Annotated in this window: 56 protein-coding genes and 1 riboswitch (1 of these 57 only partly in view); of the genes, 26 read left to right on the top strand and 30 right to left on the bottom strand. The window is 65.1% G+C overall.

Annotation, left to right across the window (positions count from 1 at the left end; genetic code table 11):
- The 5 genes from CH285_RS16285 to glnA all read right to left on the bottom strand — a co-directional run.
- A protein-coding gene (locus CH285_RS16285; RefSeq protein ID WP_027497410.1) for a glycine betaine ABC transporter substrate-binding protein crosses the window boundary here: on the bottom strand, positions 1–81 show its 5' portion. 903 nt of this gene lie to the left of the window's left edge; 81 of the gene's 984 nt are visible here — the first part of the coding sequence; the start codon lies at positions 79–81; its stop codon lies beyond the left edge, outside the window.
- Positions 81–866, bottom strand: a complete 786-nt coding sequence (locus CH285_RS16280) for an ABC transporter permease (protein ID WP_027497409.1) — start codon at positions 864–866, stop codon at positions 81–83. The genes CH285_RS16285 and CH285_RS16280 overlap by 1 nt, the downstream gene beginning before the upstream one ends.
- Positions 863–2,059, bottom strand: a complete 1,197-nt coding sequence (locus CH285_RS16275) for an ABC transporter ATP-binding protein (protein ID WP_027497408.1) — start codon at positions 2,057–2,059, stop codon at positions 863–865. Before CH285_RS16275 ends, CH285_RS16280 begins: the two co-directional genes overlap by 4 nt.
- On the bottom strand, positions 2,052–2,702 hold the full coding sequence (locus CH285_RS16270) for an ABC transporter permease (RefSeq protein ID WP_027497407.1): 651 nt from the start codon (positions 2,700–2,702) through the stop codon (positions 2,052–2,054). Before CH285_RS16270 ends, CH285_RS16275 begins: the two co-directional genes overlap by 8 nt.
- 207 nt (positions 2,703–2,909) lie before the next feature.
- The gene (glnA, locus tag CH285_RS16265; protein ID WP_027497406.1) at positions 2,910–4,346 is read right to left on the bottom strand and encodes a type I glutamate--ammonia ligase; all 1,437 of its coding nucleotides are present in this window, start codon (positions 4,344–4,346) and stop codon (positions 2,910–2,912) included.
- A 169-nt stretch (positions 4,347–4,515) separates the two neighbouring features.
- Here glnA and CH285_RS16260 point away from each other — a divergent pair, with 169 nt between their 5' ends.
- Positions 4,516–4,980 (top strand): RDD family protein, encoded by a 465-nt coding sequence (locus tag CH285_RS16260; protein ID WP_032406716.1) that lies wholly within the window; start codon positions 4,516–4,518, stop codon positions 4,978–4,980.
- 37 nt (positions 4,981–5,017) lie between these two features.
- Here the strand turns inward: CH285_RS16260 and CH285_RS16255 are convergent, their stop codons facing one another.
- The 5 genes from CH285_RS16255 to sucB all read right to left on the bottom strand — a co-directional run bounded on the left by CH285_RS16255 (position 5,018) and on the right by sucB (position 10,505).
- Positions 5,018–5,773, bottom strand: coding sequence for a DUF4191 domain-containing protein (locus tag CH285_RS16255; RefSeq protein WP_027497404.1), 756 nt, complete (start codon positions 5,771–5,773; stop codon positions 5,018–5,020).
- A 61-nt stretch (positions 5,774–5,834) separates the two neighbouring features.
- Positions 5,835–6,848, bottom strand: coding sequence for a lipoyl synthase (gene lipA / locus CH285_RS16250; RefSeq protein ID WP_027497403.1), 1,014 nt, complete (start codon positions 6,846–6,848; stop codon positions 5,835–5,837).
- 10 nt (positions 6,849–6,858) lie between these two features.
- A complete protein-coding gene (lipB, locus tag CH285_RS16245) occupies positions 6,859–7,650 on the bottom strand; it encodes a lipoyl(octanoyl) transferase LipB (RefSeq protein WP_037219388.1) in 792 nt (263 codons plus the stop codon).
- A gap of 21 nt (positions 7,651–7,671) precedes the next feature.
- Complete coding sequence (locus tag CH285_RS16240) at positions 7,672–8,562, bottom strand: TIGR01777 family oxidoreductase (protein ID WP_027497401.1); 891 nt, start codon at positions 8,560–8,562, stop codon at positions 7,672–7,674.
- A 149-nt stretch (positions 8,563–8,711) separates the two neighbouring features.
- A complete protein-coding gene (gene sucB, locus CH285_RS16235; RefSeq protein ID WP_027497400.1) occupies positions 8,712–10,505 on the bottom strand; it encodes a 2-oxoglutarate dehydrogenase, E2 component, dihydrolipoamide succinyltransferase in 1,794 nt (597 codons plus the stop codon).
- Between the two features lie 378 nt (positions 10,506–10,883).
- On the opposite strand from sucB, the gene CH285_RS16230 reads away from it, so the two are divergent.
- On the top strand, positions 10,884–11,225 hold the full coding sequence (locus CH285_RS16230; protein WP_027497399.1) for a hypothetical protein: 342 nt from the start codon (positions 10,884–10,886) through the stop codon (positions 11,223–11,225).
- Positions 11,226–11,274: 49 nt separating this feature from the next.
- On the opposite strand, the gene CH285_RS16225 is transcribed toward CH285_RS16230, so the two are convergent.
- Positions 11,275–12,798, bottom strand: coding sequence for a leucyl aminopeptidase (locus tag CH285_RS16225; protein ID WP_027497398.1), 1,524 nt, complete (start codon positions 12,796–12,798; stop codon positions 11,275–11,277).
- A 129-nt stretch (positions 12,799–12,927) separates the two neighbouring features.
- Here CH285_RS16225 and gcvT point away from each other — a divergent pair, with 129 nt between their 5' ends.
- Together gcvT and CH285_RS16215 are read left to right on the top strand one after the other, a co-directional pair.
- Positions 12,928–14,028 carry a glycine cleavage system aminomethyltransferase GcvT gene (gene gcvT, locus CH285_RS16220; protein WP_027497397.1) on the top strand — a complete coding sequence of 367 codons (1,101 nt, stop codon included), beginning with the start codon at positions 12,928–12,930 and terminating at the stop codon, positions 14,026–14,028.
- A gap of 41 nt (positions 14,029–14,069) precedes the next feature.
- Positions 14,070–15,173, top strand: a complete 1,104-nt coding sequence (locus tag CH285_RS16215) for a branched-chain amino acid aminotransferase (RefSeq protein ID WP_027497396.1) — start codon at positions 14,070–14,072, stop codon at positions 15,171–15,173.
- Here CH285_RS16215 and CH285_RS16210 read toward each other — a convergent pair whose 3' ends face one another.
- Genes CH285_RS16210 through CH285_RS16195 form a run of 4 tightly spaced genes read right to left on the bottom strand, consistent with a single transcriptional unit; the run spans position 15,174 to position 18,251 of the window.
- Complete coding sequence (locus CH285_RS16210; RefSeq protein WP_027497395.1) at positions 15,174–15,935, bottom strand: adenosylcobinamide-GDP ribazoletransferase; 762 nt, start codon at positions 15,933–15,935, stop codon at positions 15,174–15,176.
- Between the two features lie 2 nt (positions 15,936–15,937).
- Complete coding sequence (cobT, locus tag CH285_RS16205) at positions 15,938–16,972, bottom strand: nicotinate-nucleotide--dimethylbenzimidazole phosphoribosyltransferase (RefSeq protein WP_230074370.1); 1,035 nt, start codon at positions 16,970–16,972, stop codon at positions 15,938–15,940.
- Between the two features lie 44 nt (positions 16,973–17,016).
- On the bottom strand, positions 17,017–17,586 hold the full coding sequence (gene cobU, locus CH285_RS16200; RefSeq protein WP_032368122.1) for a bifunctional adenosylcobinamide kinase/adenosylcobinamide-phosphate guanylyltransferase: 570 nt from the start codon (positions 17,584–17,586) through the stop codon (positions 17,017–17,019).
- 5 nt (positions 17,587–17,591) lie between these two features.
- Positions 17,592–18,251, bottom strand: coding sequence for a DUF3043 domain-containing protein (locus CH285_RS16195; protein WP_027497392.1), 660 nt, complete (start codon positions 18,249–18,251; stop codon positions 17,592–17,594).
- Positions 18,252–18,351: 100 nt separating this feature from the next.
- Between CH285_RS16195 and CH285_RS16190 the strand changes: the two genes are divergently transcribed.
- The 3 genes from CH285_RS16190 to CH285_RS16180 all read left to right on the top strand — a co-directional run bounded on the left by CH285_RS16190 (position 18,352) and on the right by CH285_RS16180 (position 20,935).
- Positions 18,352–19,431, top strand: coding sequence for a glycerate kinase family protein (locus CH285_RS16190; RefSeq protein ID WP_057473482.1), 1,080 nt, complete (start codon positions 18,352–18,354; stop codon positions 19,429–19,431).
- A 60-nt stretch (positions 19,432–19,491) separates the two neighbouring features.
- On the top strand, positions 19,492–19,857 hold the full coding sequence (locus tag CH285_RS16185) for a HesB/IscA family protein (RefSeq protein WP_027497390.1): 366 nt from the start codon (positions 19,492–19,494) through the stop codon (positions 19,855–19,857).
- Positions 19,858–19,960: 103 nt separating this feature from the next.
- Positions 19,961–20,935: a carbohydrate kinase family protein gene (locus tag CH285_RS16180; protein WP_027497389.1), complete on the top strand. Its 975-nt coding sequence runs from the start codon at positions 19,961–19,963 to the stop codon at positions 20,933–20,935.
- A 90-nt stretch (positions 20,936–21,025) separates the two neighbouring features.
- Here CH285_RS16180 and asnB read toward each other — a convergent pair whose 3' ends face one another.
- Positions 21,026–22,954: an asparagine synthase (glutamine-hydrolyzing) gene (gene asnB / locus CH285_RS16175; RefSeq protein WP_094644279.1), complete on the bottom strand. Its 1,929-nt coding sequence runs from the start codon at positions 22,952–22,954 to the stop codon at positions 21,026–21,028.
- Between the two features lie 222 nt (positions 22,955–23,176).
- On the opposite strand from asnB, the gene ctaC reads away from it, so the two are divergent.
- From ctaC to CH285_RS16160, 3 genes are all read left to right on the top strand, one after another.
- Positions 23,177–24,256: an aa3-type cytochrome oxidase subunit II gene (ctaC, locus tag CH285_RS16170; RefSeq protein ID WP_027497387.1), complete on the top strand. Its 1,080-nt coding sequence runs from the start codon at positions 23,177–23,179 to the stop codon at positions 24,254–24,256.
- Positions 24,257–24,274: 18 nt separating this feature from the next.
- Positions 24,275–24,691 (top strand): cytochrome c oxidase subunit 4, encoded by a 417-nt coding sequence (locus CH285_RS16165; RefSeq protein WP_027497386.1) that lies wholly within the window; start codon positions 24,275–24,277, stop codon positions 24,689–24,691.
- Positions 24,692–24,907: 216 nt separating this feature from the next.
- Entirely contained in the window at positions 24,908–25,273 is a 366-nt protein-coding gene (locus tag CH285_RS16160) for a VOC family protein (RefSeq protein WP_094644278.1), read from the top strand.
- 114 nt (positions 25,274–25,387) lie between these two features.
- On the opposite strand, the gene CH285_RS16155 is transcribed toward CH285_RS16160, so the two are convergent.
- The 5 genes from CH285_RS16155 to ctaE form a co-directional block, all read right to left on the bottom strand.
- Complete coding sequence (locus tag CH285_RS16155; protein WP_032370291.1) at positions 25,388–25,663, bottom strand: helix-turn-helix domain-containing protein; 276 nt, start codon at positions 25,661–25,663, stop codon at positions 25,388–25,390.
- A 306-nt stretch (positions 25,664–25,969) separates the two neighbouring features.
- The gene (gene qcrB / locus CH285_RS16150) at positions 25,970–27,760 is read right to left on the bottom strand and encodes a cytochrome bc1 complex cytochrome b subunit (protein ID WP_032368115.1); all 1,791 of its coding nucleotides are present in this window, start codon (positions 27,758–27,760) and stop codon (positions 25,970–25,972) included.
- Complete coding sequence (qcrA, locus tag CH285_RS16145; protein WP_230074373.1) at positions 27,757–28,950, bottom strand: cytochrome bc1 complex Rieske iron-sulfur subunit; 1,194 nt, start codon at positions 28,948–28,950, stop codon at positions 27,757–27,759. Before qcrA ends, qcrB begins: the two co-directional genes overlap by 4 nt.
- Entirely contained in the window at positions 28,947–29,795 is an 849-nt protein-coding gene (gene qcrC / locus CH285_RS16140) for a cytochrome bc1 complex diheme cytochrome c subunit (RefSeq protein WP_027497381.1), read from the bottom strand. The genes qcrA and qcrC overlap by 4 nt, the downstream gene beginning before the upstream one ends.
- Positions 29,796–29,878: 83 nt before the next feature.
- Positions 29,879–30,490: an aa3-type cytochrome oxidase subunit III gene (gene ctaE / locus CH285_RS16135; protein WP_027497380.1), complete on the bottom strand. Its 612-nt coding sequence runs from the start codon at positions 30,488–30,490 to the stop codon at positions 29,879–29,881.
- A gap of 151 nt (positions 30,491–30,641) precedes the next feature.
- Here ctaE and CH285_RS16130 point away from each other — a divergent pair, with 151 nt between their 5' ends.
- Positions 30,642–31,118 (top strand): hypothetical protein, encoded by a 477-nt coding sequence (locus CH285_RS16130; RefSeq protein WP_048318659.1) that lies wholly within the window; start codon positions 30,642–30,644, stop codon positions 31,116–31,118.
- Positions 31,119–31,169: 51 nt separating this feature from the next.
- Positions 31,170–32,231, top strand: coding sequence for an anthranilate phosphoribosyltransferase (gene trpD / locus CH285_RS16125; RefSeq protein WP_094644277.1), 1,062 nt, complete (start codon positions 31,170–31,172; stop codon positions 32,229–32,231).
- A gap of 11 nt (positions 32,232–32,242) precedes the next feature.
- On the opposite strand, the gene CH285_RS16120 is transcribed toward trpD, so the two are convergent.
- Together CH285_RS16120 and CH285_RS16115 are read right to left on the bottom strand one after the other, a co-directional pair.
- Positions 32,243–32,518 (bottom strand): Lrp/AsnC family transcriptional regulator, encoded by a 276-nt coding sequence (locus tag CH285_RS16120; protein WP_032370294.1) that lies wholly within the window; start codon positions 32,516–32,518, stop codon positions 32,243–32,245.
- A gap of 123 nt (positions 32,519–32,641) precedes the next feature.
- On the bottom strand, positions 32,642–34,357 hold the full coding sequence (locus tag CH285_RS16115) for a DEDD exonuclease domain-containing protein (RefSeq protein WP_094644276.1): 1,716 nt from the start codon (positions 34,355–34,357) through the stop codon (positions 32,642–32,644).
- A 169-nt stretch (positions 34,358–34,526) separates the two neighbouring features.
- On the opposite strand from CH285_RS16115, the gene CH285_RS16110 reads away from it, so the two are divergent.
- From CH285_RS16110 to CH285_RS16090, 5 genes are all read left to right on the top strand, one after another.
- A complete protein-coding gene (locus CH285_RS16110) occupies positions 34,527–34,808 on the top strand; it encodes a hypothetical protein (protein ID WP_027497376.1) in 282 nt (93 codons plus the stop codon).
- A 115-nt stretch (positions 34,809–34,923) separates the two neighbouring features.
- A riboswitch (cyclic di-AMP (ydaO/yuaA leader) is annotated at positions 34,924–35,086 on the top strand.
- Positions 35,087–35,102: 16 nt separating this feature from the next.
- Positions 35,103–35,657 (top strand): C40 family peptidase, encoded by a 555-nt coding sequence (locus CH285_RS16105; protein WP_027497375.1) that lies wholly within the window; start codon positions 35,103–35,105, stop codon positions 35,655–35,657.
- Positions 35,658–36,047: 390 nt separating this feature from the next.
- A complete protein-coding gene (locus CH285_RS16100) occupies positions 36,048–37,031 on the top strand; it encodes a C40 family peptidase (protein ID WP_094644389.1) in 984 nt (327 codons plus the stop codon).
- Between the two features lie 29 nt (positions 37,032–37,060).
- A complete protein-coding gene (locus tag CH285_RS16095; RefSeq protein WP_094644275.1) occupies positions 37,061–38,443 on the top strand; it encodes a hypothetical protein in 1,383 nt (460 codons plus the stop codon).
- A 58-nt stretch (positions 38,444–38,501) separates the two neighbouring features.
- On the top strand, positions 38,502–39,626 hold the full coding sequence (locus CH285_RS16090; protein ID WP_027497373.1) for a glycosyltransferase family 4 protein: 1,125 nt from the start codon (positions 38,502–38,504) through the stop codon (positions 39,624–39,626).
- A gap of 39 nt (positions 39,627–39,665) precedes the next feature.
- On the opposite strand, the gene CH285_RS16085 is transcribed toward CH285_RS16090, so the two are convergent.
- Positions 39,666–41,471, bottom strand: a complete 1,806-nt coding sequence (locus CH285_RS16085; protein ID WP_094644274.1) for an AMP-dependent synthetase/ligase — start codon at positions 41,469–41,471, stop codon at positions 39,666–39,668.
- A 133-nt stretch (positions 41,472–41,604) separates the two neighbouring features.
- On the opposite strand from CH285_RS16085, the gene CH285_RS16080 reads away from it, so the two are divergent.
- From CH285_RS16080 to CH285_RS16055, 6 genes are all read left to right on the top strand, one after another.
- Positions 41,605–41,997: a hypothetical protein gene (locus CH285_RS16080; protein WP_027497371.1), complete on the top strand. Its 393-nt coding sequence runs from the start codon at positions 41,605–41,607 to the stop codon at positions 41,995–41,997.
- A 133-nt stretch (positions 41,998–42,130) separates the two neighbouring features.
- Positions 42,131–42,565: an SRPBCC family protein gene (locus tag CH285_RS16075; protein WP_027497370.1), complete on the top strand. Its 435-nt coding sequence runs from the start codon at positions 42,131–42,133 to the stop codon at positions 42,563–42,565.
- Positions 42,541–43,821, top strand: coding sequence for an ArsA family ATPase (locus CH285_RS16070; RefSeq protein WP_306427556.1), 1,281 nt, complete (start codon positions 42,541–42,543; stop codon positions 43,819–43,821). Before CH285_RS16075 ends, CH285_RS16070 begins: the two co-directional genes overlap by 25 nt.
- 58 nt (positions 43,822–43,879) lie before the next feature.
- On the top strand, positions 43,880–44,299 hold the full coding sequence (locus CH285_RS16065) for a hypothetical protein (protein WP_032368110.1): 420 nt from the start codon (positions 43,880–43,882) through the stop codon (positions 44,297–44,299).
- A 39-nt stretch (positions 44,300–44,338) separates the two neighbouring features.
- Positions 44,339–45,313 carry an ROK family protein gene (locus tag CH285_RS16060; protein ID WP_032387834.1) on the top strand — a complete coding sequence of 325 codons (975 nt, stop codon included), beginning with the start codon at positions 44,339–44,341 and terminating at the stop codon, positions 45,311–45,313.
- Between the two features lie 177 nt (positions 45,314–45,490).
- A complete protein-coding gene (locus tag CH285_RS16055; RefSeq protein ID WP_027497366.1) occupies positions 45,491–46,219 on the top strand; it encodes a lysophospholipid acyltransferase family protein in 729 nt (242 codons plus the stop codon).
- Positions 46,220–46,228: 9 nt separating this feature from the next.
- On the opposite strand, the gene CH285_RS16050 is transcribed toward CH285_RS16055, so the two are convergent.
- The gene (locus CH285_RS16050) at positions 46,229–47,521 is read right to left on the bottom strand and encodes a glycosyltransferase 87 family protein (RefSeq protein ID WP_052066104.1); all 1,293 of its coding nucleotides are present in this window, start codon (positions 47,519–47,521) and stop codon (positions 46,229–46,231) included.
- An 80-nt stretch (positions 47,522–47,601) separates the two neighbouring features.
- Between CH285_RS16050 and CH285_RS16045 the strand changes: the two genes are divergently transcribed.
- Both CH285_RS16045 and CH285_RS16040 read left to right on the top strand, forming a co-directional pair.
- Positions 47,602–48,093, top strand: coding sequence for a polyadenylate-specific 3'-exoribonuclease AS (locus CH285_RS16045; protein ID WP_032370301.1), 492 nt, complete (start codon positions 47,602–47,604; stop codon positions 48,091–48,093).
- A 45-nt stretch (positions 48,094–48,138) separates the two neighbouring features.
- Positions 48,139–49,524 carry a class II 3-deoxy-7-phosphoheptulonate synthase gene (locus CH285_RS16040; RefSeq protein WP_094644273.1) on the top strand — a complete coding sequence of 462 codons (1,386 nt, stop codon included), beginning with the start codon at positions 48,139–48,141 and terminating at the stop codon, positions 49,522–49,524.
- Between the two features lie 53 nt (positions 49,525–49,577).
- On the opposite strand, the gene pknB is transcribed toward CH285_RS16040, so the two are convergent.
- The gene (gene pknB, locus CH285_RS16035) at positions 49,578–51,554 is read right to left on the bottom strand and encodes a Stk1 family PASTA domain-containing Ser/Thr kinase (RefSeq protein ID WP_052053201.1); all 1,977 of its coding nucleotides are present in this window, start codon (positions 51,552–51,554) and stop codon (positions 49,578–49,580) included.
- A 184-nt stretch (positions 51,555–51,738) separates the two neighbouring features.
- Between pknB and CH285_RS16030 the strand changes: the two genes are divergently transcribed.
- A complete protein-coding gene (locus CH285_RS16030; RefSeq protein ID WP_027497362.1) occupies positions 51,739–52,110 on the top strand; it encodes an Rv2175c family DNA-binding protein in 372 nt (123 codons plus the stop codon).
- An 18-nt stretch (positions 52,111–52,128) separates the two neighbouring features.
- On the opposite strand, the gene CH285_RS16025 is transcribed toward CH285_RS16030, so the two are convergent.
- The 4 genes from CH285_RS16025 to CH285_RS16010 form a co-directional block, all read right to left on the bottom strand.
- Positions 52,129–53,109: a phytoene/squalene synthase family protein gene (locus tag CH285_RS16025; protein ID WP_032368109.1), complete on the bottom strand. Its 981-nt coding sequence runs from the start codon at positions 53,107–53,109 to the stop codon at positions 52,129–52,131.
- A gap of 11 nt (positions 53,110–53,120) precedes the next feature.
- Entirely contained in the window at positions 53,121–54,758 is a 1,638-nt protein-coding gene (locus CH285_RS16020; RefSeq protein WP_094644387.1) for an alpha-(1->6)-mannopyranosyltransferase A, read from the bottom strand.
- 160 nt (positions 54,759–54,918) lie between these two features.
- Positions 54,919–56,502 carry a phytoene desaturase family protein gene (crtI, locus tag CH285_RS16015; protein ID WP_176458481.1) on the bottom strand — a complete coding sequence of 528 codons (1,584 nt, stop codon included), beginning with the start codon at positions 56,500–56,502 and terminating at the stop codon, positions 54,919–54,921.
- An 11-nt stretch (positions 56,503–56,513) separates the two neighbouring features.
- Positions 56,514–57,626 (bottom strand): polyprenyl synthetase family protein, encoded by a 1,113-nt coding sequence (locus CH285_RS16010; RefSeq protein WP_426376040.1) that lies wholly within the window; start codon positions 57,624–57,626, stop codon positions 56,514–56,516.
- Positions 57,627–57,671: the final 45 nt, after the last annotated feature.

The following is a 57,671-nucleotide window of genomic DNA, read 5'->3' as shown; positions in this document are numbered from 1 at the left end:
GCCGGACTGCAATCCGCACCCCGTCAGCGCGAGAACGGTGGTGGCGCACAGCGCTGCGAGTCGTCGGGTGGTGCGCCGCATCAGCGGAGTCCTTTCGGTCCAAGGTAGGCCTCGGCGAGTGCGCCCAGCCAATCCACCAACAGCGCGAGTGCTACCGCGAGAACGGCACCCACGACGAGAATGAGTGGTTGGTTGAGCTTGTAGCCGGTGTCGATCAGAACGCCGAGCCCGCCTGCTCCGACGAGAAAGCTCAGAGTTGCGGTGCCGACGGCGAGCACGAGCGAGGTGCGCAGACCCGCCAGGATGAACGGAACCGCGAGCGGAAATTCGATGCGGCGCAGAATGCCCATGTTCGACATGCCCTGTCCGCGAGCGGCATCGATGTAGTTCGGCTCGACTGTCTGAAAGCCCAACATGGTGTTGCGCAGAACGGGGAGCAACGAATAGAACGCGATCGGGAGAACGCCGGTCCAGAAACCCGTTGCGCCCGTCCACAGGAACAACAACACCAGCAAGCCGACGGCCGGTGCGGCCTGCCCGATGTTCGCGATACCGATGAACAGTGGTGCAGCTTTGCGATACCCGTTGCGAGTCAGCAGAATTCCCAGAGGCACGGCGATGACGAGCACCAACGCGGTGACGACGAAGGTGATCAGCACATGCTCGAGAACCCTGGTGGAGATCGTGCTGATGTTGATCGTCTCGGCCTGCGTCGCGGTGAGGTCTCTGGTCAACGCGTAGACCAACAGAATCGCCACGATCACCAGCACCAGGGCCGGCTGGATGAGAAGACGAATTCGCTCGGCGCGCTTGGCAGTACGCGCGGCGTCCTTGGTCTCGTCGCCGGTATCGGCGAGTGTCGTCACGACGGAGTCCCAGCAGCTTCGCGCGGCTCGTCGTGATCGTTCGCGTGTTGCGACCGCAACGACTTGATGGTGTCGATCAGCACGTCGATGGTCACGGTGCCGACGTACTCGCCGCGATTGCCGGTGACGGTCGCCGTCGCATTGCCCTCGGACAGTAGAGCTTCCAGAGCATCCTGCAGGGTCGACTGGGTCGACACCAGTTCTCCCATCGGCACCCCGACGTCACGGAGGCTCCCCACACCCGCGAGGTGGCGTCGATCCGTCCACCGAATCGGGCGTCTACGGGAATCGACGATGATTCCCCAGGCTTCGGGATCCGATCCCAGCGCGGAGTTCATCGACTCCACCGAGTCGTCCTCGCCGAACACCGGCACGTCGGACAGCTCGATGTCGCGTACTCGCATCAACGTCAGCTGCTTCAACGCGGCTCCGGCTCCGACGAACCCGGCCACGGTGTCGTCGGCCGGGTTGGCGAGCACCGCCTCGGGGGTGTCGTACTGGAGGATCGTGGACTGGTTACCGAGCACGGCGATGCGGTCACCGAGCTTGACCGCCTCGTCGAAATCGTGCGTGACGAAAACGATGGTCTTGCCCAATTCTGCTTGCAGACGCATCAATTCGTCCTGCAGCAACCCGCGGGTGATGGGGTCGACGGCACCGAACGGTTCGTCCATCAACAGCACCGGGGGATCGGCGGCAAGAGCGCGTGCGACTCCGACGCGTTGCTGCTGACCGCCGGAGAGCTGCCGCGGATAACGCTGGCGATAGACCGCCGGATCGAGGCCGACGAGGTCCAGCATCTCGTCCGTGCGGTCGTCGATTCGCTTCTTGTTCCACCCGATGAGACCCGGCACCATCCCGACGTTCTGCGCAATCGTCATGTGCGGGAACAGGCCTGCCTGCTGAATGGAATAACCGATGGTGCGGCGCAACTCGTTCGGATCGATCGACAGTGCGTCCTTGCCACCGATCGTGATGCGGCCCGATGTCGGCTCGATCAGACGGTTGATCATGCGCATCGTCGTCGTCTTGCCGCAACCGGACGGCCCGACGAGTACGACGACCTCGCCCGCGGGGATGGTCATCGACACGTTGTCGACGGCAGCGAGCTTCTGCCCCGGGTAGCTCTTGGTCACGTTCTCGAGCACGATTTCCGCGCCGGAGACATTCGATGTACGGGTCGAGTCACTCACGGATACCCCTCGAGGTGGTCAGTTTGCCGATCAACACGTAGATCCCATCGAGGATCAACGCCAGCAGGACGATCAGGACAGTGCCGGTCAGAGCCTGCGGTAGAGCTGTGGGGCTACCCACGCGGGCGAGGCCCGAGAAGAGGAGGTTGCCGAGTCCGGGACCCTTGGCGTACGCGGCGATGGCGAGAATGCCCATGGCCATCTGCGTACTGACGCGCATGCCGGTGAGGATCGACGGCCACGCGAGTGGGATCTCGATGCGGCGCAACACCAGAGCGCGGCTCATTCCGATTCCGCGAGCCGCGTCGGCAACGGCCGGATCGACGGCTGCCAAGCCCACCACGGTGTTGCGGATGATGGGGAGAAGCGAGTACAGAACGAGTGCTGTCACAGTGGGTTTGACGCCCAGACCCAGCACCGGAATGAGAACTCCGAGCAGTGCGAACGACGGGATGGTGAGAACCGTACTCGCCAGGGCCGTCGCGACTGCGGAGCCCGCAGGGCTTCGGTACACGAGCACACCGATCGCCACCCCGATGACGGTTGCAATGACGACACATTGAATGACGGCCGACACGTGGAGATACGAATCGATCGCCAACTGCCTTCGCCGCCCGACAATGAAGTCCCACAGAGCGTCCATGCAGTTGTAGTCCTCTGTTCGGCTGAGCGCGGATGCTTTTCTGTACCCCGTCGTTACCCATTCAAACGTCAGGTGAACCCTTTTGCAGCGAAACGACGAAATGGCTTCGGCGACAAGCCCATTCGAACCGCGAACGCCCGACCGGGTCAGCCCGGTCGGGCGTTCGTGGACTATCGACGGGTCACCGACGAAAGATGACCCGAGAACTCACACGTCGTAGTAGAGCGAGAACTCGTACGGGTGCGGACGCAGGTTGACCGGAGCGATCTCCTGCTCACGCTTGAGCGAGATCCACGTCTCGATGAGGTCGGTGGTGAAGACGCCACCCTCGGTGAGGTAGTCGTGGTCGGCCTCGAGACGGTCGATGACCGCGTTGAGCGAGGTGGGTGCCTGAGGAATGTTCTTGGCTTCCTCGGGCGGCAACTCGTAGAGGTCCTTGTCGACCGGAGCCATCGGCTCGATCTTGTTCTTGATTCCGTCCAGGCCCGCCATCATCTGAGCGGCGAAGTTCAGGTACGGGTTGCCCGAGGAGTCCGGCGCGCGGAACTCGAGGCGCTTGGCCTTCGGGTTGTTACCGGTGATCGGGATGCGCACTGCCGCAGAGCGGTTGCGCTGGCTGTAGACCAAGTTGATGGGGGCCTCGTAGCCCGGCACCAGGCGGTGGTACGAGTTGATCGTCGGGTTGGTGAAGGCCAACAGCGACGGAGCGTGGTGCAGAATGCCGCCGATGTAGTGACGTGCCAGATCGGACAGTCCGGCGTATCCGGCCTCGTCGTGGAAGAGGGGCTTGCCGTCTTTCCACAGCGACTGGTGCACGTGCATGCCCGAGCCGTTGTCTCCGAACAGGGGCTTCGGCATGAACGTCGCGGACTTGCCGTTCTTCCATGCGGTGTTCTTGACGATGTACTTGAAGAGCTGCAGATCGTCGGCCGCGCGGAGCAGCGTGTTGAACTTGTAGTTGATCTCCTGCTGACCGCCGGTGCCGACCTCGTGGTGGGCACGCTCGAGCTCGAAGCCTGCGTTCTGCAGGTTGGTCGAGATCTCGTCACGCAGGTCGACGTAGTGGTCGTACGGTGCGACGGGGAAGTAGCCACCCTTGTAGCGGACCTTGTAGCCAAGGTTCGGTCCGCCGTCGGCCTCGGTCTCGGCTCCGGTGTTCCACCAACCCGAGGACGAGTCGAGCTCGTAGAACGCGCCGTTGGCCTGCGAGTCGAAGCGCACGGAATCGAAGATGTAGAACTCGGCCTCGGCACCGAAGAACGCGGTGTCGGCGATGCCGGTGCTGGCCAAGTACTCCTCGGCCTTGCGCGCAACGTTGCGCGGGTCGCGGCTGTACGCCTCACGCGTGAACGGGTCGTGGACGAAGAAGTCCATGTTGAGGGTCTTCGCGTTGCGGAACGGGTCGATCTGAGCGGTGGCGTAGTCCGGCAGCAGAATCATGTCGGACTCGTGGATCGACTGGAAGCCGCGGACGGACGAGCCGTCGAACGCGAGGCCGTCTTCCAGTGTGTCGGCCGTGAACGCCTTGGCAGCGATGGAGAAGTGCTGCTGTGCACCCGGCAGATCCGTGAATCGGATGTCGACGTATTCGATTCCTTCATCTGCGATGAACTTGATGACCTCTTGGGCCGTGGAAAACGCCACGCTTTTGCTCCTTAGTTGAGAGTCCGTCGAACTGACGGTATGGACTCGGTGTTGCCCGCCCGTCAAGCTCGTGTTTCGCCCGTGTTACACGTCGTGGTTCACGGTTGGCACGAACAACAGTACGTCCACCCGTTTTTCCGCGCGCCCGACCGCGCCTATCCTGGGAATCATGGCACGAATGACAGGGTCCTGGTTGTCCGGACCGGCGGCCGCGAACCCACGACCGCCGCAGAACTTCCGTGGGGAACAACTCGGTCTGCCCGCACAGGGCATCGGCGCACTCGCCGGAACCGGTCGTAGAGTCCTGGCGTTGCTGCTGGACTGGACGATGGCCACCGGTGTGGCGTCGCTGATTCTCGGCGGTTACACCACCAGCGGGCTGATCTCGACGATCGTGCTGGCCGTGTGGTTCGTCGTAGGAATCGCGAGCGTCTCGCTGTTCTCGTTCACCCCGGGGCAATTCATCGTGGGAGTACAGGTGGGACGCATCGACGCCCATGCGCGAGTCGGTTTCGTCCGGGCATTGGTGCGCCAGCTCATTCTGCTGTTCGTCGTCCCGGCCGTGATCACCGATATGGACGGCAGGGGAATGCACGACCGCGCAACGGGAACAGCCCTGCTGCGGACCCGCTGAGGGGTCGACGCACCAGGGCTGTCGGTCGAAATACGGGTCAGCGACGCTTCATGGTCCGCTGAACGCCCTTCATCTTGGCCCCGCCGGGAATCGGTCCCTTGGGCATTGCCGGGCCACCCTTGGTGCCCAACGCGGCCAGCCGTGACTCGATGGTGTCCATCCGCTTGCCGTCGATGTTCTTCGGCAACTTCGACAGGTACTTCTGCAAACCCGACAGTGGAATCTGGTTCTCCCCGTTGCCGACGATGATGTCGTAGATCGGGGTGTCGCCCACCAGCCGGGCGGTCTTCTTCTTCTCCTGGGCCAGCAGAGTCTTCACACGCTGCGGGGCACCCTCGGCAACGAGGATCACTCCCGGCTTTCCGATCACCCGGTGCACGGCATCGAGATGAGTGGTGCCTGCGATCGCATTGGTGACACGCCACGATCCCTGAAGATTGTCCAGGGCCCACGCCGCGGCACCGGCTTGACCGTCGGCCTTCTTGTACACGGACTTCTGGACCCGCCGGCCGAAGATGATGAACGCGACCAGCACGCCCAACAGGAGACCGATGGGGAGAAGGAACCACTGGAAGCCGAAGGCCAGACCGATCAGGAAGCCGATCAGCCCGAGACCGACCACCGCTCCGATCATCAGCGGAAGGAGAGCCTTGTCGTCCTTACGCTGCATTTGGAACGCCTGCCACAACTGGCTGCGCCGTTCCTTCGATGCCTGCTTGCGGGCTGCCTTGGCAGCCGCCTTTGCTTCCTTGCTGGGCTTTGCCGCTTTGCCAGCTTTACTGCCGTTCGCCATACCTCACAGGATACGGCCTGTGCCGACGCTCACGTGCATCGCGCCGCGTCGAGTGGATCGATCAGCGAGGAGCCAGCCGAGCCATCAACGAACTGGCCTCCTGAGAAGCTTCACCGCCGTCGGTGAGGTGGCTCATGCTCTCGGGCAGTTCGCGACCGTGGTGCGCCATGGCCTGCGCATAGAGGCGTCCGGCGCGGTACGAGGAGCGGACCAACGGGCCGGCCAGCACTCCGGCGAACCCGACCTCGGTGGCGTAGTCGGAGTGCTCGACGAACTCCTCCGGCTTGACCCACCGCTCGACGGGGTGGTGCCGCGGTGACGGTCGTAGGTACTGGGTGATCGTCAGAATGTCGCAGCCCGCCTCGTGCAGGTCGCGAATCGCTTCCTGGACTTCCTCGGGAGTCTCGCCCATGCCGAGAATGAGATTCGACTTGGTGACCAGACCGTCGTCACGCGCTGCGGTGATGACGTCCATCGACCGCTGATACCGGAAAGCCGGACGGATGCGCTTGAAGATGCGCGGCACGGTCTCGACGTTGTGGGCCAACACCTCCGGGCGGGAGGAGAACACCTCGGCCAGCTGGTCGGGCTTGGCGTTGAAGTCGGGGATCAGCAGCTCGACGCCGGTGTTGGGGTTGAGCCGCTTGATGTACCGGACGGTCTCTGCGTACAGCCACGCACCACCGTCTTCGAGGTCGTCGCGGGCAACTCCGGTGATCGTGGAGTAGCGCAGGCCCATGGCCTGCACACTCTCCGCCACGCGGCGAGGCTCGTCGCGATCGAGATCCTCGGGCTTGCCGGTATCGATCTGGCAGAAATCGCATCGACGGGTGCATTGTTCGCCGCCGATGAGGAAGGTCGCCTCGCGATCTTCCCAGCATTCGTAGATATTCGGGCAGCCGGCTTCCTCGCACACCGTGTGCAGACCCTCACGCTTCACAAGACCTTTGAGCTCGGTGTATTCCGGGCCCATCTTGGCTTTGGTCTTGATCCAGCTGGGTTTGCGTTCGATGGGGGTCTCCGCGTTTCGGATCTCGAGGCGGAGCAGCTTGCGTCCTTCTGGGGCCACAGTCACGCCAGCAATGCTACGCGCCGAACCGAACCGTCGTGAATTGCGGGTTCACCGTCGCGGTGGTGATCTCCGGGTGCTCGAGCTCGTGCTCTCTGACCGGCATCGATCCGTCCAACGCGGCCAGAACTGCCGTCGTGACCGACTCGAGTACCTCGGCGACCGGGACGTCTCGCCCCAGCTCGAGCGACAACGACGTCACACCGGCGTCGGCGATTCCGCACGGCACGATCGCATCGAAACCCGTCATCGCCGAATTGCAGTTGAGGGAGAAGCCGTGCAGGGTGACGCCGCGCTGAACTCGCACGCCGATGGCCGCGATCTTGCGCTCGGGTAGAAGCACGCCGTCGCGAACCTCGGACGCGAGCCACACCCCGGACCTGCCGTCCACCCGCCCGCATGCGATGCCGTTATCGGACACCACGGAGATCAGCGCCTCTTCGACTCGGCGCACGTACTTGACGACATCGATGGGCTGCGCCAGCGCGACGATGGGGTAGCCGACCAGCTGACCCGGCCCGTGCCAAGTGATCTTGCCGCCGCGGTCCACCTCGACCACAGGGGTACCGTCACGCGGCATGTCCTCTTCCGAGGTGCGCCGCCCGGCGGTGTACACGGAAGGGTGCTCGAGCAACAGCAACGTATCCGGGCCCCGATTGTCGGCGCGGGCGTCGGCCAGTTCCCGCTGGAGAGCCCACGCCTGGGTGTACTCGACGGTGCCCAGTTCTCGCACCACGACCGGTTCGCGGCTCGCCCGGGCCGAGTCGGTGCCGGTGGCCTGATTCGACGGGGCGTTCACGTCACTCATGAACCGAAACGCTACGCCGGGTCATGAGCCGACAGCCACCCGCAGTGCTTCGCCCACGGTGTTGTGCTCGAAGGTGTAGCCGGCGTCCTCGAGTGCCTTCGGAATGGCTCGCGGCCCGGTGAGGATCGCCTCCTCGGCAAACTCTCCGATGACCGCCTTCAGGGCGAACCCGGGCACCACCCATGGTGCCGGACGATGCACCGCTCGGGACATCGCACTGTTGAACTGGGCGTTGGTCACCGGCGTCGGCCCGACCATGTTGACCGGTCCGCGCAACGCATCGTTCTCGATACCGTGGACGATGGCACCGATTTCGTCTTCCAACGAGATCCATGGAAAGTATTGACGGCCACTGCCCAATCGACCACCGAGCGCGAACAGGTACAGCGGGCGAAGCTTGCCCAGCATTCCGCCGCGCTGTGACAACACCACACCGCTGCGCAACAGGATCGTACGAACTCCGGCCTCCGACGCCGCAGCCGTGGCGTTCTCCCAGTCTCGGCACACCTCGGCAAGAAATCCGTCTCCTACCGGAGCAGTCTCGTCGACCACGCGGTCGCCGGTGTCACCGTAGAAATTGACGCCGCTGGCATTGATCAGGGTGGGGACACCCGCGTCGGCCGCCGCCGACGCGATCACCTCGGTCGGCGCTATGCGACTGTCGCGTACCAGTTGTTTGTACGCACCGGACCATCTCTTGTCGCCGATGCCGACACCACACAGATTGACGACCGCATCGGCACCGGCCAGCACAGCGGGGTCGATACTGCCGTGCGACGGGTCCCACTGCGACTCGTCCGGTCCCGCCGGTGAGCGTCGGACCAGTCTGGTGACGTCGTGGCTGCGGCCGCGCAGAGCTGCAACGAGAGCTGTGCCGATCAAGCCTGATGAACCTGCAATGACTACGCGCATGTGAACGAAAGCCTCCTTGACGCACTCCGGGGCACCATTCGCGAACGAATGATGCCCCGGATGCTCTGTCCGTGCCCCTGGTGAACCAGACCCCGATGCGAATGTTTCGCGCTCCTACGAGAATACGTGGCGCGACACTCGCCGGTTGTCTACAGACCCAGATCGGCCTCGAACGATGCCACTTCGAGACGCTGCTTGATGGTCGTCAGGAAGCGTCCTGCGTCGGCTCCGTCCACCAACCGGTGGTCGTAGGTGAGCGGCAGGTAGCACATCGAGCGAACACCGATCGACTCGTTGCCCGAGTCGTCCTTGACGACGACGGGACGCTTGACGATCGCACCCGTACCCAGCATGGCCGCCTGCGGCGGAACCAGGATCGGGGTGTCGAACAGCGCGCCCTGGCTGCCGATGTTGGTGATCGTGAACGTGCCACCGGACAGCTCGTCGGGCTTGAGCCCACCCGAACGGGCGCGAGTGGCGATGTCGTTGATCGCGCGTGCCAGTCCGGCCAGCGACAGGTCGCCGGCATTGTGGATGACGGGGGAGAGCAGGCCCTGCTCGGTGTCCACCGCGATGCCCAGGTGGACATCGGCGTGGTACGTGATCTCCTTCGCGTCCTCGTTGATGCTGGCGTTGACGTTCGGGTGAGCCTTGAGTGCTTCCACGACCGCCTTCGCGAAGAACGGCAGGTACGTCAGGTTGACGCCCTCGTTCTCGGCGAACTTCGCCTTCGCCTTGGTACGCAGGCCGGCGATCTTCGTCACGTCGACCTCGAAGGTCTGCGTCAGCTGAGCAGAAGTCTGCAGCGACTCACGCGTCTTCTTCGCGGTGATCTGACGAATTCGGTTGATCTTCTGCGTGGTGCCGCGCAGGTGTGCGAGCTCGGGACGAACTCCCGCGGTCGCCGGTGCTGCGGGCTTCGACGCTGCGGTGGGTGCCGCGGCCTCAGCCGGAGCAGCGGGAGCCTTCTTGGCCTCGGCTGCAGCGAGAACGTCCTGCTTGCGGATGCGTCCACCCACGCCGGTGCCCTTGACGGACGACAGATCGACGTCGTTGTCCGACGCCAACTTGCGGACCAAGGGAGTCACGTACGGGCTCGAATCGCCCGACGGTGCCGATTCCTTCGCGGGAGCGGCCTTGGGGGCTTCCTGCTTCGGCTCAGGCTTCGGCTCGGCCTTGGGAGCTTCCTTCTTGGGGGCTTCCTGCTTCGGCTCGGGCTTCGGCTCTTCCTTGGGCTCTTCGGCCTTCGGAGCCTCGGGCTCCGGACTTGCCTCGGGCTCGGGGGCCTTCTCGGCGGGTGAGCCGGAACCGATGACTGCAAGCTGGCCGCCGACGGCCACGGTGTCGTCTTCCTCGGCGGAGATCTCGAGCAGGGTGCCTGCGACCGGAGACGGGATCTCGGTGTCGACCTTGTCGGTGGACACCTCGAGCAGCGGCTCGTCCACTGCAACCTCGTCGCCGACGGCCTTGAGCCAGCGCGTCACGGTGCCCTCGGTGACGGACTCACCCAACTCGGGCATCGTCACCGGGGTGCCGGATCCGGACGAGTCGGAGGAGCTGGAAGAGGCACTCGCTGCGGGAGCTTCCTGCTCGGCCTGCGGCTCGGGCTCGGCTGCGGGAGTGGGCTCCTCGGCAGGCTCTTCCGGTGCCGATTCCTCGGCGGGAGCGGCATCCTCGGCGGGTGCGTCGGACGAGGAGGACTCGTCCGCGTCACCGATCTGAGCGAGCTCGCCACCGATCTCGACGGTGTCGTCTTCCTGAGCGACGATCTTGGTGAGAACACCGGCAGCAGGCGACGGGATCTCGGTATCGACCTTGTCCGTGGAGACTTCGAGCAATGGCTCGTCGACTTCGACGGTGTCGCCTTCTTGTTTGAGCCACCTCGTGACAGTTCCCTCGGTGACACTCTCACCGAGAGCTGGCATCTGGACGGAGAAGGCCATGTCTGTTGACTCCTCGACAGTTGTATGCGGGTGATGTAGTTCTTACGACTTGTGGTCGCAGACCATTGTGCTGGCGGAACAGGGTTCATGGACGAGAGTTGGGTGATTCGGTTCGACGGAGGCACCGGTGCGATCGACACTCACCGAGCACGTTCGGCTCGATCCAGCGCCCACGTCGACACTCCCTCTCGGCAACTCACTTACTCACTTCACGAGCCTTGGTTCACAATCAAGAGAGCTGAACCCTCTAATGTCATCCTTCCATTGATGTCGCCTCGCCGTTCCCCTAGGGCGTGCAACACGCCTGTCGAACTGGTGGGTAACAAAGATCCGGCACCGAAACTCGGACTTCGCCGGCCGTACGAAAGAGGAGTTCGCGTGGGATTGTTCGATCGATTCAAGTCGAGCGGTGGGGGCGCGAAACGGGCACCCGAAGGCTCGGTTGCCCAGTACCTGGCCGATTGGACCTCGACACGAATCGGCGTCGAGGCCTACGTGGAACCCAAAACGACGGTCACGCCGCTCACGGTGGTTCTGGTCGCGAACGACGGTGAGTGGACGCGTCGACCGCTCGATGAAAAATATGTACGAAAGATCGGATCGGACCTGAAGATTCCGGTGTACGACGTCCGCAAGACGGGCTATCCGCAGCGGATGCGTGATCACGACGCTCGGCAGAAGCTGATTCGGCAGCGCGAACAACAGCAGCGCGACAGCTGACGCCGTCCGTGCGCGAGGGCATGGGGCCTCGCGCACGGACGGGAGACGATCAGCCGTTGTCGGCGATGTCCTCGAGAACCGCGAACATGGTTCGGACCGGAACCCCGGTGCCGCCCTTGCCGGTGTAGCCGAACGGACCACCGGTGTTGTATGCCGGGCCCGCGACATCGATGTGAGCCCATTCCACGCCCTCGGCGACGAATTCCTTCAGGAACAGAGCGGCCGCGAGCATGCCACCTGCTCGACCGTTGGTGACGTTCGCGAGATCTGCGATCTTGGAGTCGAGTTCGCGGCGAATCTCCTTCGGCAACGGCATGGCCCATCCGTTCTCGCCGATCGCCTGCGAGATTGCTGCGACGCGGTCGCGGAAGTCGTCGGTACCCATCACGCCGGGAGTCCTGTTGCCGAGTGCGACGACCTGAGCGCCCGTCAGCGTCGCGGTGTCGATCAGGTAGTCCGGATCGTCCTCGCAGGCCCGCACGATCGCGTCGGCGAGTACCAAGCGGCCCTCGGCGTCGGTATTGATCACCTCGACGGTGATGCCGCCGTACTGGGTGAGCACATCGCCGGGGCGCTGAGCGGTGCCCGACGGCATGTTCTCCGCCATCGGGACGGTGGCGATGACGTCGAGCGGCAGACCGACCTTGGCGGCGAGCACCACCGTGGCGATGACCGCTGCCGCACCGCCCATGTCCGAGGTCATGTTCTCCATGCCGGCAGCAGGCTTGATGGAGATGCCGCCGGTGTCGAACGTGATTCCCTTACCGACGAGGGCAACCTTCTTCGCGCCGCGCTTGCCTCCCGAGTGCGTCAGGCGCACGAGCCGAGGCAGTCGGGACGATCCCTTGCCCACTCCGTGAATGCCGCCGTAGCCACCCTTCTCGAGGGCTTTGTCGTCGAGAATCTCGACCTCGAGGCCGGCCGCCTTGCCCAGCGCCTTGGCCTGAGCCGCGAACTCCTCCGGGTAGAGATGGCTGGGCGGAGTGTTGACGAAATCCCTTGCGACAGCCACTGATTCGGCTATCGCGATCGACCTCTCCAATTCGCGCTTGGCATCCTTGGAGCGAGTGTCGGGCACCAACAACTCGATGCGAGTCACCGGAAGCGCAGACGGCTTCGGTGCCGAGAGAGCCGACTTGAACTCGGCGAACTGGTACGCGCCGAGGAAGAAGCCCTCGGCAGCCGCACCCAGATCGAGCGCCGAGAGCGTCGTGGCCGCCGTCTCGACACCGGACAGCGCGCGAGCCGCGGTGCCGGCCGAGTGACGAATGCGTTCACTGTCGATGTCGGCGGCGTTGCCGAGGCCCACGGCCAACACACTCGCCACGGCCAGACCGGCCGGAGCCGGAATACGCACTACTTCGTCGGCCTTGCCGGTGGCACCGACGGCTTCGAACGCGTCGAGCAATTCGGTGGCGATCGCATCGTCGGAAATGTCGTCGGTGATGGAGAGTTCGAGGCCGTCGTCACTCGTGCTCAATGCGACGACGAGTACGTCGACTTTCTTACCGAGCTTGCCCGCGAGAACCAGGTCGGGTCCGAGAGTGCGGGTGAGCGTCGAGGGGGAAGGCACGTGGCTGCTCCTGTAGGGGTTGACGTGTATGTCCCTCGATCCTAATGACGGTCGGCGGCGTCGACGATCGAGGGACGTACCGGGGCGACCGACCTGAGACGCTCCGCAAGGTGAGCTAGCGTGGCCGCCATGACCGACACCGAGTTGATCGAAGGACCACTCCACGCCGTGCACACCGAACTCGGCGCGACGTTCGCACCGTTCGGTGGATGGACCATGCCGGTCTCGTACGCCGGCGTCGTCGTCGAGCACACGGCAGTGCGTGAAACGGTGGGTCTGTTCGACGTCGGCCACCTCGGCAAGGCGTCGGTGACCGGCCCCGGGGCCGCCGCATTCGTGAACTCCGTCCTCACCAACGACCTGGCCAGGATCGAACCGGGCAAAGCGCAATACACGCTGTGCTGCACCGAGTCCGGTGGCGTCGTCGACGACCTGATCGCCTACTTCGTCTCCGACGAGGACGTGTTTCTGGTACCCAATGCTGCGAACACGGCAGCTGTGGTCGACGCGATGGCTGCCGCTGCCCCCGCCGGGGTCTCGGTGGTGAACCGGCACCGCGAGTTCGGAGTGCTGGCCGTGCAGGGGCCCAAGGCGTCCGAGGTTCTGCAGGAACTGGGTCTACCGACCGATATGGACTACATGGCATTCGAGGACGCCACCTGGAACTCGCTGCCTGTCCGGGTCTGCCGCACGGGTTACACCGGCGAACAGGGCTACGAGCTGATCCCGTCTGCCGACGACGTGAAACCGTTGTTCCTGGCGCTGCTGGCTGCGGTGCGGTCTCGGGACGGTCAGGTGTGCGGGCTCGGAGCGCGCGACACGCTGCGCACCGAAATGGGGTACCCGCTGCACGGACACGAACTGGCGCAGGACATCTCGCCCCTCGAAGCACGATGCGGCTGGGCGATCGGGTGGAACAAGGACTCGTTCTGGGGCAAGGACGCATTGACCGCCCAGAAGGCAGACGGTCCGGCACGGATTCTGCGCGGGCTCAGAGCTCTCGATCGCGGCGTTCTACGCCCCGGTCTCACCGTGCGCGCGTCGGGACGCGATCTCGGAACGACGACCTCCGGCACTTTCTCGCCCACTCTCAAGGTCGGTATCGCCCTTGCACTCCTCGACGCGCAGGCCGCTCCCGCGGTGGGTTCGGAGGTCGAGGTCGACGTTCGAGGCCGCGCCCTGCGCTGCGAAGTGGTCGCACCGCCGTTCGTCGTCGCCAAGACCAGGTGACCGCGTGAGACCGCCACGAACCCCACGATAGGATTCCCGGCATGACAGGTGTTTCCGAATTCACGTATGTGCAGCATCCTTCGCCCGCAACCTCCGCGGCGCGTGACGCGGTACTTGCTGCGCCCGGATTCGGAAAGCACTTCACCGACCACATGGTCAGCATCGACTACACCCGCGACGGCGGCTGGCACGATGCGAGGATCACCCCGTACGGTCCGATCGAGCTCGACCCCGCGGCGATGGTCCTGCATTACGGCCAAGCGATCTTCGAGGGCCTGAAGGTCTACCGCCAGCCCAACGGCGATCTGTCCACGTTCCGGGTGCAGTCCAACGCCGAACGATTCCGTACCTCGGCCAAGCGGCTCGCCATGCCCGAGATGCCGGACGAGTTGTTCATCGGCTCTATCGAGAAGCTGCTCGAGCTCGATCACGAGTGGGTCCCGGCGGCGGGCGGCGAGGACGCGCTCTATCTACGGCCCTACATGTTCTCCACCGAAGCCGGTCTGGGCGTGCGCCCCGCCGACGCGTATCGCTACATGCTGATCGCCTCACCCGCAGGCGCGTACTTCCCACGTGGCGTCAAACCGGTGAGCGTGTGGTTGTCCACCGAATACGTCCGCGCAGCACCGGGCGGCACCGGTGCCGCGAAGTTCGCAGGCAACTACGCCGCCTCCCTCCTCGCGCAGGCGCAGGCCAGCGACGAGGGCTGCGATCAGGTGGTCTGGCTCGACGCCACCGAGCGCCGCTACGTCGAAGAGATGGGCGGCATGAACCTGTTCTTCGTCTTCGGCTCGGGTTCCGACGCCCGGTTGGTGACGCCCTCGCTGTCCGGATCGCTGCTTCCCGGAATCACGCGCGACTCGCTGTTGGCCTTGGCGACGGACTCCGGCATCCCCGTCGAAGAACGACGGATCTCCACCGACGAGTGGCGCAAGGGTGCCGAAGCGGGCGAGATCACCGAGGTGTTCGCTTGCGGCACAGCAGCTGTCATCACCCCGGTGGGCAGCGTCAAATCCACCGACGGTTCTTTCGAGATCGCAGGCGGAGAACCCGGTGAGATCACGCTCGCACTGCGAGACACCCTCACCGGCATCCAGCGCGGCACCTTCGCCGATACCCACGGCTGGATGACCAAGCTCCGCTGATCAGCTGCCGATCAACAGGCCCACCGCGGCCGACGCCGTAGTGGTCTCGATTGCGGCACCGAGAACATCGCCCGAGAGGCCACCGAAGCGTCGGACGCAGTGTCGAACGGCAAACACCGACAGTGTCAGGACCGCGACGACGACCAGCGGCCCTTGCCAGGGTCGATCGGGTTGCGCGAAGACCGACGCAGCTGCTGCCGCAATCACCCACAGCGTCAGGACGGCGTTGGACTGCGTTCCGGCCACGAGGGCGCCGAAGCCGCCCGACGTCGATGCGTCGATTCCCTTGCGGCAGGCCAGGACTGCCGCCACCCGGGCAGTCACCGCGACCACGACGACAGCCCACCACAGTCGCTCCTGCGCGAGTTGACCCAGACTCGCGGCCTGAATCGCCGACGTCAAAGCGATGGCCGCCACCCCGAACGGTCCGGCACTACCGGACTTCATGACCTCCCGCGCACGTTCGGGCGGGCCGTAACAGCCGAGCCCGTCGGCGGTGTCGGCCAACCCGTCGATATGCATCCCGCGCGTCAGCAGCGCGGCGGCGGCAACGGCGATGAGGCCGCACAGGATTGCCGACAGCCCGGCAACCGTCGTCGCCCACAGCAGTGCCGAACACACGCACCCGAGGACGAGACCGACCAGGGGAGCGTGCGCTATCGCGCGACCGGCGCGGATCCTGTCGACCTGCGACGGGCCACGCACGGGCAGCACCGTCAACCACGAGAACGCGAGCACCAGACCCTCGGCCCGCAGCCTCACGGTCAGCGGACTTCGGGGTCGCCGGTGCTGACGCCGGCGTCGGCGAACGTTGCCATCGAATTCAACGTGTCGACTCCCGCACGAACGAGCGGCAAGGCCGTCAACGCGCCGGAGCCTTCACCGAGTCGCATCGACAGCTCCACCAACGGCTCGAGTCGCAAGTGCCGCAAGGCAAGTGAATGGGCGGGCTCGGCCGAACGATGCCCGGCGACCCACCAGGCGCTGGCACCGGCCGCACCGTCCTCCGCCACCAGTGCTGCTGCTGTGACGACGAGACCGTCCAGGATCACCGGGGTACGCCGATGCGCCGCCTGCGCGAGGAAGCCGGCGAGGGCAGCGATGTCGGCACCACCGGCCACCCGCAGCAGGTCGGTGGGATTCTTGGCGACCGGCCGAGCCCGCCGCATCGCGTCCCGGATCGCAGCGGTCTTCCTGATCCACCCGGCGTCGTCGATTCCGGTGCCGCGGCCGACGGCAGCGACCGGTTCGGCATCGGTGAGGGTGGCGATCAATACGGTTGCGGGCGTGGTGTTTCCGATGCCCATGTCGCCTGCGACGAGAAGGTCCGCACCAGCGTCGACCTCCTCGTCCGCGATGGCAGCGCCGGCGGCGACGGCGGCGCGCACCTCGTCCTCGCTCAGTGCGTCCTCGCGGTCGATGGAACCACTCGAGCGCCGAATCTTGAAGGCCGACACCGACGGATCGGTGTCGGCGTCGACAGCGATGTCGACCACCCGAACAGTGGCCCCGGCGATGGTCGCGAGGACGTTGACCGCAGCACCGCCCGCGCGAATGTTCTCGACCATCTGCGCCGTGACCTCGGGCGGGTAGGCGGACACTCCATGAGCGGCGACGCCGTGGTCGCCGGCGAAGACGACGACACGGACGCGCTCGAAGGACGTCGGCGGACTGACGTCTTGGCAGGCGGCGATCCACTCGCCGAGCGTCTCGAGACGGCCGAGGCTACCGGCCGGCTTGGTCAACCGACCTTGCCGCTCGGCAGCTTCGTACCGCGCGGAATCGGACGGCGAAGGCACCGGTCGAAACGGTGAGGCTGCCGGGATCTCGTCCACAGGAGTTGTCACACTGGGCCTTTCGCGGTCAGGGAATCCGCCGGTGGTTCTTTGAGGGTCAGCGCGAGGCCCGCGACGACCAGCAGAACCCTGTCACACACGTGCGCGAGACGCGCATTGAGGACACCGAGCTCGTCACGGAACAGTCGACCCGAACGCGACTCGGGAACGACGGACATGCCGACCTCGGGGCTGACGATCACGAGAGTCGACCTGCAGTCCGAGACCGCCGCGATCAAGTCGTCCACGGCCGGAGCAATCGTCCCGCGAGGCAGGTCCCAGGCCGCTGCGTCGTCGAGCATTCCCGTCAGCCAGGTGCCCAGATCGTCGACCATCGTGGTGCCGCCCCAGGGCTGAGCCACCACCGCCGCCAGCCCGGTGACGGTTTCGACCGTGGTCCACTCGGGCGGACGCGACGCACGATGGAGTTCGATGCGCTGCTCCCAGTCTTCGTCGGACGCATCGCGCTGTCCGGTCGCGACGTAACGGACCGGGCGGGTCGTGACCAACGATTCTGCGTGCGCGGACTTACCGGATCTGGCTCCGCCGAGGACGAGCGTTCGAGACGGCACGGCCACCGACGTCAGACGGCCTCGCCGGCGCTCACTCGCGGCTTGGGGGCACGCATCTTCCGAATCTGCGACGCCCGTACGAAGGCGTACCAGCCGATTTTGAAGCCGCCGTCGGGAGTGTCGGGGAACCGGACGCGAATGCGGTTGTTGATCATCTTGCCGAGGTAGATGCCCTCGCCGACCATGAACAGCATCATCACGAACATGCCGAGAGTGACGTACTGCTGTACCTGCGGCTGCAGGAACAGCGCAAAGATGAGAATGAGAGCGAGCGGCATGAACAAGCCGACCAGATTGCGCCGCGCATCGACGATGTCGCGAACGTAGGCACGCACCGGGCCCTTGTCGCGAGGCAGCAGATACTTGTCGTCGCCCGCGAGCATGCGCGCCCGACGCTCCGCAGCTGCTGCACGCCGTTCGTTCGAGGCAGCCTTACGGTCTTCCTTGCTGCCCTTGTTCGCCTTGCGGCGCTCTCGTGCCTCTTTGCTCGTCAGGGGAGCCGGAGCGACCGGCCCGCGGCGGCGGGCCTCGGCGTCACGGCGCTTGGGGGTCGGTCGGCCTTTGCCGAGAGACACCGGCGAGGTCGCCTCGCCGGCGGACACAGTCGACTCGGGCTCGTTCGAGTCCTGTCCGTCCGAATTGTCAGAGTTTCCACGGCGTAGCAGCTTCACGCAACCAGAGTATGGGATGAGCGGAGGCACTCGAACACCGGCCAGGTCAGCGGCGCAGCACCGGATGCTGTTCGGGCACTGCGGTCCTACACTTCCGAGAATGCGAGTGATGATTGCGCCGGACTCCTTCGGGGACACCCTGACAGCCGCAGATGCAGCCGCCGCCATTGCCAGAGGATGGGCGGGCGTCCGGAGCGGTGACGAGCTGGAACTGGCACCCCAATCCGACGGTGGACCGGGGTTCGTCGAGGTACTGGCCTCGCGTATCGGCACAATCCACGTCGCCGACGTGGACGGACCGCTCGGGACGCCGGTGCAGGCCCGCTGGCTGCTCGACGGCACGGTGGCGTACATCGAATCGGCTCAGGCCTGCGGGCTGCACCTCGTCGACGGTCCGCTGACTCCGCAGTCGGCGCTGAAGGCGAACAGCTACGGCGTCGGCCAGCTGCTGAGCGAGGCGTTGAACAGTGGTGCCACGTCGATCGTCGTCGGACTCGGCGGGAGCAGTTGCACCGACGGCGGACGAGCGATGATCCGCGCACTCGGCGGGCTGGGGTCGGCAATCGAACGGTTCTCGGGAATCGACCTCGTCGCCGCGTCGGACGTGGAGAACCCCCTGCTCGGCGATGCCGGTGCTGCTCGGGTGTTCGGGCCGCAGAAGGGTGCCGATACCGAGACGGTCGAGCGACTCGAAGAACTGAACGCCGACTGGGCTGCCGTTCTGTCGGCTGCGGGCCACGACGTGGCAGACCGTCCCGGTGCGGGTGCCGCGGGCGGGATGGGGGCGGCCCTGTTCGCCGTCGGTGGCAGGCAGGTGCCGGGTGCTGCCGTGGTGGCGGAACGAACCGGTCAGCGGGAACTCCTGGACTCCGTCGACCTGGTGTTGACCGGGGAGGGAAAGTTCGATTCGCAGTCGCTGCGAGGCAAGTTGGTGACCAGAATCGCCGCTGCAGGCGGTGCCACCGGAATCGAGACCGTGGTGCTCGCCGGCCAGGTGACGTTGAGCAAGGACGACTTGGCGTCGGCCGGTATCTCGGCCGCTCACTCGATCAGCGAGTTCGCCGGGTCTGTGGAGGTGGCCATGACCGATGCGGCCAATCAGCTCGAAAAGCTGGCCGCGCACGTGGCGGGGAGTGCTGTTGCCGGGCCCTCGAACAGGGGCGGCGCGCGCAAGGAATAGAGCAACCCGGAGTACGGTTGAGTTTGTTCACGGGTCTGGTACGACTGATAGGGAGAGCCCATGACCGTTTCGAATGAGACCACAACGACCGAAACCACGGCGCACAAGGTCACCATGACGGAGACCGCTTCGGCCAAGGCCAAGGCGTTGCTGGATCAAGAGGGCCGCGACGACCTCGCGCTGCGCATCGCTGTACAGCCCGGTGGGTGTGCAGGACTGCGCTATCAGCTCTTCTTCGACGATCGAAGCCTCGACGGCGACCTCGCGGTCGACTTCGGCGGCGTCACCCTCGCAGTCGACCGGATGAGCGCTCCCTACGTGGAGGGTGCATCCATCGACTTCGTGGACACGATCGAGAAGCAGGGCTTCACGATCGACAACCCGAACGCGACCGGATCGTGCGCGTGCGGCGACTCGTTCAACTGAGCTGACTCGCTCTCGACTGTGACCGATACACGTATTCGTGTATCGGTCACAGTCGTGTCTGCTCGTCGATCATCCAGAACTTCACTCCGAAAGGCCCTTCTTCGTGACTCTCGCGGTATCCGGCTCGATTGCAACCGACCATCTGATGCGATTCCCCGGTCGGTTCGCCGAGCAGATCGTCGCCGATCAGCTCGCGAACATTTCGCTGAGCTTCCTGGTGGACGACCTGGTCATCCGTAAAGGGGGAGTGGGCGGAAACATCGCCTACGCGCTCGGGGTCCTCGGCGGCTCTCCGCTCCTCGTCGGAGCCGTGGGGCCGGACTTCGCCGAGTATCGGACCTGGCTCGAAGAGCACGGAGTCGATTGCAGTGGCGTCAGCGTGTCTGCCACCGCGCACACGGCACGCTTCGTCTGCACCACCGACGAGGACATGGCGCAGATCGCGTCGTTCTATCCCGGTGCCATGAGCGAAGCCCGCGACATCTCCATCGATGCGCTGGCCGCGCAGCACAAGCTCGATCTCGTGCTGATCGGGGCCAACGATCCGGATGCGATGACCGCCCACACGGACCAGTGCCGCGCAGCAGGTGTTCCCTTTGCCGCCGACCCGTCCCAGCAACTCGCGCGACTCGACGCCGCACAGGCCACCGACCTGATCGACGGGGCGGCCTACCTGTTCACCAACGAATACGAATGGGCACTGCTCAAGCAGAAGACCGGGATGTCCGACGCCGATATCGCGGACAAGGTGGACCTGCGGGTCACCACGCTGGGCAAGCGGGGCGTGGACATCGTCGAAAAGGGTGGGAAGCACACCCACATCGGTGTCGTGCCCGAGACGAGCAAGGTCGATCCCACCGGAGTGGGCGACGGGTTCCGTGCCGGGTTCCTCACCGGCCACCTCGCCGGAGCGAGCATCGAACGAGCTGCTCAGCTCGGTTCTCTGGTTGCCGTGCTGGTCCTCGAGACCACCGGAACGCAGGAATGGAGTCTGAACCGCGACGACGCGATCAAACGCCTGAGCGCGGCGTACGGTGCCGAAGCCGGCGAGGAGATCGGCGCGTTGCTGCCCGCCTGAGATCGGCTCCCCTCAGCGGGATCAATGCGGCTTTGTTGCAATCTGAGCGACTGAAATCCACATTGATCCCGGGGGAGACGGGTGTACCAGTCAGATGTTGACCGGGTACTCCGGCTCGGCGATCTGCGGCACGATGCGCTTCTCCACGAAGATCCCGTGCCACACCATGAAGATGAGCAGCGTCCACAGGCGACGGCTGTGATCCGATTTGCCTGCTCGATGGTCGTCGAGCATGGCGACGATGGCTGCCTTGTTCAAAAGGTGATCGGTCTGTGACTCGGCGATCTGCTGGTGAGCCCAGTCGAAGAGTTCGGTACCGCGCAGCCAGTGGCGCAGTGGCACCGGAAAACCGAGCTTGGCGCGGTGCAGCACATGACCGGGAACGATGCCTTCCAGCGCCTGGCGCAGCGCGTATTTGGTAGTGCTCTTGGTGATCTTCTGCTCCAGCGGCAACTTCTCTGCCACGCGATAGACCTCGGAATCGAGGAACGGGACGCGCAGCTCGAGCGAGTTCGCCATGGTGATCTTGTCGGCCTTGACCAGAATGTCGCCGCGAAGCCAGGTGAACAGATCCAGATGCTGCATACGAGCCACGGGATCCCACCCCTGCGACTGCGCGTAGATGGGCGCGGTGACGTCCTGATGCGTCCACTCCGAACGGAACTCACGCAGCACCGATCGCAACTGCGCGTCGTTGAAGCTGCGTGCGTTGCCGTAGTAGCGCTCCTCGAGGGTCATCGATCCTCGGTGCAGCAAGCTCTTGCCGCGCGTGCCCTCGGGAATGCGCTCGCTCAACGATCCGGCTGCTCGGCGCAGGAACGCAGGCAGCGACTCGAACGGCTTCAACGACAGCGGCTCGCGGTAGATGGTGTAGCCGCCGAACAGTTCGTCCGCACCCTCTCCGGACAGCACGACCTTGACGTGTTTGCGGGCTTCTTTGGCAACGAAATAGAGCGGTACGAGCGCCGGATCGGCCACCGGGTCGTCCAGGTACCAGACGATCTCGGGAATGGACGCCGCGAACTCTTCCGGTCCGACCACTTTCACGATGTGCCGAGCACCTATCGCGGCTGCCGACTCCGCTGCTACGTCGACCTCGGAGTAACCCTCGCGCTCGAAGCCGGTCGTGAAGGTGATCAAGTTCGGATTGTGTCGAATCGCCAGTGCCGCGATGGCCGTGGAATCGATGCCGCCCGAGAGGAAGGAACCGACGGTCACGTCGGCTCGCATGTGCTTGGCGACCGAATCTTCGAGCGCCTCGGCAATCTCCTGGTAGCGAGCCTTCTCGCTGCCGGGAGCGAAGGGCTTCACCGGGAACGTCGGTGTGAAGTATCGGGTGATCTTCGGCGGCGTACCGGGGGAGAGGGTGGCGTAGCAACCCGACTCGAGCCGCCTGATCCCCGCGTGCAGCGTCTCCGGTTCGGGGACGTACTGAAGCACGGTGTAGTGCTCGATGGCCCGCGGGTCGAGGTCGAGATCGACGCCCAGCAGCTCCATCAGTTCGAGAACGCTTTTCTTCTCACTGCCGAACGCGGTTCCACCCGGGCCCGTGGCGTAGAACAGCGGCTTGATGCCGAAGGGATCGCGCGCGATGAACAGCTCGCGCGTCTCGGTGTCCCAGATGGCAAAGGCGAACATTCCTCGCAGACGTTGCACGGCGGAAGCGCCCCAGTAGTGAAATGCCGCGACGATCGACTCGCTGTCACCTTCGGTGGCGAATTCTGCACCGTGATCGCGCGCGAGCTCCGCACGCAACTCGAGGTAGTTGTAGATCTCGCCGTTGAACACCAACGCGTACCGGTCGGGTGAACCCGGAGGTCCCCACCGCATCGGCTGATGCGAGTGTTCGATGTCGATGAACGAGAGTCGATTGAAGCCGTATACGACGTCGTCGTCGTGCCAGGTGCCACCGGGCTCGTCCGGGCCTCGATGGCGCATGCAGTGAGTCGCCGAGCTCACCAGCTCGACGCCGGCGGCGGTCGTTCCGTGAGATGTCAGTACTCCGAGCAGTCCACACACAGCGTCTGCTACCTCTTCTCGCAGTTGGGGACAATGCCGGGGGCCGGATCTCCGCGTGTCGTCAGCGGGACGGTCGATCAGCAACCGAGTATGCCGCAGACACGCTCGAACCTAGGTAACGACCCAAGGGTGGCTCCGCGTCAGCTTTGGTCTACGCTGCGTAGTACTCGGGCATCTCCATGTGGAAGCCCTTATTCTTCAGTGGTGGGCAATCAGGAAGGCGTGAACGTGGCGCATAGTCGGATCCTTCGGCGAGCGGGGCTGACAGCATTTCTCGGTGTAGCCGCGTTGATGCTGTCGGGCTGTTCCATCAGCAGTGACAACGTACTCAATTTCGGTTTCGCCTCGGGCGTCACTCCGCAGGGACGACGCATCGGCGACCTGTGGACCTGGTCGGTCATCGCCGCCCTGGTCATGGGCATCGTCGTGTGGGTCTTGATCTTCTGGGTGGTGCTCTTCCACCGTAAGAAGAAGAGCTCCCCGGAGTTCCCGCGTCAGACCGCGTACAACGTTCCGCTCGAGCTGTTCTACACGGCGGTTCCGTTCGTGATCATCGCCGTGCTCTTCTACTTCACCGTCGTGGTGCAGAACTACGTCGACGAGAAGCAGGCAGATCCCGACGTCCAGGTCGACGTGACCGCATACCAGTGGAACTGGAAGTTCGGATACCGGACCATCGACCTCAAGGACGGTGCTGCCAAGTACGAGGGCACCGACGAAGAGGAGCAGGCCGCCGCGGAAGCCGCCGCAACTCCCGGTGAAGGTGCCGAGGGTAGCGAGGACGGCGAGTTCGTGCCCGGCGCGATCCACGGTGCAATTCCCCAGGATCTGTCCTACCTGCACTACAACAAGATCGAAACGGTCGGTTCCAGCGCCGAGATTCCGGTGCTCGTCCTTCCCACCGGAAAGCGCATCGAATTCGTGCTGGCATCCTCGGACGTCATCCACGGCTTCTGGGTTCCGGAGTTCTTGTTCAAGCGTGACGTTCTCCCCAACCCTGAGGAGAACCATTCCGACAACGTGTTCCAGATCAGCGAAATCGAGCGCGAAGGTTCGTTCGTCGGTCGATGCACGGAGATGTGTGGCACTTTCCACTCGATGATGAACTTCGAGGTTCGCGCCGTGTCTCCGGACAAGTTCGAGCAGTACATCGAGCTGCGCAAGCCGTTGTCCGAGGGTGGCGAAGCGCTGACCAACGCGCAGGCACTCGAAGCCATCGGCGAGAGCCCGCTCGCAACCAGCACCTCGCCGTTCGAGACCGATCGCACCGTCCGTACCGCCACCGTCGCCGAAGGCAACTGACCAAGGAAGCATGCTGATATGAAAATCGAAGCGAAGATCTTCGAGATCCTCACGGTCTTCTTCCTCCTGGTCGGCATCGTGTATGCGCTGTTCACAGGATTGAGCCGAACCGGCGTCGAGTGGGCAGGCGTAACGGCGATCTTCCTGTCGGTCGGCCTGACGCTGATCGTCGGAACGTACTTCCGATTCGTAGCTCGACGGCTCGACACTCGGCCCGAAGACTTCGACGACGCCGAGGTAAGTGACGGCGCAGGCGACCTGGGCTTCTTCAGCCCCGGCAGCTTCTGGCCGTTCGTGCTGGCCGTGGCGGCGTCGATCACCGCTCTGGGCTTTGCCTTCTTCCAGCCCTGGTTGATCGCTCTGGGCGTCGTGTGCGTCATCGCCTCGGCCGCTGGATTGGTCTTCGAGTACCACATCGGTGCCGAACGCCACTGATTTGTAGACACCCGAAGTGGGCCCCGATCGTTCACGAGAGCGGTCGGGGCCCTTTTCTGTGCTGGGACGTGCACACCGGGGACATCGCTCGAGTGCCGGGGCATTCCGACCGGGTCAGCCGGCGGGGGTCGAGTGCTTTTCGGCCAGAACTGTGGCGAGCTGACCGATGCGTTCGCGAGCTGCGGCTGGTGTGAGTGCTTCGATCAGGAGCCCTCCATGCCTGCACCGAACCTGTTCTTGATCGGCGTCCGGGAGACCCCGGCCGCCACCGCCTTCTACAGCGACCTGTTCGAGATCGAACCGACCTTCACGAGTCCCCACTATGTTGCTTTCGACGTTGCCCCCGGTGTACTGCTCGCGTTGTGGACGGGCTACGCCGAGCACTCTGTACCGAGCACACCCCGCATGAGCGAGATTGGACTCATGGTGCCCGGCCCATCGGAAGCAGTCGACGACATATTCACCGATTGGGTCGCGAAAGGAGTTACCGTAGTGCAGAAGCCACACGACGCCGTCTTCGGCCGCACTTTCGTGATCGCGGACCCCGACGGCAACCTCATCAGGGTCTCGCCGATCGACTGAGAAGCACCACGCCTACCTACTGCGGGTCGGTCAGAGACCGGCCGCACCCCGGTCTTTCGTCATGGACTGGAACGCATGAACGTCCCGGAAGACCACGGCGCGGATCCGAACCAGTCAGGACGCGTCTGCCTCCCGCAGGGTCGACGACACATCCGTCGTGGATTCGAGCAGTGCATCGAGTGAGATCTCCAACGCAGTGCACAGTGCGGCGACGGTAAAGAATGCCGGGGTTGCGATACGCCCGGTCTCGATTTTTCTGAGCGTTTCGACGGAGATGCCGGCGGCGTCGGAAACCTCGGTCATGGTCCGGCTACCCCGGAAACGGCGCAAAGCTGTGCCCAAGCGAGCACCACGCGCGAGTTCACCGGGACTGAGTGGGATACGGACCATACACCGATACTAATACCGGTCGAGGCCGACCGGGCCGATGCTCGTCACCGATGGGTCTGCAGGCTACCGGCAGGTGAGTGCCGACTCCGACTCGAGCATTACCGCGCTCTGAATCGGCAGTCCTCGGGCGGGGAAGGGGAGTGGAGCCTGTGAGAGTTGCGGCCTCCGTTCACAGGACTCCCGCGGACCGATGGAGATCCAGCCGGATCGTCTCCGGACATGTGTCGAGCGGGTAGCACCGCCACCACACGAAGAAGGGCGGCACCGTTGCCGGTGCCGCCCTTCAGCGGAATGCGTTGTCAGGACTCAGTGATCGCGATCGCTGTCCTGACGACCCGAAGAAATCGAGGTGTCTTCGTGCCCGTTGGCATGGCCGTTGCCGTTGGCGTGGCCATTGGAATGACCGTTGCCGTTGGCGTGACCGTTGCCGTTCGTATGGCCGTTGCCGTTGGCGTGACCGTTGCCGTTCGAGTGGCCATTGCCCAGAATGCCCGCCTGGTAGTTGCGAAGCATTGCCAGCTGCTCGTGCTCGCCCTTGTGGAGTGCATCCTCGAGGGCCTTGCTCTGCGCAACGGGGTCCGGGGTGAACAGTGAACCCGAGCCGGGCTTGCCGGCAGAACCGAGCTTGTTCATCTTCTTGGGGACCGCTGCACCCTGGTAATCGAGCGGGATCGGGTGACCGTGATCGTCGACCGGTCCGAGCGGCTGGTGGATTTCCACGTACTGGCCGTGCGGGAGTCGCTTGATGATTCCGGTTTCGATGCCGTGCTCGAGAACTGCCCGGTCGCTGCGCTGTAGGCCGATGCAGAACCGGTACGCGACGAAGTATGCGATCGGCGGAGCAATGAGCACTCCGATTCGACCGATCCACGTCATCGCATTGAGCGAGATGTCGAACTTGTACGCGATCAGGTCGTTGACGCACGAAAGCGTCAGAACGACGTAGAAGGCGATGGACATTGCGCCGATTGCAGTACGGACCGGCACGTCGCGGGGACGCTGCAGCAGGTTGTGGTGTGCGTTGTCTCCGGTGAGACGCTTCTCGATCCACGGGTAGGCAATCATCACGGTGAAGACGAGGCCCATGATCACGGCCACCCAGAAGACTGCAGGAATCGTGTAGCGACCAGCGATGTAGATGTCCCATGCCGGCCACAGACGCGCCAGGCCGTCGGTCCACATCATGTAGAAGTCGGGCTGCGAACCTGCGGACACCTGAGACGGGTTGTACGGACCGAGCGCCCAGATCGGGTTGATCTGCAGCAGTCCGCCCATGGCGGCGATCACGCCGAACGTCACGGCGAAGAACGCGCCGGACTTGACGGCGAAGACCGGGAGGATACGAACGCCGACGACGTTGGTTTCCGTACGACCGGGTCCGGGGAACTGCGTGTGCTTCTGGTACCAGACCAAAGCCAGGTGAGCTGCGATCAGCGCCAGGATGATGGCCGGTAGCAGCAGCACGTGCGCCACGTACAGGCGAGGAATGATGATCGTGCCGGGGAAGTCCCCGTCGAAGATCAACCAGTGCATCCAGGTGCCGACGATCGGGATGCTCATCGTGATTCCGGAGAACGCGGCGCGGAGGCCGGTGCCCGAGAGCAGATCGTCGGGGAGCGAGTATCCGAAGAAGCCCTCGAACATCGCCAGGATCAGCAGCAGGCAGCCGATGACCCAGTTGGCCTCACGGGGACGACGGAACGCACCGGTGAAGAAGATGCGCATCATGTGCACGATGATCGACGCGGCGAACATCAGTGCTGCCCAGTGGTGGATCTGGCGCATGAACAGACCGCCGCGCACCTCGAACGAGATGTCGAGTGCTGTCGCGTAGGCACGTGACATGGTCACGCCGTTCAGCGGGGTGTACGCGCCCTGGTAGACGACCTCGCTGAGCGAAGGATCGAAGAACAGGGTGAGGAAGACGCCGGAGATCAGCAGGATCACGAAGCTGTACAGCGCGATCTCACCGAGCAGGAACGACCAGTGGGTGGGGAACACCTTGTTGATCTGGCGGCGCAAACCTGGTGCCAAGTGGTAACGACTGTCTACGTCGTCCGCCTGCTTGGCGGCGAGGGTTTGCAGTGAAGGACTCATGAATCACGCTCCGGTCGACGTTCCCAGAAGGCGGGACCCAGTGCTTCGTGGAAGTCGTGCTGTGCCACTAGGTAACCCTCCTCGTTGACTGTGATGGGAAGCTGAGGCAGCGCGCGCGCAGCCGGTCCGAAGATCGGCTTGCCGTACTCGAGCGCGTTGAACTGCGACTGATGGCAAGGGCAGAGAATGCGGTTGGTCTGCTGCTCGAACAACGATGTCGGGCAACCCAGGTGCGTGCAGATCTTGGAGTAGGCGTAGTAATCGCCGTAGTTGTAGCTCTCCTGGCCCTTGCGCTTGATGACCGTGCTTGCGTCGTCGGGACGCAAACGGATGAGCATGACCGCGTTACGGATACCGCGGAGTGACATGAGCAGGTCGTGCTCGCTCTCGCGGTCCGCCTCGCGGAACGGGAAGACAGTTTCCATGGCACCAGCGTCCAAGTCCTCGGGCCGTACGAGAACAACATCTTCCGGTCGCCCGGTGTCTCGTCGGAGGTAGATCGTCTCTCCATCGTAGCGAGGCGTCCAGCCGGATACCCACAACGGAGAATCTTCGCCCTTGGCCCACGGATTCTTGATGAGGCCGCCGAGGGGGAGCAGTGCCATGACGCCGAGAGCGCCGCCGCCGAACAGAAGCGAACGCTTGATGACCTTGCGTCGTCCGATGGTCGACGTGTCGAGCGAATCGCCCAGCTCGGCGACCAGCGTCTTGCGGTCCGTTTCCGACGAACTTCCGTCGTGGCGGTCCTGGATGGAGACCTCTTCGGGGATGAACTTCTTGGTGAACTGCACGGCACCGACGCCGACGGCGAGGATCGCGAGACCCATCGTTCCGCCGATCAGCGGCGTGTACAGCGAGTACAGGTTGTAGTTGTCGTCACCGATGCCTGCGTACTGCCAAGGCCAGAAGAGGTAGACGCCGATGAACGCGACTGCCGACAGGCCGGCGATGGCAAACCAGATCGCCACGCTGCGCTCTGCGCGCTTCTCGGCGCGAGTACCTTCCACAGCCCAGCGATTGCGACGGAATGCGACATCCACACCGTCGAGATTGGTGCCGAGTTCGACCAACTCGTCCCGGCTGAGCGCTGCCAACTCCTCGTCGGTGTACTTCTTGTCGGGATTCACACCCTCGGCATTGGTGCCGTCGGTGTTGTCGGCGTCCTTACGGCCGGAATCGCCGTCGCTCATGATCTAGCTCCGATCCACAATGTTGCGCCGACGACAGCGGCGATTCCGACAACCCACAGGGCGATCATCTCGGTACCGGGACCGAAGCCACCGAGACCCCAGCCGCCTGCAGCCTTGGTTTCCTGGGCCGACTTGACGTAGGCGATGATGTCCGACTTCTCCTCGATCGTCAGCTGACGGTCGGAGAACTTGGGCATGTTCTGCGGACCGGTGACCATCGCGGTGTAGATCTCCTGCTCGTTGGCAGGCCCGAGGTCCGGCGCGAACTTGCCCGACGACAGTGCGCCGCCCTGGCCGGTGAAGTTGTGGCAGGACGCGCAGTTCAAGCGGAACAGCTCGCTGCCTCGGGCGATGTCGTCGCCGCGAAGCGACTCCTGCGCCACCTCACCGTTCTCGTCGAGAATGACCGTCGGGCCGCCGCCGTTGGCCTGGATGTAAGCACCGAGCGCGTCGATCTGCTTGTCGTCGAACTTCGGCGGCTTGCGCAGTGCCTGTGCCTCGTTGCGAACAGCCGGCATACGGCCACTCGACACCTGGAAGTAGACGGCAGCTTCACCGACACCGATGAGGCTCGGTCCGCGATCCTGAACACCCTGCAAATTGGCACCGTGGCACGTCACGCACGACGTGTCGTAGAGCTGCTTGCCTTCGCGGATCAGCGCCGCGGAATCGGTATCGGCTGTTGCAACCTGGGGTGTAGGCGTCAGGGCCGACGCGAGGAAACCCGCGCTCAGAAGGCCCATCATCAGAACGAGTGCACCGGTGACGCGTCGACGCGTCTTACGCTTGCGTCGCGCCTTCGAGGCCGAAGTGTCGTCGGTTGCTGCTGGGGGAGATGTACTCATCTTCTATCCCTTGTCGTGTCGGGACGGGCCGAACGTCGGGGGCTGAATCCGTTCGCTCGATATCTGTGGCTTGCTGACTGTCACTAGCGGATGAAGTAGATCGTCGCGAAGAGGGCAATCCAGACGATGTCGACGAAGTGCCAGTAATACGAAACGACGATGGCGGCGGTGGCCTGCGCGGGCGTGAACTTGCTGACCAGGGTTCTGGTGATCAGGAAGACGAAGGCGATGAGTCCGCCGATCACGTGCAAACCGTGGAAGCCGGTCGTGATGTAGAAGACCGAGCCGTACACGCTGCTCGAGAGCGTCGTGCCCTCGTGGACCAGGTGGTAGTACTCGTATCCCTGACCGGCGACGAAGAACGCGCCCATTGCCAGGGTGACGATGTACCACCGACGAAGCCCGAACACGTCGCCACGCTCGGCAGCGAACACGCCCAGCTGGCAGGTGAACGAAGAAGCGATCAGCACGGCCGTCACCGGAACAGCCAGCCCGAGGTTCAGCTCGGTCGGCTCCGGCGGCCAGTTTCCATTCGCCTGCGCGCGTGCGACGAAGTACATCGCAAACAGCCCGGCGAAGAACATGAGTTCACTCGACAGCCACACGATCGTGCCGACGCTGACCATATTGGGACGGTTCAGCGAGTGCACGCGTTGGGTGATTGCCGATCCTTGAGTCCCTACAGCGCTCGTCACAGAAAGAAGTATGACCCGTCGTAGTACGGAAGGCATATCCGGGTCCGGTCTTGGCGCGTCGCGGAGGAACGATTTTGAGCGCGCCCTTGTTCCCGCGCTGGTGGAAGGGCCTGTACGGGCCGGTAGGGTCCAGTCGTGCAAGGCTGGCCTCATGGCAAAGAGCAGTGCAGGTGGGTGGTTTCGGCGGTTGTTCTCGCGGTCGACCGCGGAACGTCTGGACCCCACGCGCGAAGATCTGGTGGTAGTGGCGAGCTGCTTCGACGACGCGCGGGCGTGCTCCGCCGTTCTCGACGAGGCGGCGAACACAGAACCCACGTGGATCGAGTCCTCCGAGGTGCTGTTGCGGCATCACCTCGTGCTGCCCGCGCACGAAGTCGACGATGCGGCAGCCGTCGCGGCGCAGGATGCGTACGAGGTCGGTCCGCAGGTCGAACTACCGGACGGCACCGGGTATCGGCCGCAAGTCGATGACGGTGTCGCTCTGGTTCTGCAGCGGGTACAGGTGCTCGACGCGTTGCACTGTTCGCAGGAGAGGTCTCGCATGGCGGGTCTCGCGCAACGGCGTGGGGGAGCGGTACTGGGGTGGGATGCGCTGCAGCCCGCCTCACCCGCCGACACGTCTGACTAAGCTTCCACCGCACCGCGCGCATCGACAGCAGAAGGGCACGGCACATCCACCATGACCGCAGGGACCAGTGACGAGCAGCCGCGAACGTGGCGTCGAATCCTCGGAGCGTTGACCACGCACGCCGACCTGTCGAGCGCCGATACCGGCTGGGTGATGGACGAGATCATGTCCGACAACGCCACAGCCGCTCAGATCGCTGCCTTCGGGGTGGCACTGAAGATGAAAGGCCCCACTCCCGCGGAACTGGAGGGTCTCGCCGACTCCATGCTCTCGCACGCATTTCTGGTCGAGACCGACCGTGACGCGGTGGACGTCGTCGGAACCGGCGGCGACGGTGCGGACACGGTGAACATCTCCACGATGGCCGCGATCGTCGTCGCTGCCAGCGGAATACGCGTCGTCAAACACGGTAACCGTGCAGCGTCGTCCAAGAGTGGTACGACCGATGTGCTCGAGGCGCTGGGCGTGCGGGTCACCCTGGGGCCCGCCGGGGTGGCGTCGAGCGTCGAGCAGGTTGGGATCGGGTTCTGCTTCGCGCCGATCCACCACCCCGCACTTCGGTTCTCCGGTCCGGCGCGCAAGGAGATCGGCATTCCGACGATCTTCAATGTGCTGGGCCCCTTGACCAACCCGGGCCGCCCACGCGCCGGACTGATCGGCTGCGCATTCGAGAATCTGGTGCCCGTCGTCGCCGGCGTGTTCGCTCGACGCGGTAGTTCGGTTCTCGTCGTCCGTGGTGACGACGGGCTCGACGAAATCACCCTGTCCACCACGACCACCGTGCACGTGGTGTCCGACGGCACCGTCACCGTCGACTCGATCGACCCGGTCGATTACGGAATCGCTCGGGCACCCATCGAGGCCCTCCGAGGCGGTGACGCGAAATACAATGCAGCAGTGGCACATCGCGTGTTCGCAGGCGAACACGGACCCGTCCGTGACGCCGTGCTACTCAACGCCGCCGCGGCCATGGCCGCGCATCGAGGAGTCTCGGGAAACCTGCACGAGCAAATCGAAGCCGGATTGGCAACTGCGGCAACGGTTGTCGACAACGGTTCCGCGGCCCGCCTGCTTGCCGACTGGGCACGCTGCACCACCGCGCTGGCCGACTGAATCACACCGAACTACTCGCCGATCGAGAATCCTGCATCGACGTCGGCACTCGAATACGACTGAAACGCAATGTGAGTCGTCGTACTGCGAACACCACGAACACGATTGATGTGCTTGGTGATGACCTCGGCTATCGACGCATGATCACGCACCTTGACGATGGCAATCAGATCGACGTCGCCGGCGCACGAGTACACCTCCGACACACCGTCCACATCGGCAACGGCCTGCGCCGTCTCCGGAATCAGATCGGCCTCGGCGTCGATCAAGACGATGGCATTGATCATCTGTGCTCCTCACGCATCTCCGGGCTCACACATGACGCGAGCTCGACCCAACCGAGACAACACTAGTTGCTCGGCCGACTCCACTCTCGCTTCATCGGTCGTTCCGCGGGCTCCACTCCTGCCTCATCGGTCGTTCCGCGGGCTCCACTCCTGCCGCGTTGCTTCTCGGGCCGTTCGACACCACTCCTCCCACGAACCCGCAGACCGAGCAGGGCTGCAGTAGCCACTGCTGGTGCGAACGATGCGCACTCCGTCCGTGTGGAGCCACGACGCGATCAGGCCCACCTCTTCCGGCGGCGCACCGCGAAGTGGCGTCGCATCGGGCATCACCGTCTCGGCCGACGCCGTGATCGCATCGACGACGGGCATCGGGTGCACCCCTCTCGGCGCGACGGCCGCCCCGGCCAAGCGGCCGAAGCGCACCACCATCAGCTCCCAACCGCCGTCGGCTGTCCGCCTGGCCGCCACGAGCTCGGCGATGGCCGCAACGGCGGCCGCCCGGTGCATCCTGCGGAGCACGTTCACCGTCACCGCGATTCGATCGCGGAGACGCGCGGCTGTCTCGAACAGTTCACGGTCCGCGAGTTCGGCGACGCGGCGTCGCATCGCGAACAGCAGCTCGTCGTCGTGTCCACACACGAACGCCAGAAATTTCGCCGGGGCACCCGAGTACTCCTCGGCCGTCAGAGGCCCGGAGAACGCCGCTGGGCAGCCACCGACGTCCGTCGCGGTGCACTCGTCACCGTGTCGAACCGCGCGGCTCAACCGGCGGGTGCATGTACGAAGTCGACAGAATTCCGCGACGAGGGCGGAGGCCTCCGCCGCGTCCGCCCGAACAGCGAACGGTCCGAGGCTGTTGGGTGCGGGAGTGCGCACGATCGACAGACGCGGAAACGCTTCGTCGGTGAGGGTGACCCACCACCCTTTGCGGGGAAACTTCGATCGGCGGTTGTAAGGCGGGACGTGAGCCGAGAGCAGCCGTAATTCGCGGACTCCTGCCTCGAGTGCGTGCGCACATTCGACGTGGTCCACGCGAGTGGCGAGCGAGACCATCTCCTTCATTCGCCCACGTGTCTCGGAACCGGTGAAGTAGTTGCGCACCCGACGCTTGAGGTTGTTCGAGGTGCCTACGTACAGGACCTCGTCCGACGGTCCTCGGAAGAGGTAGACGCCGGGTGTATCGGGCAGGTGTGCGGCCAGGCCGCGTTTGGCTCGTTGCCCCGCCGACACCGCAGGGAGGTAGTCGACCAGTTCCGCGTAACTGTGTACGCCCTGGTTGCCCACTCGTTCGATCAGGCCGTGCAACACGTCCACCGTGGCACGCGCGTCGTCCAATGCTCGGTGAGTCGGCCGAGTGCTGGATCTGAACAACGTCGACAGGGCGGACAGTTTCACCGAGGGTGCCTCGTCGCGCGTGAGCACTCGCCGGGCGAGTTTGACCGTGCAGAGCACCTGGAAGCGGGGCCAGGCGATGTCGAGTCGACTCGCTGCGGCCTTGAGAAATCCCGTGTCGAACCCGGCGTTGTGTGCCACCAGTACCGATCCGCGAGCGAACTCGAGAAAGCCGGGGAGAACGCGTTCGATGCGGGGAGCCCCGATAAGCATCGCCGTCGTGATGCCGGTCAACTCGACGATGTAGGGCGGGATCGATCTGCCCGGGTCGACGAGGGTAGCGAATTCGCCGATGATCTCGCCGCCTCTGACCTTGACTGCCCCGATTTCGGTGATCGCCTCCGTGTCAGCGCTGCCACCAGTGGTTTCGAGGTCGACGACGACGAACGTGGTGGCGTGAAGCGGGGTGTCGAGTTCGTCGAACGTCAGCTGGATCGGCAGGCTCACTGCGACGACGTTAGGGCCGACCTCCGACAAGAACGCCGAACACGGCGTCGGAGGGCATCGTGTCGGTCGGTGCCGATTGTCGAGTCGCGGAACCTGTCGGTGGCTGGCGCTACCTTTCGTTCGATCGGCCGATTACACCGTCCGACGCGACAAAGAGACAAGGATCACAATGATCATCGACTGCAGTGACTGCCTGGTTCGTGACATCGCCTGCGCCGACTGCGTTGTGACGGTGCTTCTGGGGGCTCCCGGGATGCCCGCGAGATCGGATGGACAATGGGTCGGTTCACCGTCTCGTATCACCCTCGAGCAGGAAGAACTCGGTGCCATGGGGGTGCTTGCCGAGGTCGGTATGGTGCCCGCACTCAAGCTCGTCGTGAACGACGACGGCACCGCGGATGTTCCCCTGTTATCGACTCGTGACACACCGGGCGATCAACGCGCCGGGTAGCGAGAACACGGCCGAATTCGGTCCGTTCGGCGCGTTGGGGTCGACACAGGGGTATGCCATTTCGTAACCTTCCTGAGACCTTGCGGAGTCTTGCCAGTCCAAACCGGAGTGGCGTCGCAAGTCACCGCCTAATCGATCACTCGCGAGAGTGTTCTTACCGGGAACCCGATATTTACTGGGGTGAATCCCGCCGAGTCACCGATGGTGGCCGGTGGGTAGGGCTGCTCTTCCCAGCCCGAACCCGTCAGCTAACTCGGTCGGCGGACGAGTGGAAGAAACGGAGCACCATCTTTCGTGGCGTCACAACTTTCCAACCGAACATTGCGGCGAGCTCTCGTAGCCGGAGCGCTCACGGCAGGCGTGGTGATTCTCCCCGCTGCACCGGCAATGGCGGCCCCAGTCACCATCCCCGGCGTCGGAACCTTCGAGATTCCTGACATCCCGGGTCTCCCTCCCCTCAACATTCCGGGCATGCCCGCTCCGGGTGCGCCCCTTGCCCCGCAGGTCACCCCGGCTGCCAAGGCCGTCCAGGCGGCGGAGTCCAAGATCGGCGCTCCGTACGTGTACGGCGCATCGGGTCCGGATTCGTTCGACTGCTCGGGCCTGATCCAGTGGGCCTACAAGCAGGCCGGCGTCAGCCTGCCCCGTACGAGCTACGACCAGGCAGCTGCGGGCACCCCGGTCTCGCGTGACAGCCTGATGCCCGGCGACGTCGTCTCGTTCTACGGCGGCTCGCACTCGGGTATGTACATCGGCGACGGCAACGTCGTGCACGCATCCACGTCCGGCGTGCCGGTCAAGGTTGCTCCCGTGGACTCCATGCCGTTCGACGGCGCTCGACGCTACTGAGCCGAGCGCTCCGACCGGAGTTGTGTACCGACCGACAGGGCCGATCCGTTTCGACGGTTCGGCCCTGTTGTCGTTTCCAGGGACGGTTTCCGGGCGACACGCCGGATCGGTGGACAGCAGAGCGTCCAGTTCGTAATCTGATCGAGACCTCTCCGACGTTTGGTTTGTGATCTGTCACGTGCAGACTGCGTCGATTTCGGACCGTGTTCACGTCCGCGCCCAGCTGAGCATGGGTATCGTTCGGTTCCGGTCACTTTTTCCAACCGCCACTCCAGCTGGAATGGCATATGTCAGGACGGAGAGTCGCTTTCCGTGGCGATATCGAGAACCACCCGAGTTCTACGGCTAGTAGGTAGCTCGGTGACCACAGCCGTTGCGGCCGCGTGCATCATGGTGGTGCCGATCACGACGGCGACCGCCGATCCGGGCTTCGGCTCGGCTTCCGACGCGCAGGCGAAGCTGGCGGAGCTGTCCAGGGAGTCGGAACAGACCAACGAGTCGCTGCACAACGCGCAGATCGATCTCGACGCTCGGGCTCGCGAGCAGCTCGATGCGCAGACTGCCGTCGATGCCAGTCGGGCGGCCCTCGACGCCGCCCAGTCGCAGCTGGCGCAGCTCAAACCCGCCATGGACAAGGTGGCCAATGTCAACTACCAGGGCGCTCGCACCAACCGGTTGTTCGCGGTCATGGTCAGCGACTCGCCGCAACAGTTGCTCGACCAAATGTCGGCCCTCGATGTCATCTCCGCCGAGACAGCCGGTCAGGTAGCTCAGTTCCAGCAGGCCAGCGCGGATGCATCCGAGGCAGAGCAGGCCGCCGCGACCGCCGCAGAACAGGCCAGAGTCGCCGCCGAGCAGGCCAAAGCGGTCAGCGACGATCTGCAGGCGAAGCAGAGTGAACTTCAGGGCCAGATCGCCGAAGTCATGGCCGCGTACAGCGCGCTTTCCTCGTCCGAGCAGCTGGCACTCGCGGGATCGGCGCTTCCGGAAGGTTTCGACCCCTCCACGATTCTGAAGAACCTGACGCCGGGCTCCGGTTCCAGCGCATTGCAAGCCGGTCTCACACAGATCGGCAAGCCGTACGTCTGGGGAGCGACCGGCCCCGACGGTTTCGACTGCTCCGGGTTGGTCGTCTGGGCCTACAAGCAGGTCGGAAAGACGTTGCCGCGGTCGAGTCAGGCTCAGGCTGCCGGCGGAACTCCCGTCGATCAGAAGGATCTGCAGCCGGGAGACGTCGTTCTGTTCTACCCGGACGCATCACACGTCGGTATCTACGCCGGTAACGGCAACGTTCTGCATGCCTCCACCTTCGGGGTTCCGGTGAAGGTCCAGTCGATGGCGTCGTTCCCGTTCTACGGGGCCCGTCGATACTGACTGTGCCGCGAACGACGACTGACGCCTGAATGAGCGGTACGGAACGGCCGTCCGTTGTCCACGCTCTCGCCGCGTCGGGGCGGGCGCGATGGGCGGCAGTCCTGATCGTTCTGGCAGTGGCGTCGACGCTGCTGTTGGTTCATCGTCACGACGGTCCTGCATCGGGAGCGGCGACATCGAGCGCATCGACTTCGTCCGATCCGTCGGCCTCCCAGAATCCGCCGACCTACGACGAGCAGCGCCGCGCCGAAGTGACCGAGCTGCTCGAGCGCTGGGCGGCTGCCCTCCGTTCCGGCGACGAATCGGCGCTGCGTGGGTTGCTCGACCCCCTCGCGGATCCGACGTTCGTGGATGCGCAGGTTCGCCGGGCGACTGTCGTTCCGACGGTTCCTTTCTCGGACTTCGACTACGAGATCGGTGACGAACCCGAGACCCCCGTGCCGTCGTCGATTGCCGAGCAGCTGGATGCCACCGATGTGTGGGCTCCACCGGTGTACCTGCGGTATGCCGTGCAGGGCCCGGATGCCTCGCCGACCCGCCGGCCGGTTTCGCTGGTGGTCGCCGAACGCGACGGCCAGTGGCGACTGGTCGACGACGCCGACTTGCCGACCTACCGTCGCCACACCTGGCGCGGGCCGTGGGATTTCGGGCCCGTGACGGTGCGCTCGGTCGCCACTGCATCCGGCACGTCGGTGGTGTTGGGACATCCCGACCGTGAGCAGTTCGTGGCAGATGTGGCCGCCGAGCTGCCCGCGGCGACCGCTGCGGTCACCGACTTCTGGGGAGCCGACTGGGCCCGGAACGGACTGGTGTTCGTCAGTTCGACGGCCGAGGAGTTCGACGAATCGACGGGGTCCTCGCCGTCGACGGACGTGGCCGCAGTGACCGTGTCCGACGCCGTGGCCGGCGGGTCGCGTCCGACGGGTCAGCGCGTGGTGTTCGGCCCCGATGCCGCGTCGCGGCTGACTCCGTTCACTCTTCGTTCGGTGCTTCGGCACGAGTTGACGCATGTGGCGGCGCGGGCGAAGACGGCGGAAGGCACCGCGTTGTGGGTAGCGGAGGGTTTCGCCGACTACTCCGGGTATCGCAGTTCCGGTGCCGACTTCCGGCAGCTGGCACCTACTCTGGCATCGATCGTGGCTGCCGGTGGCCCGCCGACCGTGTTACCGAAAGACGAGGATTTCGGTGCAGGCGGCACCCGCTCCAACGTGGCCTACGAGTCCGCCTGGTCGGTCTTCGCGTTCGTGGCCGACCGGTACGGCGAGTCCACGTTGCGCAGGTTCTACGAGGCGCTGGCGTCCGGACCCGGGTCGGACGGAGTCGTCGACGCAGCGATCACCTCGGTCCTGAGTCTGAGCCGAACCCGGTTCGTCGTGGAGTGGGGCAACTGGGTGGCCGCTCGGTCACGCTGATGCGGACGTGCGCGTCGTCGACACGAGCTGTCCGATCGGGAGCGCTACGGTTGTCGTCATGCGTCGTACTCTTCTGGTGACGAACGACTTTCCGCCCCGGCCGGGCGGAATCCAGTCCTACTTGCACAGCTTCGCCTCGCAGTTGCCCGCCGACGAGCTCGTGGTCTACGCGCCGCGGTGGCGTGGTGATTCGCACGTGAAGTTCGATGCGAAACAACCCTTCGAGGTCATCAGGCATCCGACCACGTTGATGCTGCCGACTCCGTTGGTTGCTCGCCGCGCAGCACGCATCGTGAAGACCCGAGGGTGCGACTCGGTGTGGTTCGGTGCCGCGGCCCCGTTGGCGGTGATGTCGTCACACCTGCGCAAAGCCGGGGCGGATCGCATCGTGGCGAGCACACACGGCCACGAGGTGGGGTGGTCGATGGTGCCCGGTGGTCGCGCGACGCTGCGCACCATCGGGGAGAACACCGATGTGGTGACCTACGTGAGCAAGTACACGCGGAGCCGATTCAGCTCGGCGTTCGGGGCGTCGGCGGCACTCGAGCATCTGCCGCCGGGGGTCGACACCGATCGTTTCGTGCCCGACGATGCCGCGAGGACGGAGTTACGTGCTCGGTACGGCCTCGGTGACCGACCGACGGTTCTGTGTCTGTCGCGGCTGGTGCCGCGCAAGGGCCAGGACTTCCTGATCCGGGCGCTACCGGAGATCCGGCGCGCGGTGGACGGGGCGGTTCTGGTGATCGTCGGCGGCGGTCCGTACGAGAACACGTTGCGCGAACTGGTTCGCTCCACCGGGATGGAGCAGCACGTGGTGTTCACCGGGACAGTACCGTCGGCGGAACTGGCTGCCCATCACACGATTGCCGACGTGTTCGCGATGCCGAGCCGCACCCGAGGCGCGGGCCTCGACGTCGAGGGGCTCGGAATCGTCTACCTCGAGGCGTCGGCCTGTGGCGTTCCGGTGGTTGCCGGGATGTCTGGAGGCGCTCCGGAAGCTGTGCAGCACAACAAGACCGGGCTCGTCGTCGACGGGACTTCGGTGTCGTCCATCGCCGACGCGATCGTGACGATCCTGTCCGATCGAACACTGGCGACGCAGATGGGCAACGCCGGTCGGGCATGGGTCGACGCGGAATGGCGCTGGGACGTGCTGACGGAGAAACTGCGGTCGCTGATCTGACCGGGCGGTCCGCTCGCGCCACGGCTCAAGCCACGCGTGTCATCTCGCGTAGATCGCCTCGATCTCATCGGCGTACGCCTTGGTGATGACATTGCGCTTGAGCTTCATCGTCGGCGTCAGTTCGCCGCTCTCCTCCGAGAAGTCGTGGGGGAGCAGGCGGTACTTCTTGATGGATTCCGCGTGCGAGACCGACTTGTTGGCGTCGGCGACGGCGGCGTCGATCTCGGCGACGAGATCGGGGTCGGCCTGCAGATCCGCTGCGGTGGCGTCGGAGTCCTTGCCGTGTGCGGACTTCCACTTGTCGAACGCATCCGGATCGAGGGTGATGAGGGCACCGATGAAGGGCTTCTGGTCACCGACCACCACGGCCTGACTGATCAGTGCTCCGGCACGAAGGTGATCTTCGAGGCCCGCGGGGGAGACGTTCTTGCCGCCGGCGGTGACGATCAGTTCCTTCTTGCGGCCGGAGATCGTGATGTATCCCTCCTCGTCGACGGATCCGAGATCGCCGGTGCGGAACCACCCGTCGTCGAGGGATTCCGCGGTCGCCTTCTCGTTTCGCCAATATCCGTCGAACACAACGGGTCCGCGTAGTTGGATCTCACCGTCGCCGGCGATGCGGACGGTGTTCCCGGGTAGCGGGCGTCCGACGCTGCCCACACGTTGGAATCCGATGGTGTTCACCGCGAACGCCGCAGTGGTTTCGGTCAGGCCGTAGCCCTCGTAGATGGTCACGCCGATGCCGCGGTAGAAGTGGCCGAGTCTCGCGCCCAGTGGTGCGCCGCCCGAGATGGCGAGTTCGCACTTGCCGCCGAGAGCGGTCCGCAGCTTCGAGTAGACCAGCTTGTCGAACACGAAATGCTTGGCGCGCAACACGATCGACGGGCCACCGGAATCCTGCGCCTGGCTCCACGCCACTGCGCACTCGGTCGCGAGATCGAAGATCTTGCCCTTGCCGTCGCTGTGTGCCTTCTGCTTCGCAGTGTTGAAGACCTTCTCGAACACGCGCGGCACGGACAGAATGAAGTCCGGTCGAAATGTCCCGAACGTCGCGACCAGGTTGGGAATGTCGTTGGTGTGGCCGAGGGTGACTCCGGCATCGAACGACGCGATACTCACCGCGCGAGCGAGGACGTGCGCCATCGGAAGGAACATCAACGTACTGCGGCCCTGTGTCAGAAGAGCTTTCAACGACGTCTGGCGAATGCCGCGAGATTCCGCAAGGAGGTTCGCATGCGTCAATTGCACACCTTTGGGGCGGCCGGTAGTGCCCGAGGTGTAGATCAACGTGGCCGGATCGGACGAGCGAAGTGTCGAGACTCGTTCGTGCACAACGTCTTCGGAGACGTCCGCGCCGTTGTCGATCAGAGCCTGCACTGCGCCCGTGCCGGAAGCGTTGTCGATCACGAACGTTCGACGTACCGACGGCGCCGCAGCTACGACGGCTTCCGTCGCCCGTACGTGCGCGTCGTTCTCGAGGACCAACAGAACCGGCTCGGCGTCTTCGAGAATCCACTCGACCTGGCCCGCCGACGACGTCTCGTAGATCGGCACGGTCACTCCGCCCGCGGCCCAGATCGCGTAGTCGATGACCGACCACTCGAATCGCGTGGACGACATGAGCGCGACGCGATCGCCCTGCTCGATACCTGCCGCGACGAGGCCCCTGGCCACGTCGACGACCAGTCGCTCGAATTCTGCGGCACCGACATCGGTCCATCGGCCGTCGTCGAGCCGACGGAACACCACGGCATCCGGCGACGTCCGAGCGCGGGCGAAGACGCTGTCGACAGCCGAGTCGGTGTCCGCGATGTCGTACTCGGCGGAAACAGTGAACTCGCGCACGGGATTACCTCCGGATCGAACGGGTTGGAGAAAGTCGATAGCTCGGCTTCACAGATACTCTAGACCCGGGGTGCGCGGTCCCGAATGTGCCTCGGCGGTCCTGGTCTCGGACCCGATATGTGAAGCTCTGACGATGAGCAGTATTCAAGTTGCGGATCAGACATTCGTGGCAGCGCCCGGTGCGGCGGTGGCGCAGGCGTTCGTCTCGCCGGAGCGGTGGCGGCGGTGGTGGCCGGACCTGTCGCTGACCGTGACCGAGGATCGCGGCGAGAAGGGCATTCGGTGGTCGGTCCGCGGCGGCGTCGTCGGAACGATGGAGCTGTGGCTCGAGCCCGTACTCGACGGCGTGATCGTCCACTACTTCCTGCACGCCGAGCCGGCCTCACCAAGTGAGTCGGCCACCGAGCAGCATGCGCGTCGGGTGGCCGGCCGCGCCATGACCTTCGAGCTGAAGCGGGAGCTCGAGGCCGGGAGGTCAGCGGGCGAGGCACCCCACCACGTAGCGTCGAGTTCAGCTCCCGAATGAACCGCGCGGTACGGTCGGCCGGTTCGCGTTGTGCGTCGGCGGTTCGATCGTGTGAGATAGGCCTGCCGCGGGTTACACAGCAGGCAGCGAACGAAGCGGATCGAAGTACCCGAGAGGAAGCGGACCAGTAGTCATGGCGGAGAAAACCCAGAGGTCGATCGTCGTCGAAGCCCCACCGAGTCGGGTCATGGACGTCATCGCCGATTTCGACGCGTATCCCACGTGGGTGTCCGCCGCGAAGTCCGTCGAGGTCCTCGAAGTCGGTGCGGACGGACGGGGAAAGCGGGTCAAGTTCGTGCTCGACGCCGGAATGGTGAAAGACACGTACGAACTCGAGTACGACTGGGCCGCGGACGGCAATTCGGTGTCGTGGAATCTCGTCTCGGGCGAAATGCAGAAATCTCAGAACGGGTCGTACTCGCTGCGTGAGACCGGTAACGGCACCGACGTGACGTACGAGCTCACTGTCGATCTGAACATTCCGATGATCGGCCTGTTCAAGCGCAAAGCAGAGAAGGTCATCACCGACACTGCGCTCAAGGAATTGAAGAAGCGGGTCGAAGGCTGACCGACGCTCGCCCCGAACTCCGCACCACGGTATCGCTGTTCATCGGCAAAGGTGGCGCGGGGAAGACCACCCTGGCGTCTGCATCGGGTCTTGCGCTCGCGGCCACGGGCCAAGAGGTGCTGATCGCCTCCCTCGACCAGGCGCACTCGATCCGCGACGCCCTCGGCGCAGACGGTGACACCGACGAGGACTCGGGCATCGGAGCGGTTGCTCCGAACCTGGACGTCGTCGAGATCGATACCTCGCGGCTGCTCGAAGAGCGGTACCGCGGTCTGGGATCGATGCTGTCGGTGGCCTCGGCAGGCCACGAACACGGCGTGAGTTTCGGCGCGATCGAGCCGGAGGAGCTGATGGGGTTCCCGGGTATCGAGGAGCTGTTGGGATTGCACGAGGTGTCCCGGCTCGTCGACGAAGGTCGTTGGGACACAGTGATAGTCGATCTTCCGGCATCGGGGGATGCGCTGCGAACACTGCAGCTGCCCGGCACCGTCTCGTCCTATTTCGAGCGCGTGTGGCCGCGCCACGATCGCATGGTCGCCGGCACCGGAACCGACGTGCGGCTCACGCTCGTGGTGGCCATGATCGAGCGGATCCTCGGACAGATCGAATCGGTCCGGGCGCTGATCACCGATCCCGACCGGACCGGGGCAACCGTGGTCCTGACCCCCGAGCACCTGTCCATCGTCGACGCCGAACGCACGCTCTCCGCAGCGGCTCTGTTCGGCGTTCGCGTCGACCGACTGCTGGTGAACCGGATGCTCCCGGCCCTCAATTCCTCGTCGATCGGTCTGGTCGGAGCTCATCCTGCGGTGTTCTGGTTCGAGCGATGGCGGGCCGCGCAGCTCGACGCCGTGGCCGAACTCCGACGACGCGTCGGCTCGGTTCCGATCGTGGAGGTGGAGCACTGTGAAGTGGAACCGGTAGGGTTGGGCCCCTTGCAGGATGTGGCCGAGCACCTGGCACCGCACTCCCTCGAACGACGTGCGTCGAGCCCGGCCGGTCGACCGTCGGTCGAACTCGAGTCGGGGAGCGGACTCGAATCCGTGTACGCGATGAGAATGCTTCTGCCGGTTGTCGATTCGACCACCTTGGGTCTGGGGCGAGTGGAGGACGACTTGATAGTGAGTGCCGACGGCAGGCGGCGACGCGTCACGTTGGCGTCGGTGTTGCGTCGGTGTATCGCCGATTCTGCGGAACTCGACGGCCCGTTCCTGGTGGTGCGTTTCCGACCCGACCCCGATGTGTGGCCGCTGTGAGCGGCCGAGCCATGACCGGAAGAGCTGTGATCGGAAGAGCTGTGAGCGGAGAGACGCTGTGACGGCCGGGCATTCGGAGTTGGGCGCGGACCTGCTGGCGTTGGCCGACACCGTCCTGACACGTCTCGAGCCCATCCTGCGCCGAGTTGCCGAGACTCAGCAGGACCGCGATCAGCAGGGCTGCAGCTGGTGCCCGGTGTGTGCGCTCGCGGCGTTGGTGCGCGGTGAACGGCACGATCTCGTCGAACTCGTTGCCTCGGAAGGGGCCGTCGTCGTCGCACTGCTGCGCCAGTTGTTGATCGACCACACCGCGCCGGGGACCGAACACGCCGCTGGGGGTAGCAGCGAGCCAGGTACCGAGTCGACCGCGTCCGCTGCCGACCGGGTCGACGCCGCCGCGGACGTGTCGGAGGACACCTCTGCGCCGTCCGTTCGTCGACCGGCGTTCGTACCGATTACCGTTCGGGTCAAGGAGTGACCATCGCCGTGGGGGGACGGCCGAGGAAGGCATGAACGAATGAAGCGTCATCATCAGCGATTGACGGTCGGGATCGACGTGGGCGGCACGAGCCTGCGCGCCTCGGTTGTCGACGCGGACGGTCAGGTGCTCGACTCGACCGCAGCACCCACGCCCCACACTGCTCGTGCACTCGAGCGTGGTCTCGACCGCGCCGTGCAGGAACTGGCCGGCCGACACGACATCGCTGCCGTCGGTCTGGCGGTGGCGGGTTTCATCGATTCCGACCGCACGACGGTCCGGTTCGCCCCGCACCTGCCGTGGGTCGACACGCCGGTCGCAACCGAGATGAGCGAACGCATCGGACTACCGGTGCTGCTCGAACACGACGCCAACTCCGCCGCATGGGCGGAATACCGTTTCGGAGCGGCATCGGGTGGCCGCAACGTGGTGATGGTGGCGATCGGAACGGGAATCGGTGCGGCGCTGCTGATCGACGGCCGAATCTATCGAGGGAGCCACGGGGTGGCACCCGAACTCGGTCACATTCAGGTGGTGCCCGACGGACGCGCGTGTCCCTGCGGCAAACGCGGGTGCTGGGAACGGTATTGCAGCGGTACCGCACTGGTGGATACGGCGGTGGAGTTGTTGGCCGCAGACCCGTCGTCCTCGACGAGGTTGGCGCGCGAGGTCTTCCTCGATCCCGGCTCGTTGACCGGGCGTCGGATCGCGAGCGCCGCGCACGACGGCGACTCGATCGGCCGACGCACCATGGAGGATTTCGCACACTGGCTCGGCGTCGGACTCTCGATGGTCAGCGATGTGTACGACCCCGACCTGATCGTGTTGGCCGGCGGTGTGGCCACTTCATCGAGTCAGTTCCTTGCTCATGCCACGGACAAGTACGCCGAGCTCGTCACCGGCGCGGGCCATCGCCCGCTGGCACGGATTCGCAGCACCGAACTGGGCGAGGCCGCGGGGATGATCGGTGCGGCCGAGCTCGCGCGAGCACAGTTCGTCACCACCGCACGATGACGGTTCGGACCCACCCCGTGTGATGTCGCACGTCTCCTCCTCGTCGATGTGGCTGGTGTCATAAACCCTGGGTACAGTTCACTACGCGGCACGGTTCGAGAACGCACGGCCGCAGTCGGTTCGCTCCGCGCGAGCCGGCACACCAACGATTGCCGACCATGATCAGGGAGCACGTCAATGTGGTACTGGCTGTTCAAATTCGTCATCGTGGGGCCCCTGCTCATTGCCCTGGGTCGGCCCACGATCGAGGGTGCGGAGAACATTCCGACGCACGGCCCGGTGATCCTGGCCAGCAACCACAAAGCGGTTCTCGACTCGTTCTATCTTCCGCTCAAGACCCCGCGGCGCATCACCTTCCTCGCCAAGAGTGAGTACTTCACCGGCTCGGGTCTCAAGGGTGCGTTCCAGAAGTGGTTCTTCACCGCGGTGGGTCAGGTGCCCATCGACCGCACCGGAGCCGACGCGGCGCAAGACGCACTGAACGCCGGTGCCCGCGTGATCGAAGCCGGCAAGGTGCTCGGTATCTACCCCGAAGGCACCCGGTCGCCCGACGGCCGGCTCTACAAGGGCAAGACCGGAATGGCGCGCCTGGCATTGCAGACCGGCGTTCAGGTGGTGCCGGTCGCCATGATCGGCACCGAGAAGATGAACCCGATCGGTTCGCGCGTGTGGCGTCCGGCAAAGGTCACCATTCGCGTCGGCAAGCCCATCGACTTCTCCCGGTTCGAGGGAATGGCAGGCAACCGATTCGTCGAGCGCGCCGTCACCGACGAGGTGATGTACGACCTGATGCTGCTCTCGGGTCAGGAGTACGTCGACGTGTACGCGGCCTCGCTGAAGAAGGTTGCGACATCCGAAGATTCGGCTCCGTCCGCGCGCCGTATCCCCGACTCGAAGGCCAGCTGACGACGGCGGTCAGTGAACCGCGGTGTCGCTTTCCTTCGGGGTGACCCGAGGCGAGAGTTTCACGGCCGCGACGGCGACCACAGAGGCCAGCGCCCACCACACGTAGGCGGATGCGGCGAACTGATCGACCAACGGCCAGTCGAGTCCACTCCATCGACCTTCACCGAGTTTCCAGTGCGGTGCGTACACCATGATCGCCAGTCCGACGGCAACCAGAGCGAGTAGCAGTGCGCTTCGACGGCGGTATCCGACGGCGGCCAGCACCATCGCGAACGGTATTGCCCACACCCAGTGGTGTGACCAGGAGACCGGCGAGACCAACAGGCCGAACATCGCGTTCACGGTCAGCGCCAGGGCGATCTCACCGGCGGCGAATGCTTTGCGCATCGCGATTCCCGCAACGAGCAGTACCCCTACCGACAGTGCGATCCACAGAATGGAACGGGGGAGCTCGTCCATTCCGAGGCGGGCCAGTACACCTGTGATGGACTGATTCGCCGGGTACGCCGGGCCGCCGATCCGATCGGAATCGATGATCGTCTCGGTCCAGTACTTCACGGAGTCCGACCACGTGAGCGCGAACCCGATCGCCGTGAACACCGCGAAGCTCAATGCCGATACCACTGCAGCGCGAAAGTCCTTGCGCAGCAAGAAGAACAAGACGAAAACTGCGGGAGTGAGTTTGACGGCGGCGACCAGACCGATCAGCGCACCCCGAGGCCACGGAGTCTTCTTCGGCAAGCAGTCGAGCGCGACGAACATCATCAGAACGATGTTGATCTGCCCGTAGTTCAACGTGGACGTGACCGGCTCCAGTACGAGGACGGACACCGCGAACACCGCGCCTGCACTCCACCACACGAGCGTGCGAGGGCGAACCCCCAACGAGATCAGCGTGAGCACAACGGTCGCCAGCAACGCGAGCATGGACAACGACGTCACCGTCATCGACGCGGCGTAGAGCGAGACCTTCGAGAGCGGGCTGAACAGAGCGGCAGCAATCGGGGGATACGTGAACGGCAACGTGGTACCGGTCGCGATGGGAGGAAGCTGGCCGTACAGATCCCCGCCCCGAGCGAACACCTCGCCGCCGAGCCGGTAGACGTCGAGATCCAGTCGATAATGCTCACCCAACGTTCGCAGCCCGGGAAACCCGTTGAGATGGAAGAGCACACCGACCGCCGCCGCGACGACAACGACGACCCTGCTCGACGCCACCGCCCAACGCGGCCACCGGCGTCGCGTCGGGCCGGCAGGCTCCGACGCTTCGGCGACCGGACGGTTGGTGTCGGACGAAGTCACAACGTTCCCTTTCAGGGCTTGTTCGGCTCGGTTCTGCGGTGTGTGGGGGACGTGCCGGGGCACGCGCTAGGGTGAGCCGCGTGCGCTACTTCTACGACACAGAGTTCATCGAGGATGGTCGCACAATCGAGTTGGTGTCGATCGGTGTGGTGTCGGAGGACGGTCGCGAGTTCTATGCGGTGTCCTCCGAGTTCGACCCCGAGCGGGCGGGCCGGTGGGTCCGGCGCAACGTCTTACCCAAGCTGCCACCGTACTCGTCGCCGTTGTGGATGAGCCGATCCCGAATTCGCGACGAACTGCTCGAATTCCTCGTTCCGCACTACGGTGCCGAGGTCGAATTATGGGCATGGGTGGCGGCGTACGACCACGTGGCGCTCTGCCAGCTGTGGGGATCGATGACCGAATTGCCGCGTTCCCTGCCTCGATTCACCCGTGAGCTCCGTCAGCACTGGGAGGATCGCGGCAGTCCCGAGCTTCCCGCGGTGCCCGACGACGCCCACGATGCCCTGGCCGACGCGCGCCACAATCTGGCCAAGTTCCAGGCGATCGAGGAGTACTCGTACCGCGGTTGAACACCCGTTGTCCTGCGGTGACGGCGGTACGAATATCCTGTAGCGGTGAACTGGACTGTCGACGTACCCATCGATCGCTTGCCCGACCTGCCGCCGCTGTCTCCGACACTGCGCACTCGATTGGACGACGCGTTGGCCAAGCCGGCTGCGCAGCAGCCGCAGTGGGATCCCGAGCAGGCCGGCGAGATGCGCAAGGTGCTCGAGAGCGTTCCGCCGATCACCGTCGCAGGTGAGGTCGAGGCGCTGTCGGACAAGCTCGCTGCCGTCGCCCGCGGCGAGGCGTTTCTGCTTCAGGGTGGCGACTGCGCCGAGACGTTCGTCGACAACACCGAACCGCACATCAAGGGCAACATTCGCACGCTGCTGCAGATGGCCGTCGTACTCACCTACGGGGCGAGCATGCCGGTGGTCAAGGTCGCGCGCATCGCCGGCCAGTACGCCAAGCCTCGCTCGTCGAACATCGATGCGCTCGGCCTGCAGTCCTACCGCGGCGACATGATCAACTCGCTGGTGGCCGACGAGAGCGTGCGCGGCCACGATCCGTCACGGCTGGTGCGCGCTTACGCCAACGCGAGTGCGGCGATGAACCTGGTTCGGGCACTGACCGGAGCCGGGATGGCGGACCTGCACAAGGTGCACGACTGGAATCGTGAATTCGTCGCGCAGTCACCCGCCGGAGCACGCTACGAGGCGTTGGCCGGGGAGATCGACCGCGGCCTGCGGTTCATGGACGCCTGTGGCGTCTCCGACCCCAATCTGCACACCGCCCAGATCTTCGCGAGCCACGAAGCACTCGTCCTCGACTACGAACGCGCGATGCTGCGGCTCGAAAACACCGACGATCACCCCAAGCTCTACGATCTGTCGGCTCACTTCCTGTGGATCGGCGACCGCACTCGCCAGCTCGACGGCGCGCACATCGCGCTCGCCGAACTGATCTCGAACCCGATCGGGCTCAAGATCGGACCCACCACGACCCCCGAGATGGCCGTCGAATACGTCGAGCGCCTCGACCCGACCAACAAGCCGGGCCGCCTGACGCTGATCTCGCGCATGGGCAACGGCAAGGTTCGGGACATCCTGCCCGCCATCATCGAGAAGGTGCAGGCCACCGGACACCAGGTGATCTGGCAGTGCGACCCGATGCACGGCAACACACACGAGGCGTCCACCGGATACAAGACCCGGCATTTCGACCGCATCGTCGACGAGGTGCAGGGCTTCTTCGAGGTGCACAACGGCCTCGGCACCCATCCGGGCGGAATCCACGTCGAGCTGACCGGTGACGACGTCACCGAATGCCTCGGCGGAGCCCAGGACATCTCTGATCTCGACCTGGCCGGGCGCTACGAAACTGCCTGCGACCCGCGACTGAACACTCAGCAGAGCATCGAGCTGGCATTCCTCGTCGCCGAGATGCTTCGCGGCTGATCGCCGGCACCGCCCTGGCGGGTCAGGGCAGCGGTGGTCAGGGCAGCTGGTGGTCAGGGCAGTGAGACGACCATGACCTCGGAGTCCGGTTCCACCCGTGAACCGGCTCCGGGGCTCTGGGAGATGACCAACGAGCCGTCCGTGTCGACCACCTGACGAACATCGATCGTCAGTCCCAGCGAGTCCAGAGTCGTGCGTGCGGATCCCACCGAACGGCCGAGGAGCGACGGCACGGTGACTGCCGTCGACACGTCGAGGACGGCGGTGGTGCCGGACTTGACGGTCTGGCCGGCCTTCGGATTCGTGCCGATCGCTTTTCCGCCGTCGGTGTCCTCGTCGAACGTCTCGCGGACCTCGTCGACGGTGATGCCGACCGATTCGAGAGTCGTCCGTGCCTGATCGACGCTCTGTCCGCGGACGTCGGGAACCTGCACCGGCGGTGCACCTTTGCTGCGCAGCACGGTGACTGCGGCACCGGTGTTCAACACCGTTCCCGGCGGGGGATCGAGCGCCGCGACGCCGCCGATCGGTGCGGTGGTGCTGAATGCCTCGCCGCCGTCGACCGGGGTGAAGGTTCTGTCGCGCAATTGCTGCTGCATGTCTTCGACGGAGGCGTCGGAGTCGATGGAGGGGACGGTCGGGCTGCCCAGTGAGACGAGCAGGAAGACGGTGTCGCCCTTGGCGATTCGGGAACCACCGACGGGGTCGGTGCCGATGAGCAGATCGGTCGAGACGGTGTCGGAGTACGTTCCCCGAACCGTTGCTTCCAAGCCCGACGCTTCGATCGCGCTCGTGGCACCGGTGGTGTCGAGACCGTCGACCATCGGAACTGCGGTGTATCGGCCCGAGCCCATCCACCAGCCGCCGAAACCGACCAACACGGCCAGCAGTGCAACGACCACCAACCAGACGACGATGGCCCGCCGGGACCGTTGGCGATCGGCGGCGAAGTCGGGAAATTCGTAGTGTCGCCGGCCCAGGGGTGCCGCCGGCTGCGGGTCGTCCGGTTGCGGTTCGTACTCGATTTCGCGGGATGTCGGTGACGTGACCACTCGGGTGTGGTGCACGCCGTCGGGCGGTGGTACCGGGGGAGCGCTCTGCACCACCTGGGTGCGGGTGGGCGGCTGTCGATCGCCGGCGACTGTCGTCGGTGCGCCCGCAGCCGCCGAGCTCAGGTGCTGTGCCGAACGCTGGGGAGCGGGCACCCGGTACGCGGGAAGTGCCAGCGCCGACGCGGCGGTGCGCAGCGCGCGGGCCATGTCGTCGGCGTTGCGGTATCGGTGTTCCGGGTCGCGGACGGTGGCGTGTTGGACCACGTCGTCGAACTGTGGTGGCACGCCTGCGATGAGGGTCGACGGGAGCGGAACGTCGTTGTCGATGCGCTGGTAGGCGATGGACAGGGATGTGTCGCCGGTGAACGGGGTGCGTCCGGTGAGCAGCTCGAACAGTACGATTCCGACGCCGTAGACGTCGCTGCTCGCGGATGCGGAGCCGGTGGTGACCTGTTCGGGGGACAGATACGCGGCCGTGCCCAGAATCACACTGCTCGAGGTGACGGTGGATGCGGCGACGGCTCGGACCAGCCCGAAGTCGGCGATCTTGACGTCTCCGTCGTCGCTGATCAGGATGTTCTCCGGTTTGATGTCTCGGTGCACCAGACCGGCGCGGTGTGCGACGGCGAGAGCTTCGAGCACGGGGCGAACCACGGCGACTGCGGCGTGCGGCGGCATGGGCCCGCGCTCCCGCAGCAGCTCGCGCAGCGTTCCGCCCTCGACGAGCTCCATGACCAGGAATGCGTGATCGCCGTCCCGCCCGTGGTCGTACACGGCCACCAGGCCGGGGTGGCTCAGCCTGGCCACCGCGCGTGCCTCGAACTCGAATCGCTGAACGAACTGCGGGTCCTCGGCGAACTTCGGATCCATGATCTTCACCGCGACAGGTCGGTCGAGCCTGGTGTCGAGTCCGCGGTAGACCGTCGACATTCCGCCCCGTGCGATCGGTGCGTCTATTCGATATCGACGATCGAGCATCGAACCCGGTATCACCGAACCTCCCCTCGTCGTCCTCGATGTGTCCGCTCGAAATCCGGACGCCTGACGACGATGGTATCGGCGCCGTGGGAGCTCACCGACGATCGTGGTTCGTGTCTTCGGTCTCCGTGGCGGGCCGCGTCACTTTTGAAGTCTGGACGCCGGACCCGTTAACGTTACCCGCGTGAGTGCCATTCCCTACGCCGACGACGTGCTCGATCCGTCGGTTTCTCTGCTGCAGTTCGCCGACGTCGCCAAGATCCTGGACGTCCCCAAGACGCGCGTCGAGCAGCTCGTGCGGGATCGTCAGCTGTTGGCTCTCAAGCGTTCCCGCGTCCCCGGCGTGCCCGAGCAGTTCTTCGATACGACCAAGGGCGAAATCGTCAAGGGTCTGCCCGGCCTGCTGGCGGTGCTGCACGACGGCGGCTACGAGGACGAAGAAATTCTGCGGTGGTTGTTCGCCGAGGACGACAGTCTGCCCGGCACCCCGGTCGCAGCGTTGCACGGTGACCTGATGCGCGAAGTGATCAGACGCGCTCAGGCAATGGCCTTCTAGCAGCTGGAACAGCGGTCGTCAGCGGACCGTGGCGCGCTTCCAGCCGGTGACGGCGAACTGCGGCAGCGCGACGCGTGCGCGAGTCCACTGCGGCACGGTCGCACGCTGGGAGAGCACCCGGTAGCCCTGCGCCTCGACCTCGTCGAGAATGCGGCCGTACAGAATGGACGCCGTTCGCATGGACGGACGCACTCGCGGATCCAACATGTCGATCCCGGCGTCCGACGTCCGGTAGATCGACCGGGTGACGGCGATCGAGTGGGCGAGGGCGCGGGTGACTCTGGCATCGACCGAGCCGGTGGTCCGGCACCACCGCAACAGATCCTCGTCGACCCCGAAGGCCGCCAGTTCGTCGGTCGGGAGATAGATGCGGTCGCGGTCGAGGTCCTCACCCATGTCGCGGATGAAGTTGGTCAGCTGAAACGCCTCGCCCAACGCCGCAGCCGACGGCTCCGCCTCGGCTCGCGGAACCACCGTTCCGAGAATCGGCAACATCTGCAGTCCGATGACTGCGGCCGATCCGTACATGTACTCGTTCAACTGCTCCATCGTTCGGTACCGCGAGACGAACATCGCGCTGCCCGGGATGTCCATGCGCATCGAATGCATGAACGCGAAAAAGTAATCGTGGGGAATCTCGTACCGAGCGACCGTGTCGCACAATGCGCTCAACACCTGATCGGATGTGCTGTCGGACAGCGGTTTTCCGGCCAAGGCGTCGCGCACCCGGGATTCGATGATGTCGAGTTCGACGATTCTGCGGGCGTTCAGTTCGTCCGAACCGACCGCGATGTCGGTACCCTCGAGGTCGACGATGTCGTCGACCATCCGAGCGAAACCGTACAGAGCGTGCACGGCTGCGCGCTTGTCGACGGGCAACAGTCTGGTTGCCAGAAAATAGGTCTTGCCGTGCTGGGCGTTCAGTTCGCGGCAGATGCGATACGCCTCGTGCAGAGCAGGATCGATGTCGGTCAGTTCTCTCGATACGCGGGCACTCATGGCGCGGGACCTCACGGTGTGGCGTCGTCTTCGGTGGAGACGGGCGCGGTCTTGGGGGCGTTGGGTACGGCACGGTGTTCCCGGGAGCGGTCCGATCGCAAACGCAACGGGTCGACTCGGGTCAGCGCCAGCGCGGCAACGACACCAGCGAAAACTGCGAGGGCCACGTGCACGAACGTGTACAGGCCGATGGATCCGTCGGGTTGGAACACCAGCATCAGCCAGGTCGACAGGCCGGTGAGAACCATCAGAGTTCGGCGGGACAACGCAAAGCCGGCCGCGATCGCCAACGGCCACGAGTAGTACCAGGGCAGCGCGGCGGGGGAGAGAACGACAGTGGCGACAAGAGCGATCAGGATGCCCTTGACAGCGTCCCGCTCGGATCGGCGGCCCAACCACCACGCCCCGGCCAGGATGACCACCAAGGCGATCGCGCACAGCAACCGGGTGACGTCGAGAACCGGTCCGAGACGCAGATCGAGGAACCACGAGGTGCTGACGGTCACCAGATGCGCGAGGATCGTCGGCAGCGACAGCCAGTTGATGATCTTCGCCGAGCCGGACAATGCCGTGAGCCAGCCGATGCCGACTCCGGCGATCACAGACGCGACGGCGAACACCGCGACGAAAACGGACGCTCCGATGCCCGCGGTCTTCGTGAACGCCAGAATCGGTGCAGGCGGTGTGCGGCCTTCTTCGCGCGCCTTGTCGCGGAGGTGCAGCATCCAGATCCACACCAGGAACGGCAGAGCGAGACCGGCAGTTGCCTTGATGGCCACAGCGATCGCCACCAGCGCGATGCCGGCCACGTGGCGACGCTCGAGCGCGAGCACGATGCCCGCGGTCATCAGGCCGACCATGAGCAACTCGTTGTGCACTCCGCCGATGAGGTGGATCAGCACCAGGGGATTGAGCACGGCGAGCCACACCGCCGTCGTGGCGCGCCCGCCCAGATGGGTGGCCAGTCGCGGGACGGCCCACATCATCAGAGCGAGCCCGGGGAGCATGGTCAGGCGAAGCAGCATGGTTCCGGCGATCACATTGTCACCGGTCAGGCTCGTGATGCCGCGACCGAGGAGTAGGAACAGTGGCCCGTACGGGGCAGTGGTCGTGGTCCACACGTTGCTGACGTTGTCGAGCAGGATTCCCGGATTGGCCACGGGCCCAACGGCATACGGGTCGAAGCCGTCCCGTAGCAACGCACCTTGAGCGAGGTACGAGTAAGCGTCGCGGCTGAACATCGGCACCGACAGCAGCAGCGGTGCCGTCCATGCGGGCACGATCCACCGGAGCTCGCCCACCGTGGTGCGGCCGTGCAGCGTGGCTCGGCCGAGCCTGACCCAGGCGGTGATCATCAACAACACACCGGCCCAGACGATGACGGTCGACAGCACGAAGCCGTGGCCGAATCGCAGCCACGACAGATGCATCTCTTCGAGCAGAGGGTCACGACGGCGCACGCTGCCCGCGCCGAATCCACCGAACATGATGCAGACCGCACCGAGAACCCCGAGGATCGCTGCTTTGCCCTCGGGACTTCGCAGGAAGTTTCCGGTGGTCGTCAGTCTCGACGGATGCCGCGCAGGCACCGGTGCAGACCCGTCCGACGAGCGCCCCTCGGAGGTGGAGTGCGACGAAACCGAAGACATTGCCGCCTGCTCCTCCTCTGCTGCGAGTCGTGTGTGTCGAGATGTGGCTCCGCGCCGACGCGTTCTCGCTGTCGGCCGAAGGATCATGGTCGCAGCAAAGATCGCGACCGGCAAACGATCGCGCTCAGCTTAGTTGGTCGACGCAGTCGATCGGACGAACCTACCGCCCTCGCGGCCCTGTCACTCGTTCTGCCGCCAGCTTGCCCGAGACCAAGACGGTCGGCACGCCCACGCCGGGAGTGGTTCCGGAGCCCGCGAGAACCACGTTGTCGAGGCCGGCGACCATGTTCTTTCTCCGGAAAGGCCCGGTCTGCCGGAAGACGTGCGCGGACGAGAACGGCGAGCCCGACAACATGCCTTTGTCCGCCCACGTCTGCGGTGTGTCGATGTGATCGAGCACGAAAGCGTCGGCGAGTCCGGTGTATCCGCGGCCCTCCAGCGTCGCCAGAATCTCTCGGAGGTAGGGCTGAGCCAGTTCGGTCCAGGCGAGGGGAGCGCTGTCGAGGTTGGGGCACGGGGCGAGGATCGAGACCGGCTCGCTGCGGACCCCGTCGCGCACGACCTCGAGGCCCGAATCGCTCACCGACGGCCGCGTGATCAGCAGTGACGGATCGGCCATCAGAGATCCTTTGCCGGAGCGGGCGGTGATCCGGCGGAAGGTCTCGGCCCATTCGTCACCGAAGTCGATGGTGTGGTGCGCCCGCGCAGGCCACGACGCCGTGAGTTCGACCGGAACCGTTCCGTGGGCCACGACGGCGGACGGCGACACGACGCCGTACCCGTTGCGCCTGCCTTTCTTCGACACCGAGGCGCGATCGAGCAGGCGATCGACGACGGGCAAGTCGGCGGTGAGAATCAATGCGTCGCAAGCGATTCGACGTCCCTCGGCGGTGAGGACGGCATCGGCACGGCCGCGGTCGACGGTGATGTCGACGATGTCGGTGCCCAGTTCGAGCGTGCCGCCCGCCGTCACGAACGCGTCGGCCATGGCCCGCCCGATAGCCGCCATGCCTCCCTCGGGGAAGAACACCCCGAGGGAGGTGTCCATGTGTGCGATCGCACCGTAGACGGCCAGCGCCTTCTGCGGTGCCATGCCGGCGTAGAGGGCCTGGAACGTGAACACTCGGCGCAGACGGGTGTCCTCGAGGAAACGATCGACCCGTGGCCCGAGGCGACCGAAGCCGCCCAGCTTCGTCAGCGTTGCGGTATCGGTGATCGCGGCCTTGGATCCCACGAGGTCCAGCGGCGAATCGAAGTTCGAGTCGATGAAGCGGTCGAATTCGGCATCGAAGATGTCGGCGAGCCAGCGCCGGAGATCGCGGTAGCCCTGCGCCTCGGCCGTACCGCAGGTCCGCTCGACCTCGGCGGCCATTGCCTCCGGGTCCGAGTAGACGTCGATGGACGTGCCGTCGGCGTACCGCGTGTGGTACGACGGCGACAGGGACGTCAGCCGAATCGGCGGCGTCGTGGACTCGAAGTCGGCACCCACGGCGGCCAACGCTTCGAGCACCAGGTTCGGCATCGTGAGTACGCTCGCACCGTTGTCGATGTCGTAGAGATGCGTTCCGTCGGAGTCGGTCACCGGATACACCCCCACGCGGCCGCCCACGGTGTCGTCGCGCTCGACGATCGTGACCTTCTTGCCTGCGCCCAGTAGGTGGAGCCCCGCGGCCAGGCCGGCCAATCCAGCTCCCACGACGACGACCGAGTCGGTGCGGCCGGGAACGGTTCGGATCGTAGACATGACGCTCTCTTTCAGTACTGCCGTTGGATGGCGGCGGTGGCCATGGCACGAAGGTGTTCGGCGGCGATCGGATCGATGGAACTGTCGTCCAGCGCGGCAACGGCCCGGGTGCCCAGTTCGTCGATCTGTCGTTCGACGGCGTCGACGGCGCCCAGTTCGGTGAGTATCGATCGGATGTCGGCGACCTCGCTCTCGCTGAGCTCGGTACCGAGACTGGCTCGAATCTTCGCCGCGTGATCGGGACGGCTCGCGTCCGCTTGTTGCAAGGCCACGGCGATGAGCACCGTGCGCTTTCCCTCGGTGATGTCGTCACCCGACGGCTTGCCGGTGATCTCCGGGTCGCCGAACACGCCGAGCAGGTCGTCGCGCAGCTGGAAGGCAATGCCGATGTCGGCACCGAAGCTGCGGTACGCCGCAGTCAGCGGTTCGCCGGCCCCGGCAAGAACGGCCCCGAGGTGCAGCGGGCGTTCGACTGTGTAGGCGGCGGTCTTGTACCGGTTGACGCGCATGGCTGCCGCGACGCTCTCGTCCGTCCCGGCTTCGGCCTCGATGTCGAGGAGTTGACCGCCGAGCACCTCGGTACGCATCGCGGACCACACGGGCTGCGCCCGCCGCGCCGCGTCCGTGTCGATACCCGACTCGCGCAGCATGTCGTCGGCCCAGCACAGCGCCAGGTCGCCGACGAGAACGGCAGCGGAGACACCGAAGTGATCTGCCGAGCCCGACCACCCCGCATCGCGATGTCGCTGAGCGAAGCCGACATGCACGGTCGGAAAGCCTCGGCGGGTGCGGGACGAGTCGATGATGTCGTCGTGGATCAATGCGCAGGCCTGGATCAACTCGAGTGCCGAGCACGCACGCAGTACTGCGTCGGCGCGGTCCCCGGTGGGCTCACCGCCCGCGCCGAGCCACGCGGTCCACGCGAAGGCTGGGCGCATGCGCTTGCCGCCGCGTAGTACGAACGCCTCGAGGTCGGCCACTGCGGCCGGGTAGCCACCGCCGACGCTGTCGACGACCGCACGACGCGAGGCGAAGAACTCCGCGAGCTTCGCATCGACGGAATCCCGTAGCGACGTCGCATTCACGGACACAGAGTTGGTGGGCGCGGACAGGTCTCCGGACAGGACGATCCTCCAAGGTCTTCGTGGGAAAGACGCGTTACAGTCCCA

The sequence above is a fragment of the Rhodococcus sp. 05-2256-B1 genome, assembly GCF_002258465.1.
GTDB lineage: Bacteria > Actinomycetota > Actinomycetes > Mycobacteriales > Mycobacteriaceae > Rhodococcoides > Rhodococcoides fascians.
Note: the sequence above shows the minus strand (reverse complement) of the source record. Positions and strands in the feature narration are given on the sequence as shown.

Bases quoted from the DNA above. Each gene is read 5' to 3' on its own strand.
- CH285_RS16270 (WP_027497407.1), bottom strand. From the start codon at position 2,702: ATGGACGCTCTGTGGGACTTCATTGTCGGGCGGCGAAGGCAGTTGGCG.
- CH285_RS16260 (WP_032406716.1), top strand. From the start codon at position 4,516: ATGGCACGAATGACAGGGTCCTGGTTGTCCGGACCGGCGGCCGCGAAC.
- CH285_RS16255 (WP_027497404.1), bottom strand. From the start codon at position 5,773: ATGGCGAACGGCAGTAAAGCTGGCAAAGCGGCAAAGCCCAGCAAGGAA.
- lipB (WP_037219388.1), bottom strand. From the start codon at position 7,650: ATGAGTGACGTGAACGCCCCGTCGAATCAGGCCACCGGCACCGACTCG.
- CH285_RS16240 (WP_027497401.1), bottom strand. From the start codon at position 8,562: ATGCGCGTAGTCATTGCAGGTTCATCAGGCTTGATCGGCACAGCTCTC.
- sucB (WP_027497400.1), bottom strand. From the start codon at position 10,505: ATGGCCTTCTCCGTCCAGATGCCAGCTCTCGGTGAGAGTGTCACCGAG.
- gcvT (WP_027497397.1), top strand. From the start codon at position 12,928: ATGACCGACACCGAGTTGATCGAAGGACCACTCCACGCCGTGCACACC.
- CH285_RS16215 (WP_027497396.1), top strand. From the start codon at position 14,070: ATGACAGGTGTTTCCGAATTCACGTATGTGCAGCATCCTTCGCCCGCA.
- CH285_RS16190 (WP_057473482.1), top strand. From the start codon at position 18,352: ATGCGAGTGATGATTGCGCCGGACTCCTTCGGGGACACCCTGACAGCC.
- CH285_RS16185 (WP_027497390.1), top strand. From the start codon at position 19,492: ATGACCGTTTCGAATGAGACCACAACGACCGAAACCACGGCGCACAAG.
- CH285_RS16165 (WP_027497386.1), top strand. From the start codon at position 24,275: ATGAAAATCGAAGCGAAGATCTTCGAGATCCTCACGGTCTTCTTCCTC.
- CH285_RS16160 (WP_094644278.1), top strand. From the start codon at position 24,908: ATGCCTGCACCGAACCTGTTCTTGATCGGCGTCCGGGAGACCCCGGCC.
- CH285_RS16155 (WP_032370291.1), bottom strand. From the start codon at position 25,663: ATGGTCCGTATCCCACTCAGTCCCGGTGAACTCGCGCGTGGTGCTCGC.
- qcrB (WP_032368115.1), bottom strand. From the start codon at position 27,760: ATGAGTCCTTCACTGCAAACCCTCGCCGCCAAGCAGGCGGACGACGTA.
- qcrA (WP_230074373.1), bottom strand. From the start codon at position 28,950: ATGAGCGACGGCGATTCCGGCCGTAAGGACGCCGACAACACCGACGGC.
- qcrC (WP_027497381.1), bottom strand. From the start codon at position 29,795: ATGAGTACATCTCCCCCAGCAGCAACCGACGACACTTCGGCCTCGAAG.
- CH285_RS16130 (WP_048318659.1), top strand. From the start codon at position 30,642: ATGGCAAAGAGCAGTGCAGGTGGGTGGTTTCGGCGGTTGTTCTCGCGG.
- trpD (WP_094644277.1), top strand. From the start codon at position 31,170: ATGACCGCAGGGACCAGTGACGAGCAGCCGCGAACGTGGCGTCGAATC.
- CH285_RS16120 (WP_032370294.1), bottom strand. From the start codon at position 32,518: ATGATCAATGCCATCGTCTTGATCGACGCCGAGGCCGATCTGATTCCG.
- CH285_RS16110 (WP_027497376.1), top strand. From the start codon at position 34,527: ATGATCATCGACTGCAGTGACTGCCTGGTTCGTGACATCGCCTGCGCC.
- CH285_RS16100 (WP_094644389.1), top strand. From the start codon at position 36,048: ATGGTGGTGCCGATCACGACGGCGACCGCCGATCCGGGCTTCGGCTCG.
- CH285_RS16095 (WP_094644275.1), top strand. From the start codon at position 37,061: ATGAGCGGTACGGAACGGCCGTCCGTTGTCCACGCTCTCGCCGCGTCG.
- CH285_RS16090 (WP_027497373.1), top strand. From the start codon at position 38,502: ATGCGTCGTACTCTTCTGGTGACGAACGACTTTCCGCCCCGGCCGGGC.
- CH285_RS16080 (WP_027497371.1), top strand. From the start codon at position 41,605: ATGAGCAGTATTCAAGTTGCGGATCAGACATTCGTGGCAGCGCCCGGT.
- CH285_RS16075 (WP_027497370.1), top strand. From the start codon at position 42,131: ATGGCGGAGAAAACCCAGAGGTCGATCGTCGTCGAAGCCCCACCGAGT.
- CH285_RS16060 (WP_032387834.1), top strand. From the start codon at position 44,339: ATGAAGCGTCATCATCAGCGATTGACGGTCGGGATCGACGTGGGCGGC.
- CH285_RS16055 (WP_027497366.1), top strand. From the start codon at position 45,491: ATGTGGTACTGGCTGTTCAAATTCGTCATCGTGGGGCCCCTGCTCATT.
- pknB (WP_052053201.1), bottom strand. From the start codon at position 51,554: ATGCTCGATCGTCGATATCGAATAGACGCACCGATCGCACGGGGCGGA.
- CH285_RS16025 (WP_032368109.1), bottom strand. From the start codon at position 53,109: ATGAGTGCCCGCGTATCGAGAGAACTGACCGACATCGATCCTGCTCTG.
- CH285_RS16020 (WP_094644387.1), bottom strand. From the start codon at position 54,758: ATGTCTTCGGTTTCGTCGCACTCCACCTCCGAGGGGCGCTCGTCGGAC.
- crtI (WP_176458481.1), bottom strand. From the start codon at position 56,502: ATGTCTACGATCCGAACCGTTCCCGGCCGCACCGACTCGGTCGTCGTC.